This is a genomic window from Andreesenia angusta, from assembly GCF_001855385.1.
GTDB classification, from domain to species: domain Bacteria; phylum Bacillota; class Clostridia; order Tissierellales; family Gottschalkiaceae; genus Andreesenia; species Andreesenia angusta.
Genome location: NZ_MKIE01000003.1, coordinates 230,686 through 288,204, shown reverse-complemented (window position 1 = coordinate 288,204; position 57,519 = coordinate 230,686). Strand labels below are relative to the sequence as shown.

Below are 57,519 nucleotides of genomic sequence, written 5' to 3'. Positions count from 1 at the left end.
CTTCCCACTGTAAGTATAGTTCCCTCAGTTGGTTTCATAACCGCCTTGTAGGCCATGTCTGAGCCCTCTTTAAAGGCGTGCGCAAGCTCTTTGACGTTTATTCTGTTTATCCCTGTCAGCTTCTTGGTGAAACCCCTCAGAAGCTGGGACAGTATCACCCCGGAGTTTCCCCTAGCTCCCATAAGAGACCCTTTGGCCACTCTGCTCAGTATCTCGTCTATGCTGAGCTCTTCTCCGTTCCTTATCTCTTTTACGGCTGAATTCATCGTGAGCGCCATATTAGTGCCCGTGTCTCCGTCCGGAACTGGAAACACATTCAGCGCATTTACCTCTTCTTTATTCTTTTCAAGCGAACTATATGCCCCTATGAATCCTCTCTTCAGCATGACCGCATCTAAATGCTCTATCTTCAAGGTCTTTCCTCCAATCACTTTCTACTTTTGAACCCGTACGCCTTGCACGTTTACATTAACTTTTTCAACGCTAAGCCCTGTAGCCTTCTCTACAGCGTACTTCACTTTTTCAATTATATTAGTTGCAACTGTAGATATACTTATTCCAAACTGTATTATGACGTATAGATCTATGACTATCCTCTCTCCCTCAGTCTGAACTTTTACGCCTTTAGAGAGATTCTCTCTTCTAAGCAGCTCCACCAGACCGTCTGTGCCGCCTTTGCTGGCCATCCCAACAAGTCCGTAGCACTCCATAGCAGCTATTCCAGCTATGGAAGAAATCACTCCGTCCTCTATATTTATATCTCCGTATTCATTAGTCAACTTAGCTGGCATTTGAATACCTCCTCTTGTTTTTTATAAAATTTTCCTGTAATATTATTTTACCCTATCGTCTCGTCTTGTTCAACTTTTAGATTCAGAGATGATATATTCTTAATTTTTCTTGAAAATACAGTCCTCCTATGCTACAATGAGATGTAATGTAATTTTTCATACGTAAGTAGTAGGAGGTGTTTAATCGTGGCAAAATTCTGTGAAGTTTGTGGAAAAGGTAAAATATCGGGACATCTAGTTACTTTCTCTAACCGTAAAAGCAATAGAACTTGGTCGCCAAACGTGCGTAAAGTTAAAGCTATAGTTGATGGATCTCCAAAGAGAGTCAACGTATGTACAAGATGCTTAAGATCTGGTAATGTAGAAAGAGCAATATAATAGGCTTCCTAAATAGGAAGCCTTTTTTCTGCCCTTTTTTATTTTACATTATCTGGACTTTATGAGCATCATCTCTCCAGAGCCTATGCTTATATGGGCTCTACCACTTGCTATTTCATTGCTTATGCCCAGCGTGTCCGAAACCGTGAAGTCCCGCTCTGTGAGCTCGTATTCAAAGCCTCTAAGCGTCACGGCTTTCACTTCGCCTCCGTATGGAATCAGAGAGATGTACTTGTAGTTTTCATCCATCTCCAGCTCGTACTCCCCGGAGATTATGCTTATCTCATTTTCTGCATCCACCATCTTGGCCGATATGTTCTGGGCCTTCAACCTATGCAGCAGATTTATATTTCCCATCATATGGTCCACTCTAGATCCTGTAGAGCCTAGAAGCAGAATTTCGCTGGCTCCGTTTTCAAGGGCGTATTCCACAGCTATTTCTGTGTCGGTCTTGTCTTTTTTAGAGGGATGTCTCAAAACCTCCACCCCTCTATCTCTGAAGTAATCGACAGTATCTCTATCTGCCGAGTCAAGATCCCCTATTATCATATCAGGATCTATCCCGAGCTCTTTGAAATGTCTCGCTCCTCCATCTACACAGATCTTTACAGACTCGTTCCAATCTATTTTCCCGGCAGTCTCAGCCGCAAAGTCCCCGTTAGAAATCAGTATATATCTCATATCCTATTTTTCAGCTCCAATCCTCTCTAGAGGCTTCCACAGAAGCAGTATCGCAACTACAGTTATGACAAGCTCTAAACTTAAAAAAGTCCCGTTGTATATACTTGAATATATCCAGGCATTCCGGTCTCCAGCGTATTCCTTGAAGAAAATAGCCCCAGCAGTCACATGGCTTGCAAACCTTCCAAGTATGCCTAGCGCCACTCCGGCTACTATTGCACCGTACTGAGCCAGCCCCTTTTCAGAAACTTTAGAGTAAGATTTGTATCCGACTCCCGAGAGCCCAAGCAGTCCGAAAGCCAGTGGATAGTCCAGTATATACTGCACAGGGTGCACTACATATGGCTCCAGTATAGACTGAAGCACTCCGTAGAGCATTCCCACTAGAACCCCTTTCTTGACGCCGTACCTAAGCCCCACAAGCACTATAGGCACCATGCTTCCAGCTGTAACCGAGCCTCCCTGCGGCATATGGTAGAGCTTTACATAGCTCAGTATAGTGGCCAACGCCACCATTATTCCAGCCTCAACTATAAATTTAACACTCATGCCTCTACTTCTCTTTTCAACCATAAAAAAATCCTCCTTATTATTTTATATTAATAGGGAGGGCTAGTACTTTGCCTCACTTCCCTACGCTAGCATTACCTAGTTCAGGTTAAGGGTCGAAGTCAGAACTTCCTCTCAGCATTAGCTCCCCTAGTAATTCAAGTTTTTACTATATGTTTTTGAACTTTCTTGTCTCTTCCACCACGTCTTCAGCTCCGAATATGGCTGAACCTGCTACAAGCACATCTGCTCCGCAGTCTGCAATCTCTCTGGCGTTGTCCAGCTTTATCCCGCCGTCCACTTCTATCTCCACTTCGAGTCCCCTCTCCGCTATAATGACGGAAAGCTTCCTTATCTTGTCCTTCATCTGAGGTATGAAAGACTGTCCTCCAAACCCAGGGTTTACAGACATCACAAGCACCATGTCCAGTTCGTCTAGCACATACTCTATAGTCTCTAGAGGCGTCGCCGGATTTAAAGAAACTCCTGCCTTTACGCCGTAGCTCTTTATAAGCTGTATAGTTCTGTGCAGGTGGTTTGAAGACTCCTGGTGAACAGTTATTATATCCGCCCCCGCCTTTACAAAATCCTCTATATATAGGTCTGGGTTCTCTATCATGAGGTGCACGTCAAACACCTTGTCTGTAGACTTTCTTATGCACTTTATGACAGGAGGCCCGAAAGTTATATTCGGAACAAAATGGCCGTCCATAACGTCTATGTGTATATAGTCCGCTCCTCCTCTATCTATCGCTTCTACTTCACTCCCCAGCTTGCTAAAGTCAGCCGAGAGTATCGATGGGGCTATTTTCACCATACTAGTATTTTCTCCTTTCCATTGCATCTTTCAAGAAGAGCAGGTAGTTTTCATACCTCTTCTCGCTTATTTCGCCTTGCTCCACTGCGCTCTTCACGGCACAGCCAGGCTCCTTGTTGTGCCTACAGCCTCTGAACCTGCAGTCCTCGCTTTTGCTGTATATCTCCGGGAAGTACACCTCCAGATTTTCCTCTGTCAGAAAGTCCAGCTCAAGGGAGCTGAAGCCCGGAGTGTCCAGCACATATCCGCCCAGTTCTAAGCTCATAAGCTCCACATGGCGAGTGGTGTGCTTTCCCCTAGAGGTCTTTTCGCTCACCGAGCCAGTCTGAAGCTTCAAGTCGGGCTGCACTGTGTTTAGAAGTGTGGACTTCCCTACACCCGAAGGTCCTGCGAATACGGTCGTCTTTCCAGAGAGCACTTCTCGCAAACACTCTATGCCTTCTCCTGTCTCTGTACTGGTGTTCAGCACTCTGTATCCGGCATTTTCGTATATCCTGTTGTACTCCAGCTTCTCTTCATCAGACACAAGGTCTATCTTGTTGAAGCAGATTGCTATATCTATCTCCTGCTCTTCCGCCAGTATCAGAAACTTGTCTAGTAGCCATAGATTCGGGTCCGGACTCCTGAGCGCGAAGACTATTACAGCCTGGTCTACATTCGACACAGGAGGCCTGAAAAGCTCGTTTCTCCTCTCCAGTATCTCCTCTACATAGCCCGTCGTCTCGTCTTCTTTATTTAGCCTTATCTTTACATCGTCTCCAACCATAGGCACGATATCTTGCTTTCTAAATATGCCTCTAGCCCTACATTCGTAAATTTCGCCATCCGACTTTACGTAGTAGAAGCCTCCTATTCCCTTTACTATTTTTCCCTCTAGCATAAGTTCCCCCCTTGATTTAGTTTAGTTCCCTGAAGCGCCTTCACTGTTTGGGCTTGTTGGGTTTTCCGTCCCAGTTCCAGGATCGGTTTCCTCGCTACCTGTGCCTTCACCTGCTCCGCTTTCGCCTCCTGTGCCTTCACCTGCTCCGCTTTCGCCCGGATCTTCTTCCGGCTCCTCCGGCTTCGGCTCCGGCCCTTTGCTTACAACAAGGTTTACGGAAGTTCCCTCTTCCACTTTTGCGCCAGACTCAATCCCCTGGAAGAGAACTGTGCCTGCGGACCTGTTGCTGAACTCCTCACTTACAGATCCCACTGAAAGCCCGCTGGCCGAAAGCCTGTTTTTCGCGTTTTCCAGACTAAGCCCTGCAAGATTCGGAACTGAAACCTCTGAAAGCTCCTCGCCCTTGCTGACTATCAGGTCCACTGTTGCGCCTTTCTCTACATTTTTGTTCGCTCTAGGCGTCTGTGATATGACTGTGCCCTCTGATTCAGGGCTATACTCGTACAGCACGTCCCCAAGCTCCAGCTCATTTTCCTCTATTATGCTTTTGGCCCTTTCAAGCGACTCCCCCAGAAGGCTTGGCACGAGTATCTCTTCGACTTCCGGTCCTTTGCTCAGGTATACATCTACAGTAGCCCCTTCTTTCAGGTTAAGTCCCTCTTCCGGGCTCTGCCTTGTCACCTGGCCTTCCTCGTATTCATCGCTGAACTCAGCTCCTTTGACTTTAATCACAAGCCCCGCGTTCTCCAGCTCTCTAGTCGCTTCAGACTCGGTCATTCCCACAACGCTAGGCACTGCGACTTCTCCGCCACCAAACATACCCTTGCTGTAGAGGTATCCCATGGCCACAGTCGAAACCAGAAGAAGCGAAAGTATCACAGCAAGCGCCGTGACTTTTTTGCTGTACTTAGGCTTTTCTTTTGGCTTTTTAGGCACCGCCGCTTTCTTTTTCACTTCTTTTCCAGCTTTGCTCTGCTCAAGCTTTTCTTCATCTATCACAGGCAGTATCTGCGTTCTGGAGTCCATAATGTCAGAATTCATCGTCTCTGATGATGCTCCCCCAGAAACACCCGCTCCACCGACTTTCTTTAGGTCCATAAGCAGCTCTGTAGTATTGGCGTATCTCATACTCTGATCCTTGGTCATGGCTTTCTTTATTATGGCTTCAAGCTCTTTAGATACAGAAGGCTCTACTTCCGACGGATCTTTCGGCTCTTCCTGTATGTGCTTTATCGCCACAGTTATAGGACTGTCTCCATTGTACGGCAGCTGCCCTGTGGTCATTTCGTACATTACAACTCCCAGCGAGTAGATATCCGACTTCATATCTACAAATCCGCCTCTAGCCTGTTCCGGGGAGATATAGTGCGCAGACCCCAGTATGCTACCCGTATTTGTTATAGTCGAACTTGTGGCCGCTCTGGCTATTCCGAAGTCCGTGACCTTGACCCTGTTGTCTTTTGTTATCATTATGTTGTGGGGTTTTATATCCCTGTGGACTATGCCGTTGAGATGCGCGGCCTTGAGCGCCTCAGCTATGTCGGTACTTATCCTGACCACTTCTTCCGTTTCAAGTCGTCCTTTTTCCTTTATGACGTCTTTTAGTGTCTTTCCGTCTATATACTCCATCACGATGTAGTTTATATTTCCCTGCACTCCTACATCGTATACGTTTACTATATTGGGATGCGAGAGGCTCGCTGCCGACTGAGCTTCGCGCTTGAACTTGGACATGACTTCATCGTCGTTTATAAACTGGTCCCTAAGCACCTTTACAGCTACAAATCGGTTCAAAAGCTTGCACTTGGCCTTGTAGACTTCGGCCATTCCGCCTCCGCCTATTTTCTCCATTATCTCGTATCTCTCACCTAGTATCTTACCTATCATTTTTTTCACCTACCTAACTTATTTTTGCCATCAATATGGTTATGTTGTCAGGTCCCCCCAGTTCATTGGCTTCGTTTGTCAGCATCACGCAGACCTCCTGAAGCTCTGTCGCCATAAGGATTCTTTTCTTTATATCTGCGTCCTCTATCATATTGGTCAATCCATCTGTACACAAGAACAGTATATCATCTTTCTTCAGCTCTTTTGTATATATATCAGGATTTATCTCGCTGTCTGTTCCGAGCGCCTTTGTTATAACATTTTTCTGAGGATGAACTCTCGCCTCTGACTCTGTTATACTTCCGCTTCTAAGCAGCTCCGCCACAAGTGAGTGGTCATGTGTAAGCTGTACTATCTCACTCTCTCTTATCATATAGGCCCTGCTGTCTCCTATATGGCCTATATAAGCTTCGCCGTCTTTGACCAGTATCATCGTAAGCGTCGTTCCCATCTTTCTGATTGTGTCGTCGTCAGCCCCTTCTTTGACTATAGTCTCGTTGGCGGCTTTAAAGGCGTCGTTTATAAACTTCGGGATCTCAAGCTCCCCCGAGACCATCGCTTCTCTCTTCTCGTTGTAAAGCCTTGAGATCACATGTATGGATAAATTGCTGGCATACTCCCCCGACTTATGGCCTCCCATTCCGTCGGCGACCATGTAAAGCGGAAGCTTTTCGTCGTCCACATAGTAGACCGCATCTTGATTTATATTTCTCATCTTTCCAACATCTGAACAAGCACAAATAAACATCTCTACACCTCACCGTCTATATAGTTGTTTCTAAGCTGGCCGCACGCCGCATTTATGTCAGAGCCCAACTCTCTTCTGATCGTGGCGACAAGACCTTTTCGCTCTAGCGCGTTTTTAAATGATATGACTGCATCCGACTTGGACTTGCTCTTGCTGTATTCGCTTATCGGGTTTAGCGGAATCAAATTTATATGGCAGTTGATCCCCCTGAGCAGTCCCGCCAGCTTTGCTGCATACTCCAGCCCGTCGTTTTCACCTTCTATAAGCGTGTACTCAAAAGTCACCCTTCTGCCTGTAGCTTCTATATAGTACTTGCAGCTGTCCACTATCTCCTCCAGGCTGTAGCTTCTAGCTATAGGCATTATGATGGCCCTCTCGTCCTGAAACGGATTGTGAAGGGATATGGCCAGGTTTATGGGCTTCCCCGAGTCTGCAAGCTCGCGTATCTTAGGCGCTATGCCGCATGTAGAGAGCGTCATGCTCCTGTAGCTTAAGTTCTGTCCTTCAACGTCATGCAGCAGCTCCATAAAAGCCGTCACATTTTCGTAGTTGTCTAGGGGCTCTCCGCTCCCCATCAGCACAAGGCTCCCTATGTTCTCGCCTGTGTCTCTCTTTATAGCGTAGAACTGCTCTAGTATCTCTCCCGGCGTGAGATTTCTCTCAAGTCCGCTCTTTGTGGACGCGCAAAACACGCACCCCATCCTACATCCAACCTGAGTGGAAAGGCAGACAGAGTTTCCGTGTCTGTACTTCATAAACACGGACTCCACTACATTCCCATCTGAAAGTCTGAAGAGGTACTTTCTTGTTCCGTCAAGCTTGGAGTCGTATCTCTCTACGACCTTTAGTGCTTCCACTCTGAATCGCTCTGAAAGGCTCTGCTTGAACTTCGCAGAGATCCCCTTTATTTCATCTATATCTGTCGCAAGCTGCTGGTGAAGCGACTTGAATATCTGCTTGGCTCGGAACTTCTTCTCGCCCATATCCAAGACAAAACACTCTATTTCACCTAGCGAAAGTGACTTTAAGTCTATTTTGTTCAAAAAATCTCCTCCTGTATCGGCCATTATACATTATACCATATAGGAATTCTTTTTTACATTCTTATCATCTTGGATATGAAAAATCCGTCTGTGCCGTGTACATTGGGATAAAGCTCTATATATCCGCGTTTGCTCTCTTCAAGCGGAAGCTCTGCTTCAAATGGCTCAAGCTTAAATTCAGGATGCTTGTCCAAGAAATCTTTTACAACTTCTATATTCTCTTTTACGTTTAGCGTGCAGGTGCTGTATACCAGTGTCCCGCCTTTTTTAACATAGCCGGAGGACGCTTCCAGTATCTCACTCTGCAGCTTTGAAAGTGATTCAAGGTCCGACCTGCTCTTGTTGTACTTTATCTCCGGTTTCTTTCTCACAAGTCCAAGTCCGGAGCAAGGAGCGTCTACAAGGCAGTAGTCGGCCTTATCCACTAGACTTTCGTCGCGCTCTGCAGCGTCGGCCAGACTTGTCTCTATTATGTCTATCCCAAGTCTTCTGGCGTTCGACTCTATAAGCTCCAGCTTGTGCTCGTGCACGTCTCTGGCTATGATTCTGCCCTTGTTTTTCATAATCTGGGCCATATGCGTTGTCTTTCCGCCTGGGGCGCTGCAGACATCCACCACGGTGGCTCCGCTTTCAGGGTTCATGATCTGGGCCACAAGGCTTGAGCTCTCGTCTTGAACAGTGAAAAGCCCGCTTCTGTACTCCTCCGTGTCTATAAGCCCGTCCGGATTCAAGACCACTACTATGTCTTTTCCGTATTCAGCGGCCCTGCACTCTCTTCCAGACTCCGATAAACGCTCCATAAGCGTATCTCTGTCTATGGCGAGTGTGTTCACCCTGATGTTCAGGGAAGGCTTCTTGGAGTTGGCTTCACAAAGCTCCTCTGTGAAGCTCTCCCCGTACATAGCTGCCCAGTCCTCTATTATCCACTCAGGATATGAGTATTTCACCGATATATACTTTGTGAAGTCCTTTTTTCTGTCTGGAAGCTCTATGTTCTCCTTGTCTCTGGCCACATTTCTGAGCAGCCCGTTTATGAATCCCTGTGCGCCTTTGTTTGCGTGCTTTTTCGAAAGCTTTACGCATTCATTTACAGCCGCCGAATCTGGGACCTTGTCCATCTTGAGTATCTGGTAGAGCCCCATCTTTATTATGGTGAGTACAGCTGGCGATATCTTGGATATCTTCAGCTTTGAGTATCGCGACACAACCCACTCAAGGTATATCCTGTTCTCTAGCACGCCGTAGACTATCTCTCTTGTGAAATTGGCGTCCCTCGTCTCCATATCTCTTGTCGTCTTGTTCAGGACTATGTTGGAATATCCCTTTCCGTTCTCTATCTGGTTCAATGTTTTAAATATCTCTTCTCTTATATTCTTAGCCATGTTTTCCTCCATTATCATCTAATCTAAAAAAGGGATTGAAAATTCAATCCCTTTAGTCTCTTCTGCTGAGTCCCATAAGCCTTACAAGCTGTGCTATGGATACAAGCGCCGCCGTCACATAAGTCATGGCCGCAGCTCCTAGCACTTTCTTTACAGACGACTCTTCCTCTGCAGTTATTATTCCATTTTTCAAGTTCTTTATAGCCCTGCTGCTTGCGTCAAACTCCACCGGAAGCGTCACAAGCTGGAATATCACTATCCCCATAAAAGCCAGCACTCCAAGACTTATGAGTGAAGACATCTGAAGCACTATCCCTGCCATTATAAGCAGAAACACCGACTTGGACCCAAAGTTCACAACAGGAACTATGGCATTTCTGATTTTAAGCGGAGCGTAAGCTTCAGCATGCTGTATGGCATGGCCTACCTCGTGGGCCGCAACGCCTATAGAGGCTACAGAGTTCCCGGAATACACATCCCGAGACAGCCTGAGCACCTTTGATCTTGGGTCGTAGTGGTCTGAAAGCTTCCCTCCCACCATCTCTATCTGCACGTTGTAAAGCCCGTTTCTGTCAAGTATCCTTCTCGCAGTCTCAAAGCCTGTGAGGCCTGAAAGACTTCTCTGCTTCAAGTATCTGTTGAATGTGCTCTGCACCTTAAACTGGGCCACCATAGAAAGCCCTATCGCCAGAAGCAGAAAAAAATACTCTATGTTGAGTCCTCCATAAAAACCATATGGATTGATCATATTAACACCTTCCTCTAGTCATATATCGTATTTATTCTATATAATATAGTATATTCTAGCCAGCGGTTCAATAGTTTAACCAAATATTACAATACAACTACACCAGTGTTAACATTGTTGCCTCTAAGATACTCCTCTACGCTCATCCATCTCTTGCCTGGAACCTGCAGCTCTTCTACTGCAATACACCCGTCAAGTGTCTTTATATATATCCCTGTTGAATCCGCCTTTACAATCTCTCCAGCTTTGCCGTCTGAAGCCATGTCTTCAACTCTCACTTTTCTTATCTTGACCATCTTTTCATCCATGTAGAAATAAGCTCCAGGCCAAGGCTGAGTGCCTCTCACCAGATTTTTTATCTCTTCTGAGCTCTTGTTCCAGTCTATATGACCAAGCTCTTTGACCATCATAGGCGCATAGCTTGAAGCGCTGTGGTCCTGTGGAGTCTTTGAGATCTCTCCTGCTTCAAGCTCTGAAAGCACTTCTACAAGCGTTTCGGCTCCCGTCTCCATAAGAGCGTCGTGAAGCTCCCCTGCAGTCATCTCTTCGTCTATGTCTACTTTTGCAATCTTTATCATGTCCCCCGTGTCGAGTCCTTTGGCCATCTCCATTATAGTGACTCCGCTCTCGCGCTCTCCGTTTATCACAGCCCAGTTCAGAGGCGCCGGACCTCTGTACTTCGGGAGTATCGAGGCGTGCACGTTTAAACATCTGTATTTAGGCATGTAGAGTATCTCCTCCGAGAGTATCTGCCCGTAGGCCACTACCACTATCACATCAGGAGACGCTTCTCTTATCTTCTCTACGCTCTCCTCGGAATTGACTTTTGAAGGCTGATAAACCTCTATTCCAAGCTCCAGCGCCTTCTCCTTTACAGGAGTGTACTGAAGTTTCTTGCCCCTGCCTCTCTGCTTGTCTTCCTGTGTAACCACTAGCGAAACCTCATGACCTGCATTTTTTATTTTTTCCAGAGTGGGAACTGCAAAGTCTGGAGTCCCCATAAAGACGACTCTCATATTACTCCCCCTCTACTAGCTTGTCTATATATAGAACCCCGTTCAGATGGTCTATCTCATGGCAGAAAGCCCTAGCTAGAAACCCTTCAGCCTCTATTGCCTGAGATGCTCCGTCTAAATCGGTGTACTCAACTCTTACTGCGTAAGGCCTGCTGACTTTTCCGCTCTTGCCCGGAACGCTAAGACATCCCTCCATGTCCACTTCTTCTCCGTCCTGCGCAGTTATCACTGGGTTTATGGCCACTATAGGCCCTTCCCCTATGTCTACAACTATTATCCTCTTCAGCATTCCTATCTGAGGGCCGGCAAGTCCCACCCCTTCTTCTTTGTACATGGTCTCCACCATATCCTCAGCTAAAGTCTTTATCTTGTCATCTATTTTTTCAATCTCCCTAGACCTCTTTCTGAGTATCTCGTCACCTTCAAATCTCAATTGTCTTGTAGCCATTTTTTCTCCTCCTAGATTATAGAACTTGGATTTATATCTATGCTGACCCTGACCTGCTCTTTTGCATATTTCTCATTTAGAGAGAGCAGCGCGCCAAGCGTGGTCTTGATCTCGCTCATATCTTCGCGCCTCGCTTTTATCAGTATCTTCATCCTGTATCTGTCTTTTATTCTGTATATAAGGGCGGGATTTGGCCCCAGCACCTCTACATTCCTCAGAGTCTCGCTCTTTGAAACAGAGTCTTTCACTCTGCTAGCTACCTCCGAAGCTATTTTGCACACCGAAGACTCCTCTCTTCCGTATACCGTGATATCTACAAGCTCGCAAAAAGGCGGGTATCTGAACAGCTTTCTGACCATTATCTCCTGACTGTAGAAAGACATGTAGTCGTGGTCTTTGGCCGTCTGTATGCTGTAGTGGTCCGGCTCGTAAGTCTGAATCACCACTCTGCCTTCCAGCTCGCTTCTCCCAGCTCTTCCAGCCACCTGAGTCATCAGCTGGAAAGTCCTCTCCGGCGCTTTGTAGTCTGGAATATTAAGCGAGGTGTCCGCTATTATGACACCTACAAGCGTCACGTCTGGAAAGTCCAGCCCCTTCGATATCATCTGCGTGCCTATAAGTATGTCTATCTCTCTGTTTTTCATCCTAGTGAGTATCTCTTCGTGGCTGTGCTTTCTGCCGGTGGTGTCTAGATCCATCCTCTCCACAGCAGCCTTTGGAAAGTGCTTTCTGACCTCAGCTTCCACCTTTTGCGTCCCAAGTCCCATATGCTTTACGTACCTGCTTCCGCACTCCGGGCATTCAGTGACCATCTTCCTGCTCTCTCCGCAGTAGTGGCACACCAGCCTGTTCTCCTCAGCGTGGTAGGTCATGGAGATATCGCATCTGCTGCACTTTATGACATGTCCGCAGCTTCTGCAGGACACGAACTTGGAAAAACCTCTGCTGTTCAAGAAGAGTATTATCTGTTCACGCCTCTCTAGCTTTTCAAGCATAGACATGTATAGTTCTCTGCTGAAAATAGATTTATTCCCATTATACAACTCTTCTCTCATGTCTATCAAGTTTATATTTGGAAGAGGGTTTTCGTTGGCCCTTAAATTCATCTCCAGCAGTTTGAACTCTCCGCTCTCCGCCCTGTAGTAAGTCTCTACAGACGGGGTGGCGGAGCCTAGCACCAGTCTGGCACCTTCTAGCTCGCACCTCTTCTCTGCAACCTCTAGCGTACTGTACTTGGGGTTCATAGAGGACTTGTAGCTTTGCTCATGCTCTTCGTCCATTATTATAAGCCCCAGGTTTCTGAAAGGGGCGAATACAGCGGACCTAGTTCCAATTGCAACTTTGGCCCTTCCATCTCTCATCTTTCTCCACTCATCATACCTTTCGCCGTTTGAAAGCTTGCTGTGGTATATAGCCACTCTGTCTCCAAACCTGCCCATAAACCTGTCCAGCGTCTGAGGAGTCAGGGCGATTTCAGGTACCAGCACTATGGACTCCTCACCTCTCTCTAGGGCGCTCTCTATAAGCTGAAGGTAGACCTCCGTCTTTCCTGAGCCTGTCACGCCGTGGATCAGATGTTTCGTGTGTTTAAGCGACTCTATCTCGTCGTAGACCATGCGCTGAGCTTCATTCAGCTCTATCTTGCTGTAGTGAGCCACCTCTCTTCCTACGGGATTCCTGTCCACTTCTCTCTCTACAGTCTCTACAAGCCCTTTTTTCTCAAGGGACTTTATGGTGGAGTCAGAGGTGTTCACTGCCTGAAGCAGCTCTTTTTTGGAGATGCTCTCTCTAGAGGATAGCAGCCTGACTATTTCTACTTGCTTGACCGCTCTGGTGCTCAGCGTCTCGGCTATGCAGTCTGCATCTTCAGGCTTAAACCTTCTCTCTACATGCTTTTCATATTGCTTTTTCACCTGCTGGAACACCGACTCCTCTATCTCTATGCAGCCCATCTGGCAGAGTCGATTTATATCTTTCTGTATGTTTTTTTCGCCGAATTTTCTCTTAAGGTTCTCGAGCGCCATCCTTTTTTTAGAGTTGAGATAAGCTGCGAGCTCTGGGTCCACTATGGTTTCATCTATAGCCATCTCCACCTTGACCACTTTCTTGGCCTTCATGGTGATGCCGTTTGGGACTATTGTCTTTATCACCTCTGTGTACTTGGCCAGATACCGTTCTCTCATCCACCCCAGAAGCTCGACCATCTCCAAGGTCATTATGGGCTCTCTGTCCACTACATATTGTATGGGCTTAAGCTTATCTGCGTCTAGCCCCGAGTCTAGGTCTCTTTTCAGATTCACCACAAGACCCTCTAGCAGCTTGTTGCCTCTTCCAAACGGGACCAGAACTCTCTTTCCCACTTCCATGTAAAACTCCATATCGCTTGGAACCGAATATGTAAAAAGTCTGTCTGTATTTAAGCTTGTATTGTCCACCGCCAGCTCTGCGTACATCTCATCATCCTCTTTCAAAACACAAAGCTAGACGGCCACAGCTATCTAGCTTTTCTATCTAAAATTTCAATCAATTTATCCAGTATCCTGTCTGAAAGCTCAGACTTGGACATCTTGGGAAGCTCTTCTACAGTGCTGTCTGAACTGATTATAAATGCCTTGTTTCTGTCGGACTTGAATCCTGAATCTTCCGCCGTTATGTCGTTGGCGACTATGAAGTCCATGTTTTTCTGCTCCAGCTTTCTCTTGGCGTTTTCTATCAGGTTCTCACTCTCTGCCGCAAATCCAATCAGAATCTGATTTCGAGACTTCTTCTCCCCAAAATGCTTGGCTATGTCCACGTTTCTTTCAAATTCAAGCTTCAGCTTCCCTTCAGACTTCTTTATCTTGTTCTCGCTGTAGCTTGAAGGCCTGTAGTCAAGTGGGGCTGCAGCCTTTATCAGTATGTCGTCTGACCCATACTCTGCTTCAACCGCTCTGAACATCTCTTCAGTCGTCTCCACCTGCACAAATTTGACTCCATCTGGCCTTTCAACATGCGTCGGGCCTGAAACGAGGACAACTTCTGCACCTCTGTCTCTGGCGCGCTCGGCCAGTCTATAGCCCATCTTTCCGCTTGAGTTGTTGCTTATATACCTTACGGGGTCTAGCCTCTCCAGAGTAGGCCCTGCTGTGACTACGACTTTTTTCCCAGACAGCTCCTCGCTCTTTTTAAAGTGGTCCACCACTGCTTCCACTATCTTTTCAGGGTCTTCCAGCTTTCCCTCGCCTAAGTCTCCACAGGCAAGCCTTCCAGAAGCAGGCGCTATAAAGCCGTATCCCATGATCTTTAGCTTGTCCACATTCTCTTTAAAAAGCGGATTTTGGTACATATTGGTGTTCATGGCAGGCGCAAATAACACTTTGGCCTTTGTGGCCATTATAGTGGTAGAAAGCATGTCGTCCGCTATTCCATTTGCCACTTTCCCTATTATATTAGCTGTAGCTGGGGCCACCAGGAAGAGATCCGCCGACTTTGCAAGCGATATATGCTCCACATCCCATGACTTTATCTCTCCGAACATGTCGCTGACCACGTAGTTTTGAGACATCGTCTCAAAAGTGAGAGGCATGACAAACTCCGTGGCCGACTCAGTCATTATGACTTTTATGTCGGCTCCTAGTTTCTTCAGCCTGCTGACTACGTCGACAGCCTTGTATACGGCTATTCCGCCAGTGACTCCCATCACTATTGTTTTTCCATTAAGCAAAGTCTACACCTCTTCACAGCCTAGTTTTTCTTCCAGCTCTTCTTCAGAAGGTCTTGTGTAGGTAACCTCTCCATCTGCAATCTCCTGAACAGCCAAGCTCAGCACTTTCTTCCCCTTCGCGTTCACAAGAGGTTCTGCACCTTCTAGAAGCTGTCTAGCTCTTTTCGACACCATCACGACAAGCGTGTACCTGCTGTCCACTTTTTTTAACAATTCATCCGTAGTTGGGTATAACATATTGTAAGTCCTCCTCTAAAATTCCTCTAGTATATTTTCCTGTCTGTGCACTCTGGCCTTTTCCGCCTCTATTATCGACTCTATAGTCTTAACTGCCAGGTCTACTTTGTCGTTTAGAACTGCATAGTCGTACTTGAATACGTACTCTATTTCGTGGTAAGCGCTCTCCATCCTTCTGAGCATGGCCTCTTTTGTCTCTGTTCCCCTGCCCTCAAGCCTGCTCTTGAGCTCTTCCATAGAAGGCGGCAGTATGAATATAAAGACTCCGTTGGGGTATATCTCCTTTACCTTTAGAGCGCCCTGTATGTCTATCTCCAGTAGCACATCTTCGCCTGAGTTCAGCTTTTCCATGACTTTGGCCTTTGGAGTTCCATAGTAGTTTCCATAGACCTCCGCATGCTCTAAAAACTCGCCTTCAACTATCATGCTCTTGAATTTTTCTTTCTCCAGGAAGTAGTAGTTTACTCCCTCGACTTCCCCCGGTCTCGGCTCCCTTGTGGTGGCCGAAACCGAGAGGTTTATATTTGAATTTTGCTCTAGCAAGCTCTTGCATATCGTTCCCTTGCCTGCTCCAGATGGTCCTGAAATTACAAGCAGCAGTCCTTTTTTCATATCCATCTCTCCTTATTCCACATCGTTTACATTGTCTTTGCTGTTTAGCCTATGCGCCACAGTCTCTGGCTGGACAGCCGAAAGTACAACGTGGTCGCTATCTGTTATAACTACAGCCCTTGTCCTTCTCCCGTAAGTCGCGTCTATCAGCATCCCTCTGTCTCTTGCCTCTTGGATTATCCTCTTTATCGGTGCAGATTCAGGGCTCACTATGGCAACTATCCTGTTGGCTGAAACTATATTCCCAAATCCTATATTTATAAGCTTTATACTCATCTTTACTCCTCCTAGTCTACTCTATGTTCTGAACTTGCTCTCTTACCTTCTCTATCTCTGTCTTTATGTCTACGACCATATTGGTTATATCTATGTCGCCAACTTTAGATCCTATTGTATTAGCCTCTCTGTTCATCTCCTGGACTATGAAGTCAAGCTTCTTCCCTACAGCGCCTTCAGACTGGGCTGTGCTTCTGGCCTGGGATATATGGCTCCTAAGCCTTACAAGCTCCTCGTCTATACCGGACTTGTCGGCAAAGTACGCAACTTCATTTGCAAGCCTCGACTCGTCTAGCTCGTACTTCCCCTCTAACATATCTGAAATCCTCTGGTTCAGCTTCTCCTTGTACTCTGACACCACTAGAGGCGCCCTCTTCTCTATCTCAGATATTTTGCTGTCTATATTGCCAAGCTTTTCTATCATATCTTCTCGAAGCTTCTCGCCTTCTCTAGACCTCATTCCCACAAGAGCTTCTATGGCTTTTTCCAGTGCGCCGTAGAGAGCTCTCTTCAGCTCGTCTTCGTCGTCTTCGAGCTTTTCAGCCTTCAACACGTCTGGAAACTTCATTATAGACTCTAGAGAGAGCTCCCCAGCTATTGAGAGCTCTCTAGATATTTTTTCTGCAGCCTCTTTATACGATTTGGCCAGCGCGAGGTTTACTGCAACTTCTACGTCGTTTCCCTCAACGCTTTCCATATTTATGTAGACTTCGACTCTTCCTCTGTTGACTTTCTCTTTTATACTTCTCTTCACCATTTCCTCTAGGTGGCTTATATGTCTAGGCATCTTTACAAGAATGTCGTTGTACCTGTGGTTTATGGTCTTTATCTCCACCACAAAGCTCTTGTTCGACTCTTGAAATTCTCCCCTGCCGTATCCGGTCATGCTCTTCATAGATGCTATCCTTCCTTCCTAAATCTTTATACTCAATTTTATCACATTTTTATTGGCTGTCAATTAAGATATATTTCCCTTGAGGATTCGTTTAATTAGCTTGAATGAAAGAATAGCCCTTTTGTGCTATAATTCTTTTAGACCTATTGAGTTGAAAATGGCAATTTGAAAATACATTGGAGGAATATAAATGTCTTTAGATGGAGTAGTTTTACATGCAATCACAAGCGAATTAAGCGAAAAGCTAGTCGGCGGCAGAGTCGACAAAATACATCAGCCCGAGAGCGACGAGCTCTTGCTGCAGATAAGAAATAAATCTGAAAACTTCAAGCTCCTGCTTTCAGCTAGCAGCAGCAACCCAAGAGTCCACCTGACGAAATCCTCAAAGCAGAATCCTCAGACACCACCAGCTTTCTGTATGCTTCTCAGAAAGCACCTCGGAAGTGGCAAAGTGATAGGCGTAGAGCAGCCATCTCTAGAGCGTGTGGTGATTATAAAGTTCGAGTCACTGGACGAGCTAGGAGATCTTACGCAAAAAGACCTGATAGTCGAGATAATGGGAAAGCACAGCAATATAATCCTGGTTGACTCGTCTAAGAACAAGATACTGGACTCTATAAAGAGAGTCCCTGTATCTCTAAGCTCTGTACGACAAGTCCTCCCAGGGCTTCCATACTCGCCTCCACCGGCACAGGAGAAGCGCGACCCCCTAAACGTAGAGCTTGAAGATGTTCTAAGCATTCTAAACGCTTCAGACGAGAACCTTTCTACACACAAGGCGCTCTACCTTAAGTTTGTAGGGCTTAGCCCGCTGCTCGCTAGAGAGATCTGCCACCGCTCCGGTGTGGACTCTGAAAGGCTCTTGGTCTTGCTAGACCACTCCGAGAAAAGAAACCTCGCAGAGGGCTTTATATCTTTTTACAGGGATGTCAGGCTATGCGCTTTCTATCCAAACGTAGTGCGAGACAGAGACAATCTAGACGTGCTCTACTTCTCATCTGTCAAGCTTACACAGTACGGTGACTACCCTTTCGAGCATTTCGAATCTATGAGCGAATTGCTTGAATACTTCTTCCAAAGCAGGGACAACAGAGACAGGATCAAGCAGAAGTCTAGCGAGCTCAGAAAGAGCGTCTCCCTGAAGCTAGAAAGGATACTCAACAAGGTGGAGAAGCAGAGGCTAGAGATAGCAGAGGCAGAAAAACGAGAGAGCCTGAGGATAAAGGGCGACCTTTTGACTGCCAATATGCACCTGATAAACAAGGGCGACTCTTCTGTAAATGTCCAAAACTACTACAGTGAATCGCTCGACAGCATAGAAATAGCTCTAGACCCTAGGCTGTCTCCTTCCGAGAACGCCCAGAGATACTATAAAAAATACAACAAACTAAAGACAGCCCATGGGCTTTTGGCAGAGCAGATAGAGCAATCCGAGGTGGAGATAGACTACCTTCAAAACATAATCTACGCCATAGACAACTGCACAGAGGTACAGGAGATAGACGAGATAAAAGAGGAGCTTGTTTCAGAGGGATACCTCAAAAAATCCTCCCTTAAAAACAAGAAGAGCTCTTCAGCGCCTTCAAAGCCACACGAATATATTTCGTCTGACAACTACCATATATATGTAGGAAAGAACAACAAGCAGAACGACCAGCTGACCATGAAGTCAGCTTCCAAAGAAGACCTCTGGCTCCATACAAAAGACATACCAGGATCTCACGTGATAGTGAAGACGAACGGAGACGAGGTCCCTGAGTCCACAGTGCTTGAAGCGGCCACACTCGCAGCCTACTACAGCAAAGCTTCCCAGTCTTCAAACGTGCCTGTAGACTACGCTCTGAGAAAAAACGTCAAGAAACCGAGCGGAGCAAGGCCAGGCATGGTTATATACGAAAACAACAGCACGGTCTATGTAACTCCTGACAAGCTGTCTGTGTCCAAAATAAGAAAGGTTGAGCCTAGCTAGGCTCAACCTCTTTTTTTGTCTCTGGAAGCAACTTATTAGTCAGCACACCTATTATGGCAGCCAAGCTAAGTCCAACTATCTGTATATTCTCTGTAATTCTTATCCCTATAGTCCCCGTAAACTCTGGATTGGCCTTTAGAAGTTCTGTGCCTATCCCAGCCACCAGTATAAGTCCTGAGATTATAAGGTTCCTGTTGTCAGAGTAATCTATATTTGCGCTTGAAATAGTTCTCATTCCAACGCTTGCTATCATGCTGAAGAGCACTATGCTGACTCCTCCCATAACTGCTATCGGTATAGTTTGGAGAATTGCTCCGAACTTCCCTAAAAAGCTCAGCAGTATGGCTATAGTAGCTGCTATTCTGAGTATCGAAGGGTCGTATACTTTAGTCACTGCAAGCACGCTTGTGTTCTCTCCGTAAGTCGTGTTGGCAGGCCCCCCTACGAATCCAGCAAATATAGTCGCAAGTCCATCTCCCAGAAGCGTCCTGTCAAGTCCAGGGTCTTTCAAGAAGTTTTTCCCTACCACAGCTCCGTTAGTAGTTATATCCCCTATATGCTCCATGAAAGTGGCCAACACTATAGGAGTTATAAGCGCCACGGCTCCTAAGCTAAACTTAGGCATTGTAAATGCCGGCATGCTGAAAATATCGGCATTCATTATAGGGCCATAGTCTACATACCCAAGCGCCATGGAAAGCGCGTATCCGACACCTACTCCTGCAAGTATAGGTATCACTTTGAAAAAACCTTTGGCGAAAATAGAGACCGCTATAACAGTCAAAAGCACTACTCCTGAAACCATCCAGTTGCTTGAAGCCATCTCAACGGCTACAGGACTCAGCACAAGCCCTATAACTATTATCATTGGACCTGTAACTACTGGAGGGAAGAACGAAGTCACTTTCTCTTCTCCAAATATCTTCACCATAAGCGAGAGCAGCACGTATATAAGTCCCGCAACTATTATGCCTCCCTGAGCATAGGCAAGGTCGCCGTATTGTTTCCCGACCATCTGAATAACCGGTATGAATGCAAAGCTCGAGCCTAGAAATACAGGAACTTTCCTCTTTGTACATACATGGAATATAAATGTTCCAACTCCTGCGCAGAAAAGCGCCACTGAAGGATTAAGGCCTGTAAGCATTGGAACTAGCACAGTTGCACCAAACATGGCTATTACGTGCTGAAGCCCCATTACAAGCCTCTTGCCTGCATTGGTCACACCCTCCATCTGTGATAAGCTTGCGTTTTTCGGTAACTCTTCGTTTAACATAAAACTCCTCCTTTTCAGTCTCTCTGTACTGATTTAAAAGACCCTATTTGAAATTTTTTTCTATTACAACCATGTCCTCGCTGTCTACCTCTTCAAACATGACGTTCACAGCTTCATCTTGAGATGTTGGAACGTTCTTCCCCACAAAGTCTGGCCTTATAGGGAACTCCCTGTGCCCTCTGTCTATCATCACAGCTAGCTGGACTTTTTTGGGTCTTCCGCTGTGCACTATAGCATCAAGCGCCGCTCTAACCGTCCTCCCAGTGTAGAGCACGTCGTCTATCAATATAACAGTCTTGTCAGTTATGTCGAAATCCAACGATTCCTTTACCTCCACATCTACGCTGTCTGGCTCCAGGTCATCCCTGTAAGGCGTTATGTCTATATACTTCACGTCTAGGTTCTTGTCCTCTATCTCCGATATCTTCTTTCCGAGTCTCTCTGCAAATGGTATGCCTCTAGTCCTTATTCCGACCAGCACAAGATCATCTACACCTCTGTTCCTCTCAATTATCTCGTGAGAAATCCTCGTTATGGCTCTTTTTATTGCACTCTCGTCCATTATCACAGCCTTAGTCTCCAACGTTCCACCTCCAAATTAAATTTAAAAAAGGCTCTCCTCTAGTCAAAAGGAGAGCCGATAGAATCACCAGGCATTTGAATCTCACTCCTTATAGTATCTCGTACTAATTTAAAGGATTACATATAGATAGTACCATATTTCATTTTGTTTGTCTATTGAGATGCACACACTACTATTTAAGCTTTCTTAATATATCTTGGAAATAATCAGGGATCTCAGAGCTAAACTCCATGTATTCTCCTGTTCTCGGATGTATAAAGCCTATTGTCTTGGCATGAAGCAGCTGCCCCTCCAAGTTGAACTTTTGGTTTCTTACGCCGTAAACCTTGTCTCCTACAACTGGATGGTTTATGAACTTCATATGGACTCTTATCTGATGGGTTCTTCCCGTCTCTAGCTTCGCCTCAATAAGCGTGTAGTTTGAGTACCTCTCAACCACAGCGAAGTGGGTGACCGCGTCTTTGCTGTTCGAGTCTATGACGGTCATCTTCTTTCTGTCTGTAGGGTGCCTTCCAATAGGAGCGTCTATAGTCCCTCGCTCTTCTTTTATTACGCCTTCGACAAGCGCCATATACCTTCTGTTTGTAGTATGCTCTTTCAGCTGCTCTGCAAGTTTCTCATGCGCTTCGTTGTTTTTGGCTATCATGAGCAATCCCGAGGTGTCCTTGTCTATCCTGTGAACTATCCCCGGCCTCATGCTCCCGTTTATGTCGGACAGCTCTTTCACATGGTAAAGCAGTGCATTTACAAGTGTCCCGCTGTAGTTTCCAGCGGCCGGGTGTACCACCATGCCCTGCTTTTTATTGACTATGGCTACGTCTTCATCTTCGTATACTATGTCTATAGGTATGTTCTCTGGCTCTATGACCAGCTCTTCCTCGTCTTCAAACTCTATGTCTACAGTGTCTCCATCCTTGAGGGAAGACTTAGCCTTAGGGTTTTTCCCATTGACTTGAACCTTTCCGCCTTTTATAAGTTTCTGTATGCTGCTTCTAGAGATGTCCTCAAAGTAATCTGCCAGAAACAGGTCCAGCCTGTCCTTTACGTCTTCTTCTCCGACAACTATTCTGATTTTTTCCAATTTATCACTACCTCTCGTATCTGTCAGTTATAATAAGCGCCATAAGCACTATCGTTCCAATTACCAATGCCATGTCTGCCACGTTGAACACCGGAAAGTCGTAGACGTCCCCAAACTTCACGTCTATAAAGTCCACAACATAGCCCAGTCTCACCCTGTCTATGAAGTTGCCCAGCGCTCCTCCCACTATCATGTAGAGCGAGAGCTTGGAGGCTGGTGTCATTGTATGACCTTTGAATACAAACAGCAGCGCCACCATGATCATCACCGCTGCAGTTATCAGTATAAAGAAAGTTCTCTGGTCCTGGAATACTCCGAATGCAGCCCCCCTGTTTTCTACATAGGTTAGATTTAAAAACTCTCCTATAATGTGAACAGTTTCTGCTCCTTTAAGCTCGCTTACTGCGAAATGCTTTGTAACCTGATCTATCACTACTAAGATTATAGATAAAAAAAACATATTTCTCCCCCTATCGAAGATTGTCTTGAACTATTTTCACTATTTCAGCCACGAGATCCCCTATAAGAGGAAGCGATATCATCTGCTGAAGTATATATATGAGAAGCGCGGCCACTACGGAAACACCTATGACTGTTCCAAGCCCCCGGCTTATTCCTATGATCAGATTTGTCACTATGAGCTTTTTCCTGTTTCCCACTAGGTCTATATACTCATGAAATCTGTTTTTTTCCATCTTTTCAAGCACAGCTTCTATTTTTTCAGATATAAGTCCAAGTTGCTCTTTTTCAGTCCTGATAATGTCTATTTTTTCGTTGAGCTCTTTTATTCTCTCCTCTATTCTCTCTTTTTCTCTTCTTTCTTCCTCTATCCTCTGCTCTATTTTCTCTTTCTCTTTTCGCTTTTCTTGTATTTTTTTCGCTAAGTTCAAATCCACACCTCCACTTTGACGCTTTAAATACAAAAGACTAGAAATATAAATTCCTAGTCGTCAAAAACAAACTTTTTCTAAGCTCCACTTACTCCTCCAGATATGTCTATCCTTCTTGTGCTGTACATATCTTCTGCCATATCAGGCTTTTCACTTGCTGTGCTATCTGCTTCACAAGCAATCTCTGTGCTCGCCTCAGCTACTTCAGTTTCAGATTCAATCTCCTGCTCTGACAGTTGCTCCTGCTCGCCCTCAGCTTCAAAATCCGATGACATCTCTCCGAAAGAAAACTCCTCAAGCTCGCTCTCTATCATAGCCAACTGAGAGCTTATGATGGACTTGCATTTAGTTTTGTAGATCATCATCTCTTTTTTCAGCCTGTCATACTCTTCTTTTATCTTTCTCAGCTCTTCATTTCCGCTCTCTGACCTTTTCCTACACTCCTTCTCAGCGTCCTCTATTATGAGCTCCGCCTTTTTTCTGGCATTTAAAGTCACTTCTTCAGCTGTGCCCTGTGCCATTACAAGAGTCTTCTGTATCGTCTGCTCTATAGAGCTGTAGTGCTTTATCTGCTCGGTCATCATGCTCAGCTTGTCTTTCAGCTCCACATTTTCCCTAAACAGCTTCTCGTAGTCTATAGTCAGCTCATCTAAAAAGCTGTCCACCTCTGTTTCCTTATATCCTTTGAAAGATTTTGAAAATTCCTTTTTTTGAATATCTATTGGTGTAAACATTGCAGTCCTCCTATTTATACAGTCTTACCTCTAGCCTTTCATTGTCTTTTCTCGTAGTCCCCCTTGACTCTCCCACTATAAATCTGCCTAGCTTTCTCACCGATACAAGGTCCCCTGAGGATAGCTTTAAAGAGGGCTCCGAAGTTGGAGCCCAGTTCACCTTAACCCTGTCGGAAGATACTATCGATTTGCTCTTGGCTCTAGAGACGCTGTATACTTCGCTTATCATAACATCTAGCCTCTCCGAGCTTACAACTACGACCTTGTCTTCATACTCAACTTCCTGGTTCTCTACTTCAGATAAGGGTATCTCTTTCACTTGAACTCGCTCTTTCCCTATCCGCTCCAGATTCGCCTTCACATAGTCTAGGATATCCCTGTGAAGTACAGCTTGCGCATGACCTTCTCCGATATATATATCCCCTATTTTTTCCCGCTTCACGCCTGTTCCAAGTATAGAGCCCAGATAGTCTCTATGAGACACCTCATTGAATTTAAAAGAGCCTACAATCTCTATAGCTGCTACAGGATTCTCTACATCATCTCTTGAAAGGTACTCGGGGTATATCACTATCGACTTCCTCTCGGCCTCTTCAGTTCCGCCTTCCGCGTAGTAGTTTACATCAAATCTGTTCAGTATAGACTCCGAAAGCCTTATCTGGTATGGATCTAAAAAGTCAGTCCACTCTGCTTCGTAATTCCTCTCTACTATCTCTATCTTGTCCAAGAGCCTTCTCATCGTGTCGTACTGGCCCTTGTCTTTTATATGTTCTAGATACTTCTCTTTGTTTTTCATCATGTATGCCCCTAGAAAATCATGCCCCAGAGCAATCTTCTGGCCAAGTTTATAGCCAGTATAGCCAGCAGCGGCGAGAAATCTATCATTCCAGTGTCTATATTCAGCCTCTCTATTATCTTTCTAAACGGCATCAGTATAGGCTCTGTCACGTCGTAGAGGATCCTCACAAGAGGGTTGCCATAGTCCCTCACCACTATAGAGACAATCGACCTACCTATTATAAGCCATACAACTAAATTCAAAAGAATATCTAACGATCTCACTACATTGTATATCAAAACCACTCCACCTTCTGGGAAAATTTATTTTTGCCAAGGGAATATTCCCTTGTTGCTCATCTCTTCGCTTATCTTGTTTGAATCCACTTCTACATTGTTAGGCGCCAGCACGAATATGTCCTTTGCAACCTTCTGCATATTTCCCTCCATTGCATATATAGCTCCGCTTAAGCAGTGGAATACGTTCCCCTTCACTTCCCCTTCTAGCCCGAGCATATTTATGACTATCAGCTTTCTATTTTTAAGTTCTTCTATTATGGTTGTAACTTCATTGTATGCTTTAGGCTCGTATATCATCACCTTTGTGTTTGCATTTGTGTGAGTGTGTATGCTGACCACTTTGTTGTTCTTGGTTTCAGTCTGCTTAGGTGCACTTTCAAGTGTCTCATACTGCTCCTCTTCGTACTCATACTCCACTTCTTCCTCGTCGTCTAATCCCACAATATATTTAACTTTATCCAATAGTCCTGACATTTTACATTCCTCCTAATTGTAGTTTCTCTTCCCAAAAATCCCTGTACCAACTCTTATCATATTGGCACCCTCTTCTAAAGCTATCTCATAGTCGTTTGTCATCCCCATAGACAAGTACTCCATATCGAAATTAGAGTAGTTTTTAGACTTTATCTCTTCGTACAGCTCTTTCATGGTCCTGAACACATACCTTGTCTTTTCAGGATCTTCTTCATATGGCGCTATAGTCATAAGCCCCTTTACTTTTATGTTCGGATAGCTGAGGAGGCTCTCTGCAAAAGAAGCCACTTCTTCGACTTTAAGTCCGAATTTGCTCTCTTCTTCTGCCACATTTACCTGTATAAGAACTTCTGCAACTATCCCCTTCTGCTCTGCTCTCTTCTGTATCTCTACTGCTAGACTCTTTCTGTCAAGCGAATGTATAAGATCCACCTTATCTATTATGTACTTGACTTTGTTGGTCTGAAGATGCCCTATCATATGAATTCTAGGATTCCCCTCTATCATTTCATACTTGTCCTGTATCTCCTGCACCTTGTTCTCTCCAATATCGGTTGTCCCAAGCGCTATCGCTTCGTTTATCATGTCTACGCCTTTTGTCTTGGTGACAGCTATAAGCACTATGTCGTCTACAGTTTTGCCTTTTGACGAAAGCGCCTTGTCGATCCTAGTCCTTACTTCTTCTAAATTCTCCTTTATGCTAATTTTAAACACCTCCTAGTTTACCACCTGATTCTCTCTTACAAACATGCTATTTTCAAACACTTCATCAAACACCTGAAGTGATCTAGCCGTTACGGTTTCGCCTTTCTTCTTGTACTCTATACTGCCTTGTTCCTCGTCGTTTACTATAGAGTATTCGTCCCCCTTGTAGAGCAGTCTCACAGGAATAAACTTCACTATGCCGCTTACTTCCTTTATATAGACTCCCCTCTGTCCATCTTGCTCTGTTATGGCAGAGCTCGGAACCCTAAGTCCGCTGTACCTGCCTTTTACTATAGCTACGTCTACGTATCTGTCATCATAAAACCTGTGAAGCCCCTCATTGAACTCTATCACCATCAACGCTCTGTCTTTGATATCCAACTGTTTTATCTTGCCCTTGAGAGCGTACTCTCCTTTGTTGAATTCAACCTCCACGCTTGTCTTATCTTTAAACTCGTTGCCGTAGGCCTTGTCTATGTCCAGCGCCATGTACCATATATGTCCTTCTACAGTCTTGACTCCTTTTGAAATATCTTTTTTCTCGGCAGACTTTATTCTGCCCTTTATCTCATTGTATTTAGCGCTATCCAGCTTTTCAAGCGCTTCAAAGTTTAACTCTTCTTCAAAGCCATCTAGCTTAGATGAAACAACACCGGGAGACTTTGCAAAATAAGTCTCTTTTCCAGTTTTAAGCTTTTCCTCAGTCTGGCTTCTTGTGGACTCCAACTTCTCTATCTCTTCTTTGAAGAAGCTTTCATTGCTCTTTGTTCCGTTCTGAATATCTCTTCTTATGGACTCAAGCCTTTCGTCTTCTAACTTGGTCTTTTCCCTAAGGTGATTCACATAGCTTTCTACTGCGTCTTCTTCCTTTTCCTTAAGGCTTCTAAGCCAGCTGTACTCGTTTAAAAGCTCTGTGTAGAGCTGTATGCTCTCATTTGCAGTCTGGAGCTCTTGCTCCAGTGAAGCATAGTCTTTGGACTTTGAAACCGCTATCGTCTCGCCCGAGCCTATGCGCTCACCCTCTTTTTTCGCAAACTCCAGATTTTCAGCGCTACGGGTGTAAACGGTCTCTTTTTTGAAAAGTATCCCCTTTGAATCTATCTTGTCTGTGAATACCTCTTTCTCTACAGGCTTTGTGCTTATATGAGAAGACAACACCATAGGCACAGCCCTTATTATAAAATACCCAATTATAACTGAAATAACTAAAATTCTGATAATTTTTTTCTGTTTTTTCGAACTTTTTCTCTTTTTTCTTCTTTCCTCTATATTAGTAACTTTACCACTCAAAAGACCACCTCTTATAGAATAAAGCCTTCATTTAGAAAGCTTTAAAAAACATACCGTACTTGCTGACCACTTTTACACGCCTTATATTTTCCAGCTTGCATTTTTTCAGCTCATCTTTATCTGTGTATATGAGTATTTCATCATCTTTCTTTCTAGCACCCAGGACTACTCCTTCAAGCTTACACCTTTCCTTCATAAAGAGCCTTATTTCGTCCCCGGCCCTTATAACTTCTCCGTCTACAAGAAATGTCTTTATCTCAGCTTGGTCTATCTGTTCTTGAGTCAGATTTTTTTTATCAATGACTATGGTATTGGACTTCAGACTCATCTTTTCCTTCAAAACCGAAAGCACATAGCCAAACACGCTCACCATGAGCAGAACAGTCAAAAGCTGAATAATCTCTTTTAGTACCATCTCGTTCCCGTCCTTTGCTATTTCTCCCAAGATGCCCTTTCGCTATCTAGAAGCTCTTCCATCTCATTTTTCTTGTTTCTCATCATAAGCCTCTCCATAGAGTCTTCCACTTTTCCGCCTTCATACAGCACGCTGTAGATTTCACTTGTTATAGGCATTTCCACTCCGTACTTTTTAGCCAGTTCATAAGCAGCGTCGGTAGTCTTTATACCCTCTACAGCCATGCCTATCTTTTCTCTAACCGACTCTCTTGAATGGCCTTCTCCTATCAGTATCCCAGCCCTTCTATTTCTGCTGTGCATGCTGGTGCATGTGACTATCAAGTCCCCCATGCCTGAGAGCCCTGAAAAAGTAGAGCTTGAAGCCCCCATCATCCTGCCAAGCTTCGCCATTTCCACAAAACCCCTGCTCATAAGGGCGGCTTTTGTGTTGTCACCGTATCCAAGCCCATCAGATATTCCTGCGCCAAGTGCTATTATGTTCTTGAGCGCTCCCCCAAGCTCCACACCTACAAGGTCTGGGTTCGTATAGACTCTGAATCTAGGTGTCATAAAGAGATCCTGCACAGCTTCAGCTGTCTCTCTCTTTCTAGATGACACCACAACTGTAGTAGGAATACATCTCGCAACCTCTTCGGCATGCGATGGTCCAGAAAGCATGCAGTAATCTATATCCCCTAGTTCTGATTCTACTACTTCAGATATCCTTAGTAAACTGTTTATCTCTAGTCCTTTAGACACATTCACTATAGTCGCACCGCTTTTAAGCTTTCCCTTCAGGTCTTTTAGGACATTTCTCACACCTTGAGTAGGAACAGCGTTGACTATGAAACTTCTGTCTTTCACAGCCTCTGATATATCAGAAACTATGCAAAGCTCCTCTGGAAGCTCTATTCCTGGAAGGTACTTTTCGTTCTCCCTTTTCTTCATCATAGCTTCAGCCTGATCCCTGTCCCTAAGCCATATAGATACATCTATCCCCTTTTGGCAGAGCAGTATAGCCAGCGCCGTTCCCCAGCTTCCTCCTCCTAGTACAGCGATTTTATCTCTCATATTCTCCACTCCTAAACATTTCTTCTGCTAGGACTTCTTCTGTCCAAGCCTGTTTTCTGTCTTGTTTGCAAGCCTCTTTATGTTTTCCCTGTGCTTGTATATTGACATAGTTGCCATTATGATTCCGAATACAAATAGCTTTGGCTCGAAAGAGCCTCTTACCAGTATGTTCAAAAAAGGCCATATCGTTATGGCTACGATAGACCCAAGTGATACATATTTGCTCTTCGCAATTATGCTAATTCCTATAGCTATGGAAATCAGCGCCGAGAGCGGGGATATAGCAAGTCCCACTCCTATCGAAGTGGCAACTCCCTTCCCACCTCTAAACTTGAGATAGAAAGGCCAGTTATGCCCAACTATTACAGCTATTCCGGCAAAAAGGCCTCCGTCAAGCCCTAGTCCGCCCAGATTCATTCCAATATATACAGCCGCAACTCCCTTTAAAGCATCCACGAGCAATGTGATTATAGCTATCTTTTTGCCGAAAACCCTGAGCGCATTTGTAGTTCCTGCATTTCCGCTGCCATGCTCCCTTATATCGGTCTTTTTGAAATACCTTCCGATAAGATAAGATGTCTGTATATTACCTAACAGATAAGCTATCGCAGCTACGAGCAATTCAGATTTCATCCTAGTCCCCCTTTTTCTCGTTCAACTCGAATTGTATAGGGGTCCCCTTGAACTCAAAGGAATCTCTTATTTGATTTTCCAGGTACCTGAGGTAAGAGAAGTGCATAAGCTCTTTGTCGTTTACAAATATGACGAACTTAGGAGGCCTTACTCCAACTTGTGTTGCGTAGTAGATCTTCAGCCTCTTTCCCTTGTCAGAAGGCGGCTGGTTCATAAGCACAGCTCTACCTATTATGTCGTTCAACACTCCTGTGCTGACCCTCATATTGTAGCTCTCGTTGACTTCTTTTATCATTCCAAGCATTTTGCTTACTCTCTGTCCGGTTTTAGCTGAAAGGAATATGATGGGCGCATAGGCCATAAAAGAAAGCTCGCGTCTTATATCGTTTTCAAACTGAAGGTAGGTCTTGTCCTCTTTGTCCACTAGGTCCCATTTGTTCACCGCTATTATAGCAGCCTTTCCGTTGTTGTGAGCGAAGCCCGCTATCTTCGTGTCCTGCTCTGTTATGCCCTCAGTGGCGTCTATCATTATTATGACCACATCCGCTCTCTCTACAGCTGTAAGAGTCCTTACGACTGAATATCTCTCTATGTTTTCGTTTATCTTATTCTTCTTTCTAAGCCCTGCCGTGTCTATAAACACGTACTTGTCTTCTCCAACCTGAAAAGGCGTGTCTATGGCGTCTCTAGTCGTTCCAGCTATGTCGCTGACTATGACCCTGTTCTCGCCTAGTATCTTGTTTATTATAGATGACTTTCCTGCATTAGGCTTTCCTACCACAGCGACTTTCATCAGGTCTTCATCTTTCTCAGTGTCCTTGTCGTCTGGAAAGTGTGCTATGACCATGTCCAGAAGGTCTCCAAGCCCAAGTCCCTGCCCAGCCGAGATCACAGCCAGCTCGTCCATTCCCAGCTCGTAGAACTCGTACACTGTGTCTGGAGTGAGGTGTGTGTCTATCTTGTTGCATACAAGTATGACTTTTTTCTTCGACTTTCTAAGCATCTGAGCTATCTCTCTGTCTGCCGGTGTAATACCTGCCTTTCCATCTACTATAAACAGTATTACATCGCCTGTCTCTATAGCCATCTCTGCCTGGCGTCTCATCTGAGAGAGTATTATATCCTCAGTGTCCGGCTCTATACCTCCTGTATCTATCATGGTGAAGTGCTTGTTCAGCCACTCCCCCTCTGCATATATCCTGTCTCTTGTAACTCCTGGCTTGTCCTCCACTATAGCTATTCTCTTTCCAGCTAATTTGTTGAAAAGCGTCGACTTGCCGACGTTAGGTCTTCCGACTATTGCCACTACTGGTCTTCCCATATCTATCACTCCTTGTCTTCAAATATCTCTACAAATTTTGCTCCATCCACTTCTGACGGCACTACTTCTACACCTAGTCTCTCTCCGAGTTCTTGGAGCGTTATATCGTCTAAGAAAATCTCTTCGTCTCTCTTCATCATCGACCTGGATACGAGAAGCACATCTCCTACATCTTTTCCCTCGAGCGCTTTCAGTATATCCGATCCAGTAAGAAGTCCAGCGACTGTGATGTCTCTTCCAAAAAATTCATTTTCGACTTCCACCACAGCTATCTCCAGACATCTGTACTTGCTCATTACAAGCTCAGCCACCTCTTTCATAAACTCGTAGGCAAGCTTCCCTGTAGCTATTGTGTAGCGCCTTTTATTTGATCTGTTTTCAGGCTTTTGCTTGAGCGCCGAGACTATCTCATCCTCAAAAGATCTTATAAGCCCTATTCCATTTTCAAGCTGCGGAAACCCCTCATAGTAGTCAGCATCCGGTATCTCCACTCCTGACAGGATGTAGAATTCGTCTGATATAAAGGCGAATCTTGTCTTAAGCTCCGAAAGATACTTCTTCTGAAGCGCTTCCACTCTTTTCACCATCTCGTTTGCGGAGCTTCTGTCATATATCTCCACAGGGTACAGCCCCTCCCTGTACTTGGTGACACCTATAGGCACTATGGCCACGCTATTTACATTTGGATATAGCCTGGACAAGTCCTTCAATGTCCTATCCAGATTTTCCCCGTCGTTTATTCCAGGTACAGCCACTATCTGGCAGTTCATCTCTATACCAGCTTCAGAAAATCTCTCCAGTATCCCGTAGAGCCTTCCTGCGTTTTTATTGCAGAGCATCTTGACTCTAAGCTCTGGGTCTGTTGTGTGTACGGATATATTTATCGGGCTTATCCTGTACCTTATTATACGCTCGATCTCTTCCTCGCTCATATTGGTGAGAGTCACGAAATTCCCCTGCAAAAAAGAAAGCCTCGAGTCGTCGTCTTTAAAGTAGAGCGTCTCTCTCATCCCTTTAGGCAGCTGGTCTATGAAACAGAAAATACACTTGTTCCTGCAGTTCTTGGCCTGGTCTATAAGGGGGTTTGTAAAGCTTATTCCAATGTCTTCATCGGGCTCTTTCTCTATCTCAAGCTCCCAAATCTCTCCGTCCGGCTTTTGGATATCCATCTCTACATAGTCGTCTGTCACCATGTACTTGTAATCTATTATATCTTTAATAGATTCTCCGTTTACAGACAGTATTATGTCCCCAGGCTCTATCCCAAGCTCTTCAGCTATGCTTCCGCTAGAAACTTCCTCCACTATGTTTATATTTTCGTTTAAATTTTTCAGTTCCATCTATGCACCTTCTATTTTTATCGTCTCGTCTATCCATTATAGCATAAACACTGTATTTTCCCAATAAAAAAGGCAGAAAGCATATGCCTTCTGCCTGGTGTATTCAATTTAATTAAGCGTATAGTGGGAACTTCTTGCAAAGAGCTTCTGTTCTTGCAGTAGCTTCTTCTGCATTCTTGTCGATTAGAGCAAGCTTTATTATAGCAGCTATCTCTTTCATGTCTTCTTCTTTCATTCCTCTAGTAGTAACAGCTGGAGTTCCTATTCTAAGTCCGCTTGTTACGAATGGGCTTTCTTGATCGAAAGGTATAGTGTTCTTGTTAACTGTAACCTTTGACTCGTCTAGAAGCGCCTCTGCTTCTTTTCCAGTAAGTCCTTTAGCTTTAACGTCTATAAGCATTAGGTGGTTGTCAGTTCCGCCAGTTATTATTCTGAATCCTTGGTTTTGAAGTTCTTCAGCTAGAACTTTAGCGTTCTTAACTACTTGCTCTTGGTAAGCTTTGAACTCAGGCTTTAGTGCCTCTCCGAAAGCAACAGCTTTTCCAGCTATTACGTGCATTAGAGGTCCACCTTGTAGTCCTGGGAATATAGCTTTGTCTATCATCTTAGCGTACTTCTCTTTACAAAGTATAACTCCACCTCTAGGTCCTCTTAGAGTCTTGTGAGTTGTACTAGTTACGAAGTCAGCGTAAGGTACTGGGTTTGGATACAGTCCAACTGCAGAAAGTCCTGCGAAGTGAGCCATGTCTACCATTAGGTAAGCTCCAACTTTGTCAGCTATCTCTCTGAATCTAGCGAAGTCAAGAGTTCTAGCGTAAGCGCTGTATCCAGCAACTATCATCTTAGGCTTGCACTCTAGAGCTTTTGCCTCTAGCTTGTCGTAGTCTATAACTTCTGTTCCTTCTTCTACTCCGTAGTCTACGAAGTTGTAGTAAACTCCTGAGATATTTACAGGGCTTCCGTGAGTAAGGTGTCCACCATGTGAAAGGTTCATTCCAAGCACTGTGTCTCCAGGCTTAAGTGTAGCGAAGTAAACTCCTAGGTTAGCGTTAGCTCCTGAGTGTGGTTGAACGTTAGCATGCTCTGCTCCGAAAAGCTCGCAAACTCTGTCTCTACATAGGTTCTCTACAACGTCTACGTGCTCGCATCCACCGTAGTATCTCTTAGATGGGTATCCCTCTGCATATTTGTTAGTAAGGTAGCTACCCATAGCCTCCATTACGCTCTCAGTTACTATGTTCTCTGAAGCTATAAGCTCTATGTTGTCCTGCTGTCTCTTAAGCTCGTTTTCTATTGCTTCCATTATTGCTGGGTCTGATACTTTTAGGTTTTTGAAATCCATTTTGTTTTCCCCTTCCATTTTGTATTTATTTTGTTGCAAAGCTTTTGTTTTAATTAATTTATTTAATTAAACTTTATTATAATCTTTATGAGTTCTTATTTCATATATAATATAACACTTTAAGCAAATATAATAAAGAGAAATTTTCATTTTTTTAAAACTTTTTTGGCGCTATTTGATTTGCCAATCCTTGTTCCCCTATTTATAGGGTTTCACAGTTTTATGCTGAGTTTTTTCATCTCTTTTTTATGCTATACACTATATTATTTATGACATACTATTAGCCCTCTCAAGAATTTTTCCTTGCCTCCTAACTAAAATACTAAATTTCCTGAAAATATACAATTGTAATAGTTCCATAAACTTTGAACTTTGAATTAGTCTTCTAATCTGATATTATTCTTGTATATAGAATATGAGAGGGGGTATTGCTTTGCCTTACAGAATACCATTTCAAAGCACAGGAGATGAGGACAGCGAGGACAACTTCTCCTCGGCTCAAAAGAAAGCCAGAAAAGCCAAGGCCAGAAACACTATGAACATGGCCATACTTGCAGGAGAGATAATGCTCGAGTCAGGAGCAGAGACTTACAGGGTAGAAGACACCATAATAAGGCTCTGCAAGGCGATAGACATAGTGAACTATGTAGATGTATTTGTAATTCCCACAGGCATTTTTCTGACAGTAGGCTACGACAACAATATAAACACCGTTCTCAAAAGGACGAAGCCCAAGTCTGTAGACCTGAACAAGATAAGCCTTGTAAACCAGTTTTCAAGAAGGTTTGTGACTACCAACATGACTCTCGACGAAGCCATAGACTACCTTTCAAAACTGAGAGGCCTTAAGCCTTACAGCGACTTTGTAAAGTCTGTGCTCGGAGGCGGACTAGTCGGAGGCTTCTCGGCGCTTCTCTTCGGCGGATCTTTTCCAGACTTCGTCTCAGCTTTCTTTGTAAGCCTTATAGTTGTAAAGAGCAGAGAAGCAGTCGCCAGGAAGATAAACATAATAAGCTATGTAAAGGACTTCTTGGGCTCGCTTGTGGCTGGGGCTCTGGCGATTCTGTTTGTAAGCCTTGGTATAGGAGCCTCTGTAGACAAGATAATAATAGGGTCCATAATGCCCATGGTTCCAGGGCTTGCAATAACGAACGCCACTAGAGACTCCATAAGCGGAGACTTTCTTGCAGGAGTTTCTAGAGCTTCGGAAGCCATCCTCTGCGCTCTATCTATAGCTTTCGGAGTCGGTGTAGCCATAAAGTACTACACTTACTTCAACATAGGAGGTATGTAATATGTACTTTTACATAAGTCAGGCCATATACTCGCTGCTCTCCACTTTCGGCTTCGCAGTACTCTTCAACGGGCCTAAGAATTGCCTCTTGAAGGCAAGTGTCTGCGGTATGATGGGATGGCTTGCAAATATAACCGCCGGAAAGCTGATGCTATCTCCGACCATCTCTACGTTCATAGGGGCTATGACTGTAGGAATCATGGGCGAAATATTCGCCAAGCTCTTCAAGAAACCTGCGACCATGTTTATAATCCCAGGCGTGATTCCGCTAGTGCCGGGAGCTGGAATGTACTACACAATGCTCAGCCTTATAACAGGTGAGTTCAGCGAAACAGCCCAGCTCGGCAGCGAGACTGTGTTCACAGCTTTCTCGATAGCTATAGCCATAATAATCTCATCTTCGCTCAACAAGGCGCTCTTAAGGCTTTGGGAGCTCAAGTCAGGAAAAAAAGAGATAATCACCAAAAGGTGACTATCTCTTTTTTAACAGCCTAGAAACTTCAAAGTCAGCTGTACCTTTGCTTATCTTGTTTCCAAGTACCCTTATTATAAAAAAGCTGACAGCAAGCCCTACTAGACCTACTAAAAAGCCGTACAACTCATAACTTTCAACACCTATTTCCTTGAACTTCATAGTCCCGAATATCGTCCCCGCCATAAGGAGTATCAGCGGAACTAGATAGGCTAGAAATGCAGATACAAGCATTTTTTTAGTCGAACCCGATATCTCCACTATGTCCCCGACTCGCAAGTCTTTCCCGTTTGTCTTTGCTCCAACCGTCACTTCATCAGGGCTGCACTCGCCTCCACAAGAGGCGCATGAATCTCCACAGGCGGAAGCTCTTATTATTGAAATTTGAGCTATTTCGCCTTCAACTTTTACAACTCTTCCTCTCTGATCCACAATATCCCTCCTAGCGACTCTCTGCTGAGATTATATCCTTTACGACTTCCGAAGCTATTATAAGTCCCGAGACAGAGGGCACAAACGACACGCTCCCCGGCGTCTGCCTCTTTCCTGGTCTATTCTCCTCTAGCGCTATAGGATTCAGCGGCACTTCCTTAGAGTATACTACCTTGAGTTTTTTAACTCCTCGCTTCTTGAGCTCGCTTCTCATAACCCTTGCCAGCGGACATACAGATGTCTTGTACAAGTCCGAAACCTCGAGCATAGTGGGGTTCAGTTTATTTCCAGCCCCCATGGCGCTTATAACAGGTATCCCCTTCAGAGTAGCTCTCTCTATAAGGTCTATCTTAGACGAGACCATGTCTATCGCGTCCACTATATAGTCTATATCTCCACCCAAGAGCTGCTCCGCGTTTTCAGCATTGCAGAGCACAGGGTAGTCGTCTACCTCAGCCTCAGGATTTATGTCCATTATCCTGTCTTTCATGGCCTTCACCTTGAGCTGCCCAACAGTCTTTGTATTTGAATGTATCTGCCTGTTTATATTGGAAACAGCTATTTCGTCGAAGTCCACAAGCCCTAGCTTCCCAACTCCGCTTCTGGCGAGCGCCTCCGCTGTAAAGCTGCCAACTCCCCCTATGCCAAATATCAAGACTCTTGAAGCTCTAAGCTTTTCCATATTCTCTTCGCCTAGCAACATCTCTGTTCGAATGAACTTTTCGTCCATGATCCACCTCCACTTTATAATTATAAACCAAAACCCAAAACTTTTCTCTACTCACTTCTCGCAGCAAATTCTTTTGTGTATATTCTACAAAAGCCTTTTTTATCTTCTCGCTTGTATACATAATCTAATATTATACTCTATTTTTAGCCCCTCGAAGCCTGTCCGAGAAAATAAAAAAACAGGAAAATGATTTCACATTTCCCCGTCATTTTATTTTATAAGGCTATTTTTTTGAAATTTCTATGGATAATTCCTCTAATTGATTGACATCTACCTCAGTAGGTGCGTTTGTGAGGAGGCATGTAGCGCTTTGAGTCTTAGGAAAGGCTATGACGTCTCTCATATTGTCTGTGTCAGCGAGCACCATCGAAAGCCTGTCCAGCCCGTAAGCTATTCCTCCGTGCGGAGGTACTCCGTATTTGAAGGCTTCAAGCAGGAATCCAAACTTCTCCCATGCAGCTTCCATAGTGAACCCAAGAGCCCCAAACATCTTTTCCTGAAGCCCCTGATTGCTTATCCTGATACTTCCGCCACCTATCTCGTCTCCGTTTATCACAAGGTCGTAGGCCTTTGCCCTCACCTTTTCAGGCTCAGTCTCTAGAAGCTCTATGTCCTCATCTACAGGATGTGTGAAAGGATGGTGCTTGGCCATATACCTGTTCTCTTCCTCATCGTACTCGAAAAGCGGGAAGTCTACAACCCAAAGCATATTGTACTTGGACTTGTCTATTATCTCAAGCTTTTCAGCTATGTCAACTCTCAGGTTTCCTAGCACAGTGGAAACTACAGAACTCTTGTCTGCCACTATCAGTATAAGGTCTCCCTCGCTACCGTCCATGGCCTTTACTATTCCGTCTAGCTCCTCATCTGAGAGGAATTTGGCTATAGGGGAGTTTATGCCTTCATCGCTTATCTTTATCCAGGCAAGCCCTTTAGCTCCAAAAGTCTTTGCAAGGTCCTCCAGCTTTGAAACTCCTTTTCTGCTAAAGCTCTCTCCATGTCCCTTTATATTTATAGCCTTTACGCATCCGCCGTCCGCGACAGCTCCGCTGAAAGCCTTGAATTCGCTTTTCGCTACTATTTCGCTTAGGTCATTGAGCTCGAATCCGAATCTAAGATCAGGCTTGTCTGTGCCGAATCTCTCCATGACTTCGCTGTAGCTCATCCTTGGAATAGGAAGCTCTATCTCAACGCCTTTGACTTCAGAGAAAATTTTCTGTACAAGCTTTTCGTTTATGTCCAGTATGTCCTCCATGTCCACGAAAGACATCTCGATGTCTATCTGCGTGAACTCCGGCTGCCTATTGGCCCTAAGGTCCTCGTCTCTAAAGCATTTAGTTATCTGGTAGTATCTGTCCATTCCGCCCACCATCAGCAACTGCTTGAGTATCTGCGGCGACTGAGGGAGTGCATAGAACTTGCCGTCGTTGACTCTGCTCGGCACAAGATAGTCTCTGGCTCCTTCCGGAGTCGGCTTTGTGAGCATAGGTGTCTCTACATCTATAAACCCGTTTGAGTCTAGGAAGTTTCTGACCACTTTCGTAGCTTGATGTCTTTTTTTCAACTTTTCCTGCATAGAAGGCTTTCTAAGGTCCAGGTATCTGTACTTCAGCCTCATGTTCTCGGCTACATCGTCGTTGTCTTTTATATATATAGGTGGTGTCTCGGCTTCGCTCAGTATCTTGAGCTCCTCCGCAAATATCTCCACATCCCCTGTTGCCATCTCGGCGTTTTTAGACTGTCTCTCTTTGACTGTACCTCTTACAGCTATTACGTATTCGCTTCTCAGCTTCTCGGCTTTCTCGAAAGCCTCTTTTGAAACCTCTTCGTCAAACACTATCTGCGCCAAGCCAGAAGTATCTCTTAGGTCCGCAAACACCAGCGATCCCAGGTTTCTTCTCTTCTGAACCCATCCCATAAGTGTAACTTCTCTGCCTTCATCCTCTATTCTGAGATTGCCGCACATGTCTGTTCTTCTCAGTTTGCCCATAGTCTCCATCTTAATTTCCTCCCATTATAGCCTGTTCTAGTTTGTCTATTTCCACCTGCACTTGCTCCCCTGTCTCCATGTTCTTAAGCGATACAACGCCCTTTTCGAGCTCATCGTCTCCTATTATGACCGTGTACCTTGCATTCTTCTTGTCTGCGTACTTGAACTGGGCCTTTGTGCTTCGCCCCAAGTAGTCCTTGTCTCCGCTAAGACCCGCCGCTCTAATTCTGTTCAAGATCTTGAAAGCCTCTAGATCTGCGTTTTCACCCATAGAGACTATGAAAATATCAAGCCCTTCAGGCTTTGGAATCTCAATGCCGCAGCTTTCAAGCGTCAAAATCAGCCTCTCTATTCCCATTCCGAACCCTACAGCAGGCGTTGGCTTTCCGCCTAGCGACTCCACAAGTCCGTCGTACCTTCCGCCGCCGCTTACAGTCGCCTGAGTGCCTATGTCTCTAGATATAAACTCAAATGCGGTTTTTGTATAGTAGTCAAGCCCCCTCACTATTTTAGGGTCCACCACGTACTCCACATTCAGAGCGTCTAGGTATTTTTTAGTCTCTGCAAAGTGAGTCTCGCATTCACCGCAGAGATTGTCTATCATCTTAGGAGCGTCCCCTATCTCAGCTTGGCAGCTCTCGTTCTTGCAGTCAAGTATCCTCATAGGGTTCTTGTCGTATCTTCCCACGCATGTATCGCAGAGCTTCTCAAGCTTAGGCGCCAGATACGACTTCAGCTTCTCGTTGTACTCGTTTCTGCATGTCGGACAGCCTATGCTGTTTATCCTGAGCTCTATGTTCTTGAGTCCAAGCCCTTTAAGAAAGCTGTCCACAAGCGCCATCACCTCTGCGTCCATAGAGGACTCTCCGCTTCCGAAAACCTCTGCTCCAAACTGATGGAACGCCCTCAGCCTTCCCGCTTGAGGTCTTTCATATCTGAAGCAAGGTGTTATATAGTATATCTTGCTCGGCTGCGCCTCGGCGTATAGCTTGTTTTCTATAAAGCTGCGGACTACAGGAGCTGTCCCCTCAGGCTTCAGCGTTATGCTTCTGTCTCCCTTGTCGTTGAAAGTGTACATCTCTTTTTGAACTACGTCTGTAGTCTCTCCTACTCCACGCTCGAAAAGCTCAGTGTGCTCAAACACAGGTGTCCTTATCTCGCTGTAGCCAAACTTCCTGCAAGCTTCCCTGAACTTGCACTCTAAATACTGCCATTTATACGATTCTGAGGGCATAACGTCGTTTGTGCCCCTAGGTCCCTTAACTAGCATCAAATCATCCTCCCTATGCTACTTGAATAGCTTTTTTCTCTCCACCATCTCCGCAACTCTTCCTATATAGTCGTCCAGGTTTTTCACATTCGGCACCCTCTCAAACCTGTCTTCATAAGGATAGTACACTTTGGAAATAGCTCCGGCTCCAAAGGCCATTATAGTCTCTTTTTCTTCCATCATCATTATATTGTATATGCACTCTCTTTCAGGCAGAGCGTATCCTATATTCTCGAAGTTTCCAAGTATCTGCTTCTGCCTGTACATATAGTAAGGCTGCATCCCCATGTCTCCAGCCGAATGTCTTGTGATCTCAAGCATCCTCTCTATCTGCATCTGCTCCGCCAGATTGTAGGACTCTATTTCCTCTTTCAGCTTGGAGCTTCTCTTTACAGCCATTGTGTGGACTGTGAGGTTTTCCGGCTTCAGCTTCTCTATCTCATCCATGGTGTGCGCCACTTCGGCCTCCCCTTCTCCAGGGAGCCCCACTATTATGTCCATATTTATATTTTCAAATCCAATCTCCCTTGCAAGCTCGAATGAATCGACTATGTCTTTAGGCGAGTGGCTTCTCCCTATTGCAGCGAGGGTAGCTCTGTTCATGGTCTGCGGATTTATGCTTATCCTGTTTACTCCGTAGGATTTCATGACTCTGAGCTTCTCGCCAGTTATGGTGTCCGGCCTTCCGGCCTCGACCGTAAACTCGGCTATTTCCTCTCTGCCGAAATATCTGTAGACTTCCTCCATAACTCTTGAAATCTGACTTGGCGACAACGTCGTAGGCGTTCCACCGCCAATGTAGACAGTGTGTATTCTTTTGCCTTCAAGCATAGGCATAGTTCCTCTTACCTCCTCTATCAGCCTGTCCACATATACTTCGGGCACTTGGAGCTCCCCATTTAGGGAATTGGACGGGAAAGAGCAGTAAACGCATCTAGTCGGGCAGAAAGGTATGCTTATGTAGATGCTGTACCTGTCCTTGTCTAGAGGGTATATATACTGCCTCTCTGTCTCGGCTATGCCGTCTATAAGCGCTATCTTTTCGTCCGAGACAAGGTACTCTCTGGCCAGAAGCGACTTTATCTCAGGCACCGTCCTGTCTTTTTCAGTCAACGAGTGGATTATCTTGGTCGGCCTTATACCGGTGAGTATCCCCCAAGGCGTCTTCCTGCTTTTCAGCTTTGCAATAGCCTTGTAGATGCTCTTCTTTATTCCCGTCTTGAGCTGCTTTTTTTCATCCAGCTCAAGCATGTCTATGCTCGATATATCTTCCACTTCTCTTGAAACGACTTCTCCGTCTAGGTATATTACTGTTTCGGACAGTTTCCCATCGCCTGAAATAGAATTTTCAATCAAGATACAGCTTTCTTCAGCCTCTACATGGTCTTCTACAAAGCCTATCTTCTCACTGAAGAAAAAGAGCTTTACAAGCTCTCCTACTTCGTACTTGAAGTCATGACCCACAAGCCTCACGTATACCATATCTAAAAAGTCTCCAGATTTCTTATAAACGGATTTGTGGCTATTTCGTCTCTAAGCGTTGTAACTGCGCCGTGCCCCGGAAGAACTACAGTCTCAGGGTCAAGTGTCAGCAGCTTTCTCTGCACAGACTCCACAAGGTCGTCTCCACCACCGTAGAGGTCCGTCCTCCCTATAGAGCCTTTGAAAAGCGTGTCCCCGGTAAACAGCTTGTCGGAGACTTTTATGCAGATGCATCCCCTTGTATGACCCGGAGTGTGCAGTACCTCGAGCTTCAAGCTTCCAAGCTCTAAAACCTCCCCGTCTTCAACTTCTGTAAAGCCCTCTACAGTCACAGGCTCTATTGGCATCATGTCGGACAGATTCTTCTCAGAGCTCCTCAAGAGCTCGGCGTCCGCGCTGTGTACGTAGACATCGACTCCGTACTTCTCTTTCAGCGCATTTACACCTGCTATATGGTCTCCATGTCCATGTGTAAGCAGTATGCAGCTCAGCTTCAAGCCATGTTCTTCCAGTATCTTTTCAACTTCCTCCGGCTCTCCGCCTGGGTCTACCACTGCTGCTTCTCTCGTGTCTTCACATGCAACTATATAGCAATTGGCTCCGTATACGCCTAGCGGCTTTCTCTCTAAAAACATACGATATTCCTCCTAAAAAAACTCTAATAAACATTATATCACAAGGCGTGTCCTAAAAAAACAGAAAAGCAGAGACCTTAAGTCTCCGCCCAAACAGTATTTCCCTTAAAAAAGCCTCTTGCTGTCAAGCATTATAGTCACAGGGCCGTCGTTTAAGAGCTCTACTTTCATATCTGCTCCAAACTCGCCAGTCGCAACTGTTCCCAGTCCCTCTGTGTTTCTGAACTTCTCTATCAACTTTTCGTAGTAGCCTTCGGCTATGTCAGGCGCTGCCGAACTTGAAAAGCTAGGCCTTCTTCCCTTTCTAGCATCTCCGTAGAGAGTAAACTGCGAAACCACCTGTATGTCCCCTCCAATGTCTAGAAGAGACAAGTTCATCTTGTTGTTTTCGTCCTCGAAGATCCTGAGCTTCAATGTCTTCTCATATATATACTCAAGGTCCTCTTCTGTATCCTCCCTGCCTACACCTAAAAGCACCAGCAGTCCTCCGCCTATTTCACCTACCGTGTTTCCATCTACTACTACCGAAGACCTCTTGACTCTCTGCACTACTGCTCTCAAAAAATCACCTCTATCCTGTGACCCTGTACACATCCATAACTCCTCTCAGCCCCTTTATCTTCTTCATAAGGCGCTTGAGCTGGTCTACGTTATTTATCTCCAGAGTCATATTTATAAGCACTATATTGTCTTTCTGCGTACGAGCGTTCAGCGAGCTCACTGCCAGCTTCGCCTCTGCAAGCAGAAGTGTTATCTCGGTCAAAAGTCCCGTCCTGTCGGAAGCCTTGACCTGTATTTCAGCCTTGTAGGAAGTCTTTTCAGTTTCCGCCCACTCCACTTCTATAAGCCTCTCACCTTCGTCGATTTCAGCTATATTCATGCAGTCTCTTCTGTGTACCGAAACTCCTCTTCCCTTTGTCACATATCCGATTATCTCGTCCCCCGGGACTGGATTGCAACATCTCGAGAACTTCACCTTTATATTCTCTATGCCCTTTACAATCACTCCAGCGCCTTGCCTCTGCTCTTTTTTAGGCGACGGAGCAACCCGTTTCTCTTTCTCTTCCAGTTTTTTAGGGTCGTCTTTATGATGTTCCCTGTACATCTCTTTTAACTTAGAGAGCACCTGGGAAAGTGTCACGCTTCCGTACCCTACAGCCGCATAGAGGTCGTCTATAGATTCAAAGCTCAGCTTTTCAGCCACTTTTTTCAGCCAGTCTTCTTTCAAAAGCTCTGTCAGTCTGTAGCCTTCATGCTTGACCTCTTTTTCAAGCATGTCCTTCCCTCTGACTATGTTCTCGTCTTTTTCTTCTTTTTTGAACCAGTTTCTTATCTTGGTCTTGGCCTGACTGCTCTTCACTATCTTCAGCCAGTCTCTGCTTGGCCCTGCACTACCCTGGGAAGTGAGTATCTCAACTATGTTTCCATTCTTGAGCTTGTAGTCAAGCGGAGCTATCCTGCCGTCTATCTTTGCCCCTACACATTTATTCCCCACCGCCGAGTGGACTTTGTATGCAAAATCTATAGGCGTGGATCCAGCCGGGAGGTCTATCACATCGCCTTGAGGCGTGAATACAAATACCTCGTCGTTGAAGAAGTCTATCTTGAGCGACTCCATAAACTCCTCTGGGTCTTTCAGTTCGTTCTGCCACTCCATAAGCTGCCTTATCCAAGTCAGCTTGCTCTCGAAGTCCGCCCCAGAGCTCTTGTGCTCTTCGTCAGCTACTCCCTCTTTGTACTTCCAGTGGGCCGCGATTCCATACTCTGCAACCCTGTGCATATCCCATGTCCTTATCTGTATCTCGAAAGGCTCTCCGCTCGGCCCTATCACAGTTGTATGGAGCGACTGGTACATATTGGGCTTTGGCATGGCTATATAGTCCTTAAACCTTCCCGGTATAGGCTTCCACATAGTGTGCACTATCCCCAGCACTCCGTAGCAGTCCTTTAGATTGTCTACCAGCACCCTTATGGCTGTGAGGTCGAATATCTGTTCAAAGCTCTTGTTCTGATAGTACATCTTCTTGTATATGCTGTAGAAATGCTTGGGCCTCCCGCTTATCTCGTGCTCTATTTCTGTTTCGTCCAGCTTTTCCCCAAGCTTGCTCATCAAGTCATCTATGAGCTTCTCACGCTCAACCCTCTTTTTGTTGACCTTCTCCACAAGGTCGTAGTAGCCGGCCGGGTCTATAAACCTGAGAGATATATCCTCTAGTTCCGCCTTCATCTGAGACATTCCGAGTCTGTGAGCTATAGGGGCGTATATCTCAAGCGTCTCCATCGCCTTTTCCTTTCGCTTGGCTTCAGACATATGTGTAAGCGTCCTGGAGTTGTGGAGCCTGTCCGCCAACTTTATTATTATGACTCTTACGTCCTTTGCCATGGCTATTATCATTTTCCTGAGGTTTTCAGCCTGATTTTCCTGCTTTGTCTTGAACTTCAGTTTCTTAAGCTTTGTAACGCCGTCCACTAGATCCGTTATCTCTACTCCGAACTTCTTGCTCATAGCGTCGTATGTCACTTCTGTGTCCTCTATCACGTCATGCAGCAGTCCAGCGCATATGGTAGACACGTCCATGCTGTAGTCTGCGAGTATCATGGACACGTTGAAAGGGTGTATAAAATAGCTCTCCCCAGATTTTCTAAATTGTCCTTCATGAGCTTTTTCCGCAAAGTGATAGGCTTCCACTACCAACTCTATATTTCCGTTCGGATTATAGCTCGTTATCTTGTTTATCAGATTTTCTAGCATTCTCCCCAACCTCTCAATAAAAATCTATTTCTAAATATAGCTTTTTCAGCCTATAAAAACCAGTCTTTTTTGAAATCAATATAATACTTGATTATACCACAGTCTAGGGGAGTATTCTATCTATAATCCTGTATCACTATCTGAAGATTTCTCCTTCCATTGAATTCATTTACAGATGGATAGTAGACAAGGTCCAGCTCCAATTCATTCTCAGCGCCCCTAAGCGCATTCTCCACCTCTTCTGTTCCGAATTTTGAATCTAGATAGTTTCTCATCTCCTCTATGTCCCCAAAGTAGACAGCCTCTACCGCTCTGTCTCCTTTCTCAAGCCTGAACTTGAATATCCTGTAGCTGCTCCCGAGTAAGTCCATCTTTCTCACCTTCAGCCCTCTATCTCCAAAGAGTGGCCTTGAGTTCCCCTTTCCAAAGGGCTCAAGTATCTCGAGCGACTCTGGCAAGCTGATGTCTATCTTGTCTAGAGGCACATGGGCATCTAAGTATATCTTGGGGACAAAGTCCTCCTCGGTCAGCTCTGAGTCTCTGTTAAGCCTGTACCCAAGCTCATCCAGATTTTCTTCCGGTATAGAAAAGCCTGCGGCCATGGGGTGTCCACCGAACTTTTCAAAGAGCTCTTTGTGCTTAGACATCTCCTCGAACATATTGTACTCCTCTATAGACCTGCCTGACCCCTTTAGAAGCCCCTCTTCTTTCGAAGCCGTTACAACTATAGATGGCCTGTTGTACTTTTCCTTTATGCGCCCAGCTATTATCCCCGCTATGCTTTCCTGCACCTCTCTGTCTACAGCCACTATAACCTTGTCATGGGCTGTTCCGTTTTTCTCTATTCTCTCCATTATCCTGTCTATTCCGGCCTGAGTCAGCTCTTTTCGCTCTTCATTGAGACTTTTGAGGGTCCTGGCTTTGCCCTCTGCCTCCGCTCTGTCCGAGGTCAAGAAGAGCTCTACAGCCGTCTTGGCCGTTTCAAGCCTTCCAGATGCATTTATACAAGGTCCCAGCACAAATCCCAGGTGGTAAGTCCCAAGCGCCTTTCCCGACAGCCCCGTCTCCTCTATAAGCGACTTGAGCCCCAAGTTCGAACTGTCTCTGAGTTTTTGAAGCCCTTCCTTTACAAATATCCTGTTTTCTCCGATCAAGTCCATCACATCGCACACAGTGGCCAGCGCCAGAAAGCCATAGAACTCGTCCATTTCCCTAGCTCCAAAACCTCGCTTTTCATATAGCGACTGCACAAGCTTGAAAGATACACCAGCTCCGCACAGCCCATCGAATGGGTAAGAGCAGTCGTGACGCTTCGGATTCAGCACGGCGTCCGCCGGGGGCAGTCTGTACTCTTTCATACCTTCAGGTGTTTCAACGTATGGCACGTCGTGATGGTCTGTGACCACTACGTCTATTCCAAGGCTTTTGGCATACCCTACTTCTTCGGCGGCGGATATCCCATTGTCGCAAGTTATTATTATGTCGACTCCGTCTGCTGCGGCTGCGTCTATTATCCTCTTGTTTATGCCGTAGCCGTCTCTAGTTCTCTCCGGAATATCGTAGCTCACTTTGGCGCCTAGTTTCATAAGCCCCCTGACCAGTATCACAGTCGAAGATATGCCGTCCTGGTCGTAGTCGCCAACCACCCTTATATGCTTTCCGCACTCTATACCACGCTCTAGCAGAGACACCGCCGTCTCCATATCTTTTATCCTCCAGGGCGAGTGCAGGTTTTCCAAGCTTGGGTTTAGAAAGTGCTCTATCTCCCCCACTTCAGTAAACCCTCTGTTTGAAACTACCTTGCATATAAGCTTGCTCTGTCCTAATGCTTTACTCAAACGATCCAAGTCGGCCTTGGTGTTTTTTATGATCCACTTTTTCAAATATATCTCTCCTATTATCTCTTTTTTATCACATATCTCCACATGTACAGATTCCCCACCAGCACGCTTCCGGCAAAGGTGAAGGTGGCTGCGTATTTAACCAGCTTGCTGTGTATTTCAGATACATTCAAAAGCATCAGAGAAGACGCGAGTATGAGCGATCCCGTTATGACACCGAATACAAGCCCGGAGGATATCTCTTTCATATTCGCCACAAATCGCTCTCCGTCTTCGTGCTTCAAGTTCAGCTTTATCTTGTTCTTTTCCGCATTCTCCAGTATCTTGTTTATCCTCTTGGGCATTTTGACTGCAGTTTCATAGTTTTCATAGATAAACTTGCCTACATCAGATGTAAACTTCCTTGCGCTTATTTTCTCTTTGTATATCTTGCCTATAGTCTGCTTGGATATCTCCTCTAAACTGAAGTCCGGCTGCAGCTTTCTGACACAGCCCTCTATAGTCATGGTCGACTTCATAAGCAGCGAAAGCTGGGCTGGCAGCTTGAGCTTGTGGCTGTAAGCCGTATTGAAGACCTCCTTTATGGCGTCCCCCACGTTTATCCTCTCCATCGGCATGTCAAAGTAGTGGCTCATTATGAAGTAGATATCTTTTTTAAGCTCCTCTTCGTTTACATCCTCTGGCGCAGACCCTATGTCCATAAGCGATTCCATGACATCATCCACGTTCTTGTCTTGGCTCGACTTGAGCATGGATATCATAAAGCGCTTTGTGTTACTGTCCATAAACCCAGTTATCCCGAAGTCTATATAGCCTATGGTGTTTTCATCTATTGCCATTATGTTCCCAGGATGAGGGTCTCCATGAAATATTCCATCTATAAAGACCTGGGTCATAAAGCTGTCAGCCAAGTTCTTGGCTATCTTCCTCAGGTTCCAGCTTTTCTCCTGAAGCTTCTCCACCTCGCTTATCTTTACACCCTCTATCTCTTCCATCACAAGCACTTTGCTCGTGGTGTATTCCCAGTATATCTTAGGGATCTTGACCCCTCTTCTGTTTTTAAAGTTATTGGCAAATTTAAGTGCGTTCTGGGCCTCGTATGTATAGTCTATCTCCCGGCTCAAATAGTATCCGAACTCCTTGACTATTTCGCTCGCCTTGAACATTCCGCTCTTGTTTAGACTCTCGTCCACCAGCTTGGCCATTTTGGAGATTATCTCTATGTCGGTCTTTATCATCTTCTCTATATTGGGCCTTTGAATTTTGACCACTACTTTTTCTCCGCTAAACAGCTTGGCCCTGTAGACCTGGCCTATCGATGCAGCGGCTATAGGCTCTGGGCAGAACTCGCTAAACGACTCCCCGAAGCCGCTGCCTATCTCACTTCTGAATATCCCCTCGGCCTCCTCAAGGCTGAACTCCGCCACGCTGTCTTGAAGTCCCGAGAGCGAGTCCACTATGTCTCTAGGGAGCATGTCATACCTAGTGCTGAGTATCTGCCCCAGCTTTACGAAAGTCGGTCCAAGCTCTTCAAAGGCCTGCTTCAGCCTCTCACCACGGCTTATGCTTTCGTCGTCTAGTTTTTTGCTCTTGAATACAAGCCTTCTGAATATATTTTTCTCGCTTACACCGCTTATATAGCTGTCAAACCCATACTTGTAGAATACAGACAGTATCTCCCTGTATCGGCTGAGGTTGTTGTGCTTTCTCTTGAATATACTTGTCATACGAGCTCCACCTTTTTTGAATAGACTGTTTGTCTTACATTATACAACTTGTGTTTTGTTTTTTAAACTAAAAGAGAGAATATCCTCCGATATCCTCTCTTTCTCTTCTCGTTTTTCGTTATGCAGTTTTCTTTGCCCTTGTCTTGAGCTCATACCATATCGGGCTTGCCACAAATATAGACGAGTAAGTTCCCACAAGTATTCCTATAGCCAGTGGAAGCGCAAAGTTCTTTATAGAGTCCACACCCATCACGTATAAAAGCACAAGTGGAACTATAGTAGTGAGCGAAGTGAGAAGAGTTCTCTTCAAAGTCATGTTTATGCTCTTGTCTATGATCTCCTCATAGCTTTCCGACCTCTTGGCCTTTCCTAAGTTCTCTCTTATCCTGTCAAACACAATTATTGTATCGTTTATCGAGTAGCCTATGACCGTGAGTATGGCAGCTATAAAAGTGCTGTCCACCGAAAGCCTGAACACGGCGTATATAGAAACCATCATGAGTGAGTCATGCATAAGAGCTATAACAGCCGATATTCCGAACTTCAGTTCAAACCTGAAGCTTATATACACCAGCATCCCTATAGAGGCTATAGCTATGGATATAAGGGCGTTCCGCTTTATCTCATTCCCTATAGAAGCCCCTATAGACTGTACCTCTATAGGCTGATTGCTCTTTAGCTTGAACTCCTCTTTAAAGCTTTCAAAGACCTCCATGCTCTCCTCGGAGCTCATATTCTTGCTGCTCTTTATGATTATTTCTCTTCCATTTTCTCCGGCGCTTATTATGCTTGCATCACCGTCGAATTCGTCAACGATCTCTCTCAGCTGAGACATCTCCCTATCTTTCTCCAGGTCTATCTGTATAAGTGTGCCTCCGGTGAAGTCCATGCCGTAGTTCAGTCCATTTACAGCTGTTATGATCATACCTATGACTATAAAGGCAATCGACAGTGCAAAGAAAATCTTTCTTTTTTCAATTATCTTCAAATCAATGCCCCCCTTAAGCTCCAAAGAAGCTCTTGCTTCTTCCTATTTCAGTTTCCACCACAACCCCAAGTATGTACTTGGTTATAAATACAGCTGTAAACACAGATGCAACTAGTCCAATTATGAGTGTCACTCCGAATCCCTTTATTGGCCCTGTTCCAAATGCGTAGAGCACAGCCCCTGCTATGACAGTAGTTATATTAGAGTCTATAACCGCGGTTATGGCTCTGCTGAATCCAGAGCTCAGTGCAGACCTGTTGGTCTTTCCGTCCTTTATCTCTTCCTTTATCCTCTCAAATATTATGATATTGGCGTCCACTGCCATTCCAATCGAGAGTATAAGTGCCGCTATCCCAGGAAGTGTCAGCTTTACACCAAGTCCTGACATCATATTCAGGACTATAAGCACGTATATCGTAAGGCAAAGACTTGCCACAACCCCAGGAATCCTGTAGAGCGCTATCATCAATAGGAATATGATCAGCATTCCTATTCCGCCTGCCAGCACGCTCTTCTCAAGTGCCTTGAGTCCAAGCGTAGGCCCTATCACAGAGCTCTGTATTTCAGCCATCTCAAGCGGAAGCGCCCCTGCGCTTATCAAGTTGGAGAGCTCTGTAGCAGACTCCACAGTGAATCCGCCTTCTATGACAGCCTTTCCGTCTGAAATTTCTGAGTTCACATTCGGACTTGATATGACGCTTCCGTCAAGCACTATAGATATCCTCTTGTCCTGATCGGCCGGAAGGGCTACAAGCCTTGCTGTCTCTTCCCTGAAAAGCTCGGCTCCCTTGGAGTCGAACTCTATAGAGACAACCGGCTGCTCTCCCATTCCAGTGTCTTGGAAAGCTACAGCGGAATTCTGTATGTTTTCTCCCGTAACTACCACTTCACCTTCCGGATTCTTGAACTCCAGAAGCGCTGTCTTGCCTATCATCTCGATCGCCTCTTGGGGATCTTTAACTCCTGCAAGCTCGACTCTAAGCCTCTTCTCGCCTTCTATGACTATGTTCGGCTCAGCGACTCCTATGCTGTCCACCCTCTGTCTGACTATGGCTCTTGTCTGCTCCATCTTGGCTCTAAGCGACTCTCCGCTCTCGTCTGTCTGCGCCTCGAGCACTACATAAACTCCCCCCGCGAGGTCCAGACCCAAGTCTATCTTCTCTTTCATGGATGAAAGCTTCAATCCACCTAGTTCTACACCATTAAACGCAGAATATGAGAAAAGCGCTGTAATCGCCACTATCAGAAATAGCGCTATCTTCTTTTTCGTATTCAAATCTATTCACCCCTTAACTCTTTCTAGTCTTCAATAAGGTTTGCCTTTATGGATATGGCGCATTCTATTCTCTTTTTCTCCATTTCACACCCTATCCTGTAAGGTTTATCTACAGTCCCGTTGAAGTTATATGCGTTTGCATGGCATCCCCCGCTGCAGTAGTACTTGGCCCAGCAGCTTCTGCACTCGTCTTTTGTGAATACATTTGCATTCCTGAACATGTCCACCATGTCTTTTTTCTCTACTCCAGTATCAACTGTTCCAAGCTTGAAGTCCTCATTCCCTACAAACTGGTGGCATGGATAGAGGTCCCCTTCTGGCGTTACAGCAAGGTACTCAACCCCTGCCCCGCATCCCACTACACGCTTTACGAAGCAAGGTCCCTGCGAAAGGTCTATCATGAAGTGGAAAAAGTCGAAACCTTTCCCCTGCTTGTGAGCGTCTATATACTCTGCCGAAAGCTTTTCGTACTCCGATATGGCTTTCTCCAGATGCTCTTCCAGTATTGCGTAGTCTTGGCTTGGGTCTGCAACTACAGGCTCTACTGATATGCTGTCGAAGCCTATCTTGTGCAGGTATTTCACGTCCTCAGAGAAGTCCAAATTGTGGCTTGTAAAAGTACCTCTTAGGTAGTAGGATTTACCGCCTCTGAGCTTTGCAAACTCCAAAAACTTAGGAGTTATGATGTCGTGGCTTCCGTCGCCCGATATCGTAGGCCTCATCTTGTCGTTTACAGACTTTCTTCCATCAAGACTGAGTACGACATTTTCCATCTTCTCATTCATATAGGCCATATTCTCTTCATTCAACAGAACTCCGTTTGTGGTGATGGTGAATCTGAAGTTCTTGTCATGTGTTTTCTCAAGCTCTTCCCCGTAAGAAACAAGCTGTTTTACAACCTCAAAGTTCATAAGCGGCTCTCCACCGAAGAAGTCCACCTCCAGATTTCTTCTATTGCCTGAATTGGCCACCAGGAAGTCCAGCGCCTTTTTCCCAACTTCAAACGGCATTATGAGCTTCTCACCGTTGAAGTCCCCTTGAGATGCAAAGCAGTAGTTGCACCTTAAGTTGCAGTCATGCGCCACGTGAAGGCATAGGGCTTTGACTATTCCTTCCTTGTTGTACTCTATATTTCCAAAGTCAGGCTCGTCGCTGAACAGCAGTCCGTTCTCTTTCAGCACGTTTATCTCAGACATGGCGTCTTCTATTTCCTCTTCGCTGTACTTAGGCTTGAGGCTGTTAGCTATATTCTCTATGTCGCTCTCTTCAAAGAGGTCAACTATATCCCATATTATATCGTCTACTACGTGAACCGATCCGCTGTTTATATCCAATACTATTTTCTTTCCATTTAGTTCAAACTTATGTGTCTTTACCATTGATATTCCTCCTAGCTTTTCCCAACAGTTCCAAAATAAAAAGCAGTGGTCTCCCACTACTTTTCATTCCTAGTTTTTTTCGCAGCTTTGGTTTCCTACAGTGCAAGAAGTTTTACACGCTGACTGGCAAGATGTCTGGCACTCTCCACAGCCGTGGTTCTCTATCTTGTCCTTTAAATTGCTACCGCTTAAAGTCTTTATGTGCTTCATAAGACGACAACCCCTTTCTGTTTTTGGTTGAAATTAATAAGTACTGATCCAAGAGATTATATCATATTTCAGATCTAAAATAAAGTTTTAGCTCTCGCTTGAATTGTCCTCAGCTGGAGTCTCTTTAGACTTCTCTACACTACCTACAGCCCACTTTTTGAATACTATCTTGTTCTTGTCGGCTCCAGTCTCTATAGTTACCTCGTCTTCTTTTATCTTTACTATCTTTCCTACTACCCCGCCTATGGTGAAGACCACATCGCCCACCTTTAGCTTGTTTCTCATCTCTTTTATCTCTTTTTCCTTCTTCTTCTGAGGCCTTATTATGAACATGTAGAATATGGCCAAAAAAGCTAGCGGCAGTGCAAATGCTTGTAGCATCTGTGTTGTTGGCATGTTTTTTCCTCCTTTTAATTTGTTTTTTATATTCTCTAGAGCCTGTAGTTGTCCAGCTTCCCTAGATAGTCAAATCCACCGTATTTCAGGTAGAAGTCCCTTCTGAATTCAAGCACTCTGTCCTCTCTAATGCTCTCCCTCAAGTCCTCCATAAGCTTTATGAGGAAGTGCAAATTGTGTATAGTTGCAAGTCTCGACCCAAGTATCTCATCTACATTGAACAGATGCCTTATATATGCTTTTGAGTAGTTTTTGCATGCGTAGCAGCTGCACTCAGGGTCTAGCGGTGTAAAGTCCCTCTTGTGTTTGGCGTTTCTGATTACCACTTTTCCTCTGCTGGTCATCACAGTTCCATTCCTAGCTATTCTTGTAGGAAGCACGCAGTCAGCCATGTCTATCCCTCTTATGGCAAGCTCTATAAGGTAGTCGGGGCTTCCAGCTCCCATGAAATACCTAGGCTTGTCGGCTGGCATAAGCGGAACCGTATAGTCTAGCACCTGCATAAGTATATCCGCAGGCTCTCCCACACTTAGCCCCCCAACTGCATACCCTGGGAAGTCAAGCTCCAACAGCTCTCTTGCGCTTTGCTCTCTTAGATCCTTGTACATGCCGCCCTGTATTATTCCGAATATGGCCTGCTTGTCTGGATTCTTATTGGCATCCTTGCACCTCTTGGCCCACCTAGTGGTCCTCTCCATCGAGTCCTTCACGTAGTGCCAGTCGCTCGGGTAAGATACACATTCGTCAAAAGCCATCATTATGTCTGAGCCCAGTGCGTTCTGTATCTCTATCGACTTCTCCGGTGTTATGAAGTGCTTCGACCCGTCTATATGGGATTTGAATTCAACTCCGTCCTCGTTTATCTTCCTCATATTCCCGAGGCTGAAAACCTGGAACCCTCCACTGTCTGTCAGTATAGGCCTGTCCCAGTTCATGAATTTGTGAAGCCCGCCTGCTTCCTCCACTATGTCGTGTCCAGGCTTCAGATATAGATGGTAAGTGTTGCTGAGTATTATCTGGGCGTTTATCTCCTTGAGCTCCTCCGGCGTCATGGCTTTGACAGTGGCCCTAGTCCCAACAGGCATAAATATAGGTGTTTCTATCTCCCCGTGAGGGGTGTGTATCTTTCCAAGTCTAGCTTTTGTCTCGCTAGACTCTTTTATAAGTTCGTACTTTATCGGTGAGTTCATCTCTGTCCTCCAGTCTTGTAGTCTACTCTGTAAAGTATAGCATAATTTATTTTTTATCACAATGTATCAGGGCGCAATCAGATTATAAACATCGCATCCCCAAAGCTGAAAAACCTGTACCTCTGATCTACAGCCTCCCTGTAGGCCTTAAGGGTGTTCTCACTGCCTAGCTTGGCGCTGACCAGCATTATAAGCGTGGACTCAGGCAGGTGAAAGTTCGTTATTATCCTGTCTACCAGCTTGAATTCATAGCCTGGATATATGAATATGTCCGTCTCCTCCGACTTGGCCTCCGCCATATTGTTCTCATCTGCGCAAGACTCCAGTGTCCTTACAGATGTAGTCCCCACAGCTATGACTCTATTGCCTCTTTTCTTTGTCTCGTTGACTATCCTGGCCGTCTCCTCGCCTATCTCGTAGTACTCGGAGTGCATTATATGGTCGTCTATGTCGTCTTCTTTCACCGGCCTAAAAGTTCCAAGCCCCACGTGTAGCGTCACATACGCTATGTTGACACCTTTTGACCTTGCAGCCTCCAAGAGCTCGTCTGTAAAGTGAAGTCCCGCTGTAGGAGCGGCCGCAGAGCCTTCCACCTCCGCATATACAGTCTGGTACCTGCCTCTGTCCTCGAGCCGCTCTGTTATATATGGAGGCAGTGGCATCTCCCCAAGGGATTCAAGCATCTCGTTGAATATGCCCTCATACTCGAATTTCACTATCCTTGTGCCGTCTTCCAGAATATCCTCGACTCTGCAAGCGAGAAGTCCGTCCCCGAACTCTATCTCAGCTCCGACTTTGGCTTTCTTGCCAGGCTTTACGAGAGTCTCCCACCTGTTATCCCCCAGGTCTTTCAAGAGCAGAAACTCTATACCAGCCCCTGTGTCCATCTTCTTGCCGTAGATCCTGGCCGGTATTACCTTTGTGTTGTTCATCACAAGAGTGTCGCCTTCTTCCAGGTATTCAAGTATATCTGTGAATTTTCCGTGTATCAGCTCTCCAGTCTCGCTGTTGGCTATCAGCAGCCTCGAGCCTGTCCTATCCTCCAGCGGAGTCTGAGCTATCAGCTCCTCTGGAAGTTCAAAGTTGAAATCGCTTTTTTTCATGCTCTGTTATCTTTCCTCTCTGTCTAGTCTTTGTACTCTATTTTGAAATAGTCGTAGCAGTGCTTTGTGAGTACCCTTCCTCTAGGCGTCCTGTTTATAAAGCCTAGCTGGAGCAGGTATGGCTCGTATACGTCCTCTATTGTGTTTCTCTCTTCTCCAGTCGAGGCCGCCAGGGTGTCAAGCCCTACAGGACCGCCGCCAAACTTCTCTATCATGGTCATTATGAGGTTCTGGTCTGTCTTATCAAGTCCCAGTTCATCTATCTCGAACAGCTCTAGCGCCTCTTTCGCCACTTCTCTGTCTATCTCTCCGCCCTTCAGCACCTGAGCATAGTCTCTTACACGCTTCAGTATCCTGTTGGCGATACGAGGTGTCCCCCTCGCCCTCTTGCCTATCTCTTCGGCTCCAGATCTGTCTATCTTCACGTTCAGTATTTTGGCCGACCTCATGACTATCTCTGTAAGGCTCTCTATGTCATAGAGCTCAAGTCTGCTCATAACACCAAATCTGTCCCTAAGTGGAGAAGTCAGAAGCCCCGCCCTGGTGGTCGCCCCTATAAGAGTGAACTTGGAAAGGTCAAGCCTTATGGACCTTGCGCTTGGCCCCTTCCCTATTATTATGTCCAGCGAATAGTCCTCCATCGCAGGGTAGAGCACTTCCTCAACCGACCTGTTTATCCTGTGTATCTCGTCTATAAAGAGCACGTCGTTTTCAGCCAAGTTGGTCAGTATGGCCGCAAGGTCTCCAGGCCTCTCTATCGCTGGCCCCGAAGTCACCCTTATGTCCGACCCCATCTCGTTGGCTATTATAGTCGCAAGCGTCGTCTTTCCAAGCCCTGGTGGACCGTACAGCAGCACATGGTCAAGCGGCTCTCCTCTTTTCTTGGCGGCCTCTATGAATATCTTCAGATGGGACTTGGCCTTATCCTGGCCTATATACTCCGAAAGCGTCTTAGGCCTCAGTGAAGTCTCAAGCTCTAGATCCTCTTCCCTCAGGCTTCTCGTAACCACCCTGTCGTCTAAATTATCTATGTTTTCCACTTTCTCACTACCTTCCGATCTCTTTTAGCACAGCCCTTATGATCTCTTCAGAGCTCTTGCCCTCTATTTCTAGCTTGCCTAGTACCGAGTAGAGTTCCGGCTTGCTATAGCCCAAAGATACAAGGGCATCCAAGGCCTCTCCTTCAGCTCCTGTCTCGTATTCAGCTTCAACTTCAACTAAATCTATCTCTCCCACTGAAGATATCTCGTCCAAGCTTATCTTGTCTTTTAACTCCAGCACTATTCTCTGGGCAGTCTTCTTGCCTATGCCTGGCGCCTTTGCAAGCAAATCGCAGTCACTCAGTGCTATGGCCTTCTTCAGCCCTGATGGGCTTATAGTCGAAAGCATACCTATGGCGACCTTAGGTCCTATCTTCGAGACTGTCTGGAGCAGCTTGAACATCTCGAGCTCCTCGTATTCGTAGAACCCGTAAAGTGTAACTCCGTCTTCCCTGACGCTCATATGGGTTCTCACCGCTACTTCCTCCGTCTTACCGCCTAGCTTGCTTATGGTGTTGTAGGAAGCCGTCAAGAGGTATCCTATTCCGCCGCATTCTAGCACAAGCTGGTCTCCCCTTGTCTCCACAACTCTTCCCTTTATATAGTCGAACATCTTATCACTCCCTATTTCACTTTAAAGCTGTCTCTGAAGCTTCCAGAGTGCGCATGGCATATGGCCACAGCCAGTGCGTCGGCCACATCGTCAGGCTTCGGCACTTTTTTCAAGTTGAGTATCAGCTTCACCATCTCCTGTACCTGCTTTTTCTCGGCCCTTCCATATCCCACAACACCCTGCTTCACCTGAAGGGGCGTGTACTCGTAAAGATCTATGCCCTTGTTTACGGCGGCCAGCATCTGCACTCCCCTTGCCTGCCCCACTGTTATGGCGGTCTTTACGTTCTTGTTGAAAAAAAGCTCCTCTATGGCCACGGCGTCCGGCTTGTACTTCTCCAGCAACTCTGTGAGACCTTCGTATACAAGCTTAAGCCTTATGGGGAAGCTGTCTTTAGGCTCAGTTATAACAGCCCCGTAGTCTAGAACTTTGAACTTATTTCCCGTGTACTCTAGTACACCGTATCCAACTATGGCTATTCCCGGATCTATCCCAAATATTATCAAATCGCATCCTCCATCCCAAACATATATTCGATTTAATTATATTTAATATAGCGAAAATAAGCAAATACATTAATGTCTCCAATTGCAAAAAAGAGGTACTTCTGGAAGTACCTCTATCTATATCTTCTAAAAACCTTGTCATTTACAGCTATCCAGAAAGCCTCTTTGTAGACTTTCCCCAAATGAAGTATCAGATTGTCTAGTATGGTGGTGTTTATCTTTTCCACCTCTTCGTTTGTAAGCGTGTAGCTGACTTCTTCTATCCTTATATTGTGCATGTCGTAGTCTATCTTGAGCTGCTTTTCTATCTGCTGGTCCAGATTTTCTATCTTCTTTTTAACTATCCTGTTTATGAATTCATCCGTCAAGTTCTCTATCTGGCTCTGTCTGCCTGCATTTTCATCTATATACCTGTAGCACTTCTCCTTGACTCCGCATGTGGCGTCGTCGCTCCCAAAGTAGCCCAGTCCTTCCGACCTGTATATATAGTCTATACCGTAGCTCTTTATTACCTCTTTTTCAAGCAGATTCGTAAACCTCACATTTTTATACCCGTCCTGATATCCTTCCAGGTAGAAGCAGAGTTCGAGCCTGTTTATATCTTCGTGTATTATGATGCCAAGATTATGGGCTACATGCTCGCTGTCGGCTCTGTTTTTCAGTATCGATTTTATCTTCTTCTTTATGTCCTTAAGGCACATGTACCTAGGATATATATTGCTTATGTTCTCTTCCACATCGTAGAGAGCCAACAAGATATATATTGAATTTAAGTCGTTGTTGTATAGAAACCTGTCTTTCAGTCCTATATACATATCTTTTGTCTTTAAAGCGGAACCCACAATTTGGCACCTCCTCTGTATTGCATTTCAATTCTTTTAAATTTCAAAGTCTTCTGGTATCTCCCAGTTGTGGTACAC

General features: G+C 45.3%; 62 protein-coding genes and 1 riboswitch (2 of these 63 cut by a window edge). Of the genes, 4 read left to right on the top strand and 58 right to left on the bottom strand.

Going from position 1 to position 57,519, the window contains the following annotated elements; all coding sequences use genetic code 11:
* On the bottom strand, nt 1–413 hold the 5' end (the start) of the coding sequence (locus tag EUAN_RS05955) for a DAK2 domain-containing protein (RefSeq protein WP_097678054.1). It extends 1,180 nt beyond the left edge of the window; only the first 413 of its 1,593 coding nucleotides appear in the window; the start codon lies at nt 411–413; the stop codon falls past the left edge of the window.
* Between the two features lie 21 nt (nt 414–434).
* On the bottom strand, nt 435–791 hold the full coding sequence (locus EUAN_RS05950) for an Asp23/Gls24 family envelope stress response protein (RefSeq protein WP_071062690.1): 357 nt from the start codon (nt 789–791) through the stop codon (nt 435–437).
* A gap of 186 nt (nt 792–977) precedes the next feature.
* Here EUAN_RS05950 and rpmB point away from each other — a divergent pair, with 186 nt between their 5' ends.
* Nucleotides 978–1,169 carry a 50S ribosomal protein L28 gene (gene rpmB / locus EUAN_RS12185; protein ID WP_084655766.1) on the top strand — a complete coding sequence of 64 codons (192 nt, stop codon included), beginning with the start codon at nt 978–980 and terminating at the stop codon, nt 1,167–1,169.
* Between the two features lie 48 nt (nt 1,170–1,217).
* Here the strand turns inward: rpmB and EUAN_RS05945 are convergent, their stop codons facing one another.
* The 17 genes from EUAN_RS05945 to EUAN_RS05865 all read right to left on the bottom strand — a co-directional run bounded on the left by EUAN_RS05945 (nt 1,218) and on the right by EUAN_RS05865 (nt 17,091).
* A complete protein-coding gene (locus tag EUAN_RS05945) occupies nt 1,218–1,850 on the bottom strand; it encodes a thiamine diphosphokinase (protein WP_071062688.1) in 633 nt (210 codons plus the stop codon).
* Nucleotides 1,851–1,853: 3 nt separating this feature from the next.
* Nucleotides 1,854–2,423 carry an energy-coupled thiamine transporter ThiT gene (gene thiT / locus EUAN_RS05940; RefSeq protein WP_084655764.1) on the bottom strand — a complete coding sequence of 190 codons (570 nt, stop codon included), beginning with the start codon at nt 2,421–2,423 and terminating at the stop codon, nt 1,854–1,856.
* 40 nt (nt 2,424–2,463) lie between these two features.
* Nucleotides 2,464–2,561, bottom strand: a riboswitch (TPP riboswitch).
* A gap of 7 nt (nt 2,562–2,568) precedes the next feature.
* Nucleotides 2,569–3,216: a ribulose-phosphate 3-epimerase gene (gene rpe / locus EUAN_RS05935; protein ID WP_071062687.1), complete on the bottom strand. Its 648-nt coding sequence runs from the start codon at nt 3,214–3,216 to the stop codon at nt 2,569–2,571.
* A gap of 1 nt (nt 3,217) precedes the next feature.
* Nucleotides 3,218–4,096: a ribosome small subunit-dependent GTPase A gene (gene rsgA / locus EUAN_RS05930; RefSeq protein ID WP_071062685.1), complete on the bottom strand. Its 879-nt coding sequence runs from the start codon at nt 4,094–4,096 to the stop codon at nt 3,218–3,220.
* A 21-nt stretch (nt 4,097–4,117) separates the two neighbouring features.
* Entirely contained in the window at nt 4,118–5,983 is a 1,866-nt protein-coding gene (gene pknB / locus EUAN_RS05925) for a Stk1 family PASTA domain-containing Ser/Thr kinase (protein ID WP_071062684.1), read from the bottom strand.
* Nucleotides 5,984–5,996: 13 nt separating this feature from the next.
* Nucleotides 5,997–6,731 (bottom strand): Stp1/IreP family PP2C-type Ser/Thr phosphatase, encoded by a 735-nt coding sequence (locus tag EUAN_RS05920; protein ID WP_071062682.1) that lies wholly within the window; start codon nt 6,729–6,731, stop codon nt 5,997–5,999.
* Nucleotides 6,732–6,733: 2 nt separating this feature from the next.
* Entirely contained in the window at nt 6,734–7,774 is a 1,041-nt protein-coding gene (gene rlmN / locus EUAN_RS05915; RefSeq protein ID WP_245674449.1) for a dual-specificity RNA methyltransferase RlmN, read from the bottom strand.
* 53 nt (nt 7,775–7,827) lie between these two features.
* Nucleotides 7,828–9,156: a 16S rRNA (cytosine(967)-C(5))-methyltransferase RsmB gene (gene rsmB, locus EUAN_RS05910; RefSeq protein ID WP_071062678.1), complete on the bottom strand. Its 1,329-nt coding sequence runs from the start codon at nt 9,154–9,156 to the stop codon at nt 7,828–7,830.
* A gap of 52 nt (nt 9,157–9,208) precedes the next feature.
* Entirely contained in the window at nt 9,209–9,904 is a 696-nt protein-coding gene (locus tag EUAN_RS05905) for a zinc metallopeptidase (protein ID WP_071062676.1), read from the bottom strand.
* An 86-nt stretch (nt 9,905–9,990) separates the two neighbouring features.
* A complete protein-coding gene (fmt, locus tag EUAN_RS05900; protein WP_071062674.1) occupies nt 9,991–10,920 on the bottom strand; it encodes a methionyl-tRNA formyltransferase in 930 nt (309 codons plus the stop codon).
* A gap of 1 nt (nt 10,921) precedes the next feature.
* On the bottom strand, nt 10,922–11,368 hold the full coding sequence (gene def, locus EUAN_RS05895) for a peptide deformylase (protein WP_071062672.1): 447 nt from the start codon (nt 11,366–11,368) through the stop codon (nt 10,922–10,924).
* Nucleotides 11,369–11,379: 11 nt separating this feature from the next.
* Nucleotides 11,380–13,839: a primosomal protein N' gene (gene priA / locus EUAN_RS05890; RefSeq protein ID WP_245674448.1), complete on the bottom strand. Its 2,460-nt coding sequence runs from the start codon at nt 13,837–13,839 to the stop codon at nt 11,380–11,382.
* Between the two features lie 23 nt (nt 13,840–13,862).
* Nucleotides 13,863–15,071: a bifunctional phosphopantothenoylcysteine decarboxylase/phosphopantothenate--cysteine ligase CoaBC gene (gene coaBC / locus EUAN_RS05885; RefSeq protein WP_071062668.1), complete on the bottom strand. Its 1,209-nt coding sequence runs from the start codon at nt 15,069–15,071 to the stop codon at nt 13,863–13,865.
* A gap of 3 nt (nt 15,072–15,074) precedes the next feature.
* Nucleotides 15,075–15,308 carry a DNA-directed RNA polymerase subunit omega gene (gene rpoZ / locus EUAN_RS05880; protein WP_071062667.1) on the bottom strand — a complete coding sequence of 78 codons (234 nt, stop codon included), beginning with the start codon at nt 15,306–15,308 and terminating at the stop codon, nt 15,075–15,077.
* A 15-nt stretch (nt 15,309–15,323) separates the two neighbouring features.
* Nucleotides 15,324–15,920, bottom strand: coding sequence for a guanylate kinase (gene gmk / locus EUAN_RS05875; protein WP_211266292.1), 597 nt, complete (start codon nt 15,918–15,920; stop codon nt 15,324–15,326).
* 12 nt (nt 15,921–15,932) lie between these two features.
* A complete protein-coding gene (gene remA, locus EUAN_RS05870; RefSeq protein ID WP_425388415.1) occupies nt 15,933–16,190 on the bottom strand; it encodes an extracellular matrix/biofilm regulator RemA in 258 nt (85 codons plus the stop codon).
* Nucleotides 16,191–16,212: 22 nt separating this feature from the next.
* Nucleotides 16,213–17,091, bottom strand: coding sequence for a YicC/YloC family endoribonuclease (locus EUAN_RS05865; RefSeq protein WP_071062660.1), 879 nt, complete (start codon nt 17,089–17,091; stop codon nt 16,213–16,215).
* A gap of 190 nt (nt 17,092–17,281) precedes the next feature.
* Between EUAN_RS05865 and EUAN_RS05860 the strand changes: the two genes are divergently transcribed.
* Nucleotides 17,282–19,060, top strand: a complete 1,779-nt coding sequence (locus EUAN_RS05860) for an Rqc2 family fibronectin-binding protein (protein WP_071062657.1) — start codon at nt 17,282–17,284, stop codon at nt 19,058–19,060.
* Here the strand turns inward: EUAN_RS05860 and EUAN_RS05855 are convergent.
* The 17 genes from EUAN_RS05855 to EUAN_RS05775 all read right to left on the bottom strand — a co-directional run bounded on the left by EUAN_RS05855 (nt 19,053) and on the right by EUAN_RS05775 (nt 33,273).
* Entirely contained in the window at nt 19,053–20,336 is a 1,284-nt protein-coding gene (locus tag EUAN_RS05855; RefSeq protein WP_211266291.1) for a uracil-xanthine permease family protein, read from the bottom strand. The genes EUAN_RS05860 and EUAN_RS05855 overlap by 8 nt on opposite strands.
* Nucleotides 20,337–20,379: 43 nt before the next feature.
* Complete coding sequence (gene pyrR / locus EUAN_RS05850; protein WP_084655762.1) at nt 20,380–20,919, bottom strand: bifunctional pyr operon transcriptional regulator/uracil phosphoribosyltransferase PyrR; 540 nt, start codon at nt 20,917–20,919, stop codon at nt 20,380–20,382.
* A gap of 172 nt (nt 20,920–21,091) precedes the next feature.
* Nucleotides 21,092–22,000 (bottom strand): RluA family pseudouridine synthase, encoded by a 909-nt coding sequence (locus tag EUAN_RS05845; RefSeq protein WP_071062655.1) that lies wholly within the window; start codon nt 21,998–22,000, stop codon nt 21,092–21,094.
* A gap of 7 nt (nt 22,001–22,007) precedes the next feature.
* Nucleotides 22,008–22,460, bottom strand: coding sequence for a signal peptidase II (lspA, locus tag EUAN_RS05840; RefSeq protein WP_071062654.1), 453 nt, complete (start codon nt 22,458–22,460; stop codon nt 22,008–22,010).
* 10 nt (nt 22,461–22,470) lie between these two features.
* Complete coding sequence (locus EUAN_RS12650) at nt 22,471–22,890, bottom strand: DUF5665 domain-containing protein (protein ID WP_084655760.1); 420 nt, start codon at nt 22,888–22,890, stop codon at nt 22,471–22,473.
* A gap of 77 nt (nt 22,891–22,967) precedes the next feature.
* Nucleotides 22,968–23,624 (bottom strand): DivIVA domain-containing protein, encoded by a 657-nt coding sequence (locus tag EUAN_RS05830; RefSeq protein ID WP_071062652.1) that lies wholly within the window; start codon nt 23,622–23,624, stop codon nt 22,968–22,970.
* Nucleotides 23,625–23,634: 10 nt separating this feature from the next.
* The gene (locus EUAN_RS05825) at nt 23,635–24,423 is read right to left on the bottom strand and encodes a YlmH family RNA-binding protein (protein WP_071062650.1); all 789 of its coding nucleotides are present in this window, start codon (nt 24,421–24,423) and stop codon (nt 23,635–23,637) included.
* Nucleotides 24,424–24,431: 8 nt separating this feature from the next.
* Nucleotides 24,432–24,701, bottom strand: coding sequence for a YggT family protein (locus EUAN_RS05820; RefSeq protein ID WP_211266290.1), 270 nt, complete (start codon nt 24,699–24,701; stop codon nt 24,432–24,434).
* A gap of 24 nt (nt 24,702–24,725) precedes the next feature.
* A complete protein-coding gene (locus EUAN_RS05815) occupies nt 24,726–25,175 on the bottom strand; it encodes a cell division protein SepF (RefSeq protein ID WP_071062646.1) in 450 nt (149 codons plus the stop codon).
* Between the two features lie 12 nt (nt 25,176–25,187).
* Nucleotides 25,188–25,880, bottom strand: coding sequence for a YggS family pyridoxal phosphate-dependent enzyme (locus EUAN_RS05810; RefSeq protein ID WP_071062726.1), 693 nt, complete (start codon nt 25,878–25,880; stop codon nt 25,188–25,190).
* A 12-nt stretch (nt 25,881–25,892) separates the two neighbouring features.
* Nucleotides 25,893–27,170, bottom strand: coding sequence for a biotin/lipoyl attachment domain-containing protein (locus EUAN_RS05805; protein ID WP_071062644.1), 1,278 nt, complete (start codon nt 27,168–27,170; stop codon nt 25,893–25,895).
* 31 nt (nt 27,171–27,201) lie between these two features.
* Nucleotides 27,202–27,615, bottom strand: a complete 414-nt coding sequence (locus EUAN_RS05800; protein ID WP_084655758.1) for a hypothetical protein — start codon at nt 27,613–27,615, stop codon at nt 27,202–27,204.
* A complete protein-coding gene (locus EUAN_RS05795; protein WP_071062642.1) occupies nt 27,603–28,637 on the bottom strand; it encodes an NAD(P)H-dependent glycerol-3-phosphate dehydrogenase in 1,035 nt (344 codons plus the stop codon). The genes EUAN_RS05800 and EUAN_RS05795 overlap by 13 nt, the downstream gene beginning before the upstream one ends.
* Nucleotides 28,638–28,664: 27 nt before the next feature.
* Nucleotides 28,665–29,270, bottom strand: a complete 606-nt coding sequence (plsY, locus tag EUAN_RS05790) for a glycerol-3-phosphate 1-O-acyltransferase PlsY (RefSeq protein ID WP_071062640.1) — start codon at nt 29,268–29,270, stop codon at nt 28,665–28,667.
* A gap of 1 nt (nt 29,271) precedes the next feature.
* A complete protein-coding gene (gene der, locus EUAN_RS05785) occupies nt 29,272–30,591 on the bottom strand; it encodes a ribosome biogenesis GTPase Der (RefSeq protein ID WP_071062639.1) in 1,320 nt (439 codons plus the stop codon).
* Nucleotides 30,592–30,596: 5 nt separating this feature from the next.
* Complete coding sequence (locus EUAN_RS05780; protein WP_071062638.1) at nt 30,597–31,931, bottom strand: DUF512 domain-containing protein; 1,335 nt, start codon at nt 31,929–31,931, stop codon at nt 30,597–30,599.
* Between the two features lie 112 nt (nt 31,932–32,043).
* Nucleotides 32,044–33,273, bottom strand: a complete 1,230-nt coding sequence (locus EUAN_RS05775) for a serine hydroxymethyltransferase (RefSeq protein WP_071062636.1) — start codon at nt 33,271–33,273, stop codon at nt 32,044–32,046.
* Nucleotides 33,274–33,706: 433 nt separating this feature from the next.
* Here EUAN_RS05775 and EUAN_RS05770 point away from each other — a divergent pair, with 433 nt between their 5' ends.
* On the top strand, nt 33,707–34,567 hold the full coding sequence (locus tag EUAN_RS05770; protein WP_169817347.1) for a threonine/serine exporter family protein: 861 nt from the start codon (nt 33,707–33,709) through the stop codon (nt 34,565–34,567).
* Between the two features lies 1 nt (nt 34,568).
* Nucleotides 34,569–35,039 (top strand): threonine/serine exporter family protein, encoded by a 471-nt coding sequence (locus tag EUAN_RS05765; protein ID WP_071062634.1) that lies wholly within the window; start codon nt 34,569–34,571, stop codon nt 35,037–35,039.
* On the opposite strand, the gene EUAN_RS05760 is transcribed toward EUAN_RS05765, so the two are convergent.
* The 22 genes from EUAN_RS05760 to EUAN_RS05655 form a co-directional block, all read right to left on the bottom strand.
* On the bottom strand, nt 35,040–35,471 hold the full coding sequence (locus EUAN_RS05760) for a SoxR reducing system RseC family protein (RefSeq protein ID WP_071062632.1): 432 nt from the start codon (nt 35,469–35,471) through the stop codon (nt 35,040–35,042).
* Nucleotides 35,472–35,481: 10 nt separating this feature from the next.
* Nucleotides 35,482–36,201, bottom strand: coding sequence for a tRNA threonylcarbamoyladenosine dehydratase (locus tag EUAN_RS05755; protein WP_071062630.1), 720 nt, complete (start codon nt 36,199–36,201; stop codon nt 35,482–35,484).
* Between the two features lie 223 nt (nt 36,202–36,424).
* Nucleotides 36,425–38,200, bottom strand: a complete 1,776-nt coding sequence (gene aspS / locus EUAN_RS05750; protein ID WP_071062628.1) for an aspartate--tRNA ligase — start codon at nt 38,198–38,200, stop codon at nt 36,425–36,427.
* Nucleotide 38,201: 1 nt separating this feature from the next.
* Nucleotides 38,202–39,461, bottom strand: coding sequence for a histidine--tRNA ligase (gene hisS, locus EUAN_RS05745; RefSeq protein ID WP_071062626.1), 1,260 nt, complete (start codon nt 39,459–39,461; stop codon nt 38,202–38,204).
* A gap of 18 nt (nt 39,462–39,479) precedes the next feature.
* A complete protein-coding gene (gene hemZ, locus EUAN_RS05740) occupies nt 39,480–40,943 on the bottom strand; it encodes a coproporphyrinogen dehydrogenase HemZ (protein WP_071062624.1) in 1,464 nt (487 codons plus the stop codon).
* 2 nt (nt 40,944–40,945) lie between these two features.
* The gene (locus EUAN_RS05735; RefSeq protein ID WP_071062622.1) at nt 40,946–41,578 is read right to left on the bottom strand and encodes an MBL fold metallo-hydrolase; all 633 of its coding nucleotides are present in this window, start codon (nt 41,576–41,578) and stop codon (nt 40,946–40,948) included.
* A gap of 105 nt (nt 41,579–41,683) precedes the next feature.
* A complete protein-coding gene (dtd, locus tag EUAN_RS05730; RefSeq protein ID WP_071062620.1) occupies nt 41,684–42,139 on the bottom strand; it encodes a D-aminoacyl-tRNA deacylase in 456 nt (151 codons plus the stop codon).
* Nucleotides 42,140–42,149: 10 nt separating this feature from the next.
* Complete coding sequence (locus EUAN_RS05725) at nt 42,150–44,330, bottom strand: RelA/SpoT family protein (RefSeq protein ID WP_071062618.1); 2,181 nt, start codon at nt 44,328–44,330, stop codon at nt 42,150–42,152.
* Between the two features lie 116 nt (nt 44,331–44,446).
* Nucleotides 44,447–46,213: a single-stranded-DNA-specific exonuclease RecJ gene (gene recJ, locus EUAN_RS05720; protein WP_071062616.1), complete on the bottom strand. Its 1,767-nt coding sequence runs from the start codon at nt 46,211–46,213 to the stop codon at nt 44,447–44,449.
* Nucleotides 46,214–46,227: 14 nt separating this feature from the next.
* Nucleotides 46,228–47,898: an ABC1 kinase family protein gene (locus tag EUAN_RS05715; protein ID WP_071062614.1), complete on the bottom strand. Its 1,671-nt coding sequence runs from the start codon at nt 47,896–47,898 to the stop codon at nt 46,228–46,230.
* Between the two features lie 118 nt (nt 47,899–48,016).
* Nucleotides 48,017–48,886: a protein translocase subunit SecF gene (secF, locus tag EUAN_RS05710; RefSeq protein WP_071062612.1), complete on the bottom strand. Its 870-nt coding sequence runs from the start codon at nt 48,884–48,886 to the stop codon at nt 48,017–48,019.
* Between the two features lie 13 nt (nt 48,887–48,899).
* Complete coding sequence (gene secD, locus EUAN_RS05705; protein ID WP_071062610.1) at nt 48,900–50,162, bottom strand: protein translocase subunit SecD; 1,263 nt, start codon at nt 50,160–50,162, stop codon at nt 48,900–48,902.
* Between the two features lie 23 nt (nt 50,163–50,185).
* The gene (gene scfB / locus EUAN_RS05700) at nt 50,186–51,541 is read right to left on the bottom strand and encodes a thioether cross-link-forming SCIFF peptide maturase (RefSeq protein WP_071062608.1); all 1,356 of its coding nucleotides are present in this window, start codon (nt 51,539–51,541) and stop codon (nt 50,186–50,188) included.
* Between the two features lie 69 nt (nt 51,542–51,610).
* Complete coding sequence (scfA, locus tag EUAN_RS05695; RefSeq protein ID WP_071062606.1) at nt 51,611–51,751, bottom strand: six-cysteine ranthipeptide SCIFF; 141 nt, start codon at nt 51,749–51,751, stop codon at nt 51,611–51,613.
* An 87-nt stretch (nt 51,752–51,838) separates the two neighbouring features.
* On the bottom strand, nt 51,839–52,147 hold the full coding sequence (gene yajC, locus EUAN_RS05690) for a preprotein translocase subunit YajC (RefSeq protein WP_071062604.1): 309 nt from the start codon (nt 52,145–52,147) through the stop codon (nt 51,839–51,841).
* Between the two features lie 35 nt (nt 52,148–52,182).
* A complete protein-coding gene (gene tgt, locus EUAN_RS05685; RefSeq protein WP_071062601.1) occupies nt 52,183–53,337 on the bottom strand; it encodes a tRNA guanosine(34) transglycosylase Tgt in 1,155 nt (384 codons plus the stop codon).
* Between the two features lie 77 nt (nt 53,338–53,414).
* Nucleotides 53,415–54,440 carry a tRNA preQ1(34) S-adenosylmethionine ribosyltransferase-isomerase QueA gene (gene queA, locus EUAN_RS05680; protein WP_071062599.1) on the bottom strand — a complete coding sequence of 342 codons (1,026 nt, stop codon included), beginning with the start codon at nt 54,438–54,440 and terminating at the stop codon, nt 53,415–53,417.
* 23 nt (nt 54,441–54,463) lie between these two features.
* Nucleotides 54,464–55,471, bottom strand: a complete 1,008-nt coding sequence (gene ruvB / locus EUAN_RS05675; RefSeq protein WP_097678056.1) for a Holliday junction branch migration DNA helicase RuvB — start codon at nt 55,469–55,471, stop codon at nt 54,464–54,466.
* A gap of 16 nt (nt 55,472–55,487) precedes the next feature.
* Nucleotides 55,488–56,093, bottom strand: a complete 606-nt coding sequence (gene ruvA, locus EUAN_RS05670; protein WP_071062595.1) for a Holliday junction branch migration protein RuvA — start codon at nt 56,091–56,093, stop codon at nt 55,488–55,490.
* 11 nt (nt 56,094–56,104) lie between these two features.
* Nucleotides 56,105–56,599 carry a crossover junction endodeoxyribonuclease RuvC gene (gene ruvC, locus EUAN_RS05665; RefSeq protein WP_071062593.1) on the bottom strand — a complete coding sequence of 165 codons (495 nt, stop codon included), beginning with the start codon at nt 56,597–56,599 and terminating at the stop codon, nt 56,105–56,107.
* Nucleotides 56,600–56,712: 113 nt separating this feature from the next.
* Nucleotides 56,713–57,441, bottom strand: a complete 729-nt coding sequence (locus tag EUAN_RS05660; protein ID WP_071062591.1) for a hypothetical protein — start codon at nt 57,439–57,441, stop codon at nt 56,713–56,715.
* Between the two features lie 36 nt (nt 57,442–57,477).
* Nucleotides 57,478–57,519, bottom strand: the 3' portion of a protein-coding gene (locus EUAN_RS05655; RefSeq protein WP_071062589.1) for a YebC/PmpR family DNA-binding transcriptional regulator. It continues 702 nt past the right edge of the window; only the last 42 of its 744 coding nucleotides appear in the window; its start codon lies beyond the right edge, outside the window; its stop codon occupies nt 57,478–57,480.

Bases quoted from the DNA above. Each gene is read 5' to 3' on its own strand.
- EUAN_RS05950 (WP_071062690.1), bottom strand. From the start codon at position 791: ATGCCAGCTAAGTTGACTAATGAATACGGAGATATAAATATAGAGGAC.
- EUAN_RS05945 (WP_071062688.1), bottom strand. From the start codon at position 1,850: ATGAGATATATACTGATTTCTAACGGGGACTTTGCGGCTGAGACTGCC.
- thiT (WP_084655764.1), bottom strand. From the start codon at position 2,423: ATGGTTGAAAAGAGAAGTAGAGGCATGAGTGTTAAATTTATAGTTGAG.
- rpe (WP_071062687.1), bottom strand. From the start codon at position 3,216: ATGGTGAAAATAGCCCCATCGATACTCTCGGCTGACTTTAGCAAGCTG.
- rsgA (WP_071062685.1), bottom strand. From the start codon at position 4,096: ATGCTAGAGGGAAAAATAGTAAAGGGAATAGGAGGCTTCTACTACGTA.
- pknB (WP_071062684.1), bottom strand. From the start codon at position 5,983: ATGATAGGTAAGATACTAGGTGAGAGATACGAGATAATGGAGAAAATA.
- EUAN_RS05920 (WP_071062682.1), bottom strand. From the start codon at position 6,731: ATGTTTATTTGTGCTTGTTCAGATGTTGGAAAGATGAGAAATATAAAT.
- rsmB (WP_071062678.1), bottom strand. From the start codon at position 9,156: ATGGCTAAGAATATAAGAGAAGAGATATTTAAAACATTGAACCAGATA.
- EUAN_RS05905 (WP_071062676.1), bottom strand. From the start codon at position 9,904: ATGATCAATCCATATGGTTTTTATGGAGGACTCAACATAGAGTATTTT.
- fmt (WP_071062674.1), bottom strand. From the start codon at position 10,920: ATGAGAGTCGTCTTTATGGGGACTCCAGACTTTGCAGTTCCCACTCTG.
- def (WP_071062672.1), bottom strand. From the start codon at position 11,368: ATGGCTACAAGACAATTGAGATTTGAAGGTGACGAGATACTCAGAAAG.
- rpoZ (WP_071062667.1), bottom strand. From the start codon at position 15,308: ATGTTATACCCAACTACGGATGAATTGTTAAAAAAAGTGGACAGCAGG.
- gmk (WP_211266292.1), bottom strand. From the start codon at position 15,920: ATGAAAAAAGGACTGCTGCTTGTAATTTCAGGACCATCTGGAGCAGGC.
- EUAN_RS05865 (WP_071062660.1), bottom strand. From the start codon at position 17,091: ATGAAGAGCATGACCGGATACGGCAGGGGAGAATTTCAAGAGTCGAAC.
- EUAN_RS05860 (WP_071062657.1), top strand. From the start codon at position 17,282: ATGTCTTTAGATGGAGTAGTTTTACATGCAATCACAAGCGAATTAAGC.
- EUAN_RS05855 (WP_211266291.1), bottom strand. From the start codon at position 20,336: ATGTTAAACGAAGAGTTACCGAAAAACGCAAGCTTATCACAGATGGAG.
- lspA (WP_071062654.1), bottom strand. From the start codon at position 22,460: ATGTTTTTTTTATCTATAATCTTAGTAGTGATAGATCAGGTTACAAAG.
- EUAN_RS05830 (WP_071062652.1), bottom strand. From the start codon at position 23,624: ATGTTTACACCAATAGATATTCAAAAAAAGGAATTTTCAAAATCTTTC.
- EUAN_RS05825 (WP_071062650.1), bottom strand. From the start codon at position 24,423: ATGATGAAAAACAAAGAGAAGTATCTAGAACATATAAAAGACAAGGGC.
- EUAN_RS05815 (WP_071062646.1), bottom strand. From the start codon at position 25,175: ATGTCAGGACTATTGGATAAAGTTAAATATATTGTGGGATTAGACGAC.
- EUAN_RS05795 (WP_071062642.1), bottom strand. From the start codon at position 28,637: ATGAGAGATAAAATCGCTGTACTAGGAGGAGGAAGCTGGGGAACGGCG.
- plsY (WP_071062640.1), bottom strand. From the start codon at position 29,270: ATGAAATCTGAATTGCTCGTAGCTGCGATAGCTTATCTGTTAGGTAAT.
- der (WP_071062639.1), bottom strand. From the start codon at position 30,591: ATGGGAAGACCAGTAGTGGCAATAGTCGGAAGACCTAACGTCGGCAAG.
- EUAN_RS05780 (WP_071062638.1), bottom strand. From the start codon at position 31,931: ATGGAACTGAAAAATTTAAACGAAAATATAAACATAGTGGAGGAAGTT.
- EUAN_RS05775 (WP_071062636.1), bottom strand. From the start codon at position 33,273: ATGGATTTCAAAAACCTAAAAGTATCAGACCCAGCAATAATGGAAGCA.
- EUAN_RS05765 (WP_071062634.1), top strand. From the start codon at position 34,569: ATGTACTTTTACATAAGTCAGGCCATATACTCGCTGCTCTCCACTTTC.
- EUAN_RS05755 (WP_071062630.1), bottom strand. From the start codon at position 36,201: ATGGACGAAAAGTTCATTCGAACAGAGATGTTGCTAGGCGAAGAGAAT.
- aspS (WP_071062628.1), bottom strand. From the start codon at position 38,200: ATGGAGACTATGGGCAAACTGAGAAGAACAGACATGTGCGGCAATCTC.
- hisS (WP_071062626.1), bottom strand. From the start codon at position 39,461: ATGCTAGTTAAGGGACCTAGGGGCACAAACGACGTTATGCCCTCAGAA.
- hemZ (WP_071062624.1), bottom strand. From the start codon at position 40,943: ATGGTATACGTGAGGCTTGTGGGTCATGACTTCAAGTACGAAGTAGGA.
- EUAN_RS05735 (WP_071062622.1), bottom strand. From the start codon at position 41,578: ATGTTTTTAGAGAGAAAGCCGCTAGGCGTATACGGAGCCAATTGCTAT.
- EUAN_RS05725 (WP_071062618.1), bottom strand. From the start codon at position 44,330: ATGCTAGAAAATCTGATAAACAAGATAACGAGCTATAATCCGAACGGA.
- EUAN_RS05715 (WP_071062614.1), bottom strand. From the start codon at position 47,898: ATGACAAGTATATTCAAGAGAAAGCACAACAACCTCAGCCGATACAGG.
- scfB (WP_071062608.1), bottom strand. From the start codon at position 51,541: ATGGTAAAGACACATAAGTTTGAACTAAATGGAAAGAAAATAGTATTG.
- scfA (WP_071062606.1), bottom strand. From the start codon at position 51,751: ATGAAGCACATAAAGACTTTAAGCGGTAGCAATTTAAAGGACAAGATA.
- yajC (WP_071062604.1), bottom strand. From the start codon at position 52,147: ATGCCAACAACACAGATGCTACAAGCATTTGCACTGCCGCTAGCTTTT.
- tgt (WP_071062601.1), bottom strand. From the start codon at position 53,337: ATGAACTCACCGATAAAGTACGAACTTATAAAAGAGTCTAGCGAGACA.
- queA (WP_071062599.1), bottom strand. From the start codon at position 54,440: ATGAAAAAAAGCGATTTCAACTTTGAACTTCCAGAGGAGCTGATAGCT.
- ruvA (WP_071062595.1), bottom strand. From the start codon at position 56,093: ATGTTCGACTATATAAAGGGAAGAGTTGTGGAGACAAGGGGAGACCAG.